Below are 57,671 nucleotides of genomic sequence, written 5' to 3' on the forward strand. Positions count from 1 at the left end.
AAAAAAAAAAAAAAAACACACGCAAAGTAACAGAGCGTGTGCCTTTTGCTGGGTGTCTACTGCTATCAAGTCATCGTGTTCTCAATGAGAGGACCAAGTTTTTTTATTTTCGCAATTCCTCGTCAATCTTACGCTCAATCTCTTCATCAGATAGATCAAATTGTGCTGAAAATTCACGTGCACGTCTGCGCTGTTCAAGATAATAATTAAGAAGTTCTTGACGTGAAAAGTCTTTTGTATTTGAATGGCGAAGCGCCCGAAAAACAAAATAGCTGATCCCACTTGTAAGTAAAAGCATGAGGATACTTACAAGTGGGCTGCCAAAGCCAAAACCGATCACCATTTCTTTCACCCTCAGTACGCGTTAAAAACTTTCCTGATGGATATCATACCGAGGAAGCAGACAAAAAGAAAGGCATCACCTTAAGAAGTCGGCAATTCTACATACAACACACGATCCATTCCTATCGTATCGCGTATTTTCTTTAAATGAGCTTCATCAACTTCTCGATCGACTCCAAGCATCATAATGGCTTGACCTCCAGCTTCTTGTCTGCCTACTTGCATCGAAGCAATATTTACACCCGCTTCTCCAAGAATGCCTCCGACATGACCAATCACTCCCGGCTGATCGCGGTGCCATGTGAGTACCATCGCTTCACTAGGCGCAATATCTACTGAATATTGATCAATTTGGACGATACGCATGCCATGTCCTGGGACAACAGTACCTGCAACTGCTACTGTACCTTGATCTCCACTCAAACGGACTTCAATGAGATTGGCATAAGTTCCATGGCGGGGCTGTTTTGTCTCAATCACTTCTACTCCCATTTCTTCTGCAATCAGCGTTGCACTAATGAGATGAACTTCCTCACGATAAAAATGAGACAAAACTCCCTTTAAGATCGATCTCGTCATTGCATCCGCAGGCTGTTGTGCTGGTTCACCTTCATATCGTATCTGTACTTGCTGTACGCCTCCGCGAATCGTTTGCGCAGCCATGCTTCCAAGAATTTCACCGAGTTGCACAAATGGCTCTACTTTCTTTCTTGTTTCCGGTGTTAACGCAGGCAAATTTACAGTATGAGGATAACTTTCACCTCGTAAGATTTTTACAAGACCTCCAGCAACATCTACGGCTACATTCACCTGGGCTTCCACGGTTGAAGCCCCAAGATGTGGCGTTGCAATGACTTGAGCGTAAGATAGCAACGGATTGGCAATCGCAGGTTCTTCCTCATACACATCGAGTGCTGCTCCTGCCACTATCCCTTCTTCCAATGCACGTAATAATGCAGCTTCATCTATAATGCCGCCTCTTGCACAGTTCAAAATTTTTACCCCGCGCTTCATTACAGAAAATTCTCGATCACTAATTAAATGACGCGTTTCTTTTGTAAGTGGGGTATGGACTGTGATAAAATCAGCAACCTGAATCGTCTCTTCTAGCGTTGCCACTTGCACACCCATTTTCTCAGCACGCGCTGATGTTAGAAATGGGTCATAGGCAATCACCTGCATCCCAAAAGCCTGTGCGCGTTTTGCAACTTCTGTACCAATACGCCCAAACCCGACAATTCCAAGTGTTTTGCCTCGCAACTCAACACCGGTAAAACGCGTCCGCTCCCATTTTCCTTCATGCAAGCTAGCATGAGCCTGAGGAATATGGCGAGCTAATGCCAGCATCATAGAAAATGTGAATTCCGCTGTTGTGATCGTATTCCCGTCTGGCGCATTAATTACAAGAATCCCTGCTTTTGTCGCGGCACGAACATCAATATTATCCACACCGACTCCGGCGCGACCTATGACACGCAATCTTTTTCCTGCGTCGATGACCTCTTTTGTCACTTTGGTCTGACTGCGTACGAGAAGTGCATCAAAATCACCAATCGTTTGAAGTAAATCAGCTGGAGAAATACCAATCTTTTCAATGATTTCAAATTCCCCTGAGGAATATAATTCCTGCAAACCTTGTTCAGAGATTGGATCAGTAACGAGGATTTTCAGCATGTAGATACACCTCCGCAGCTGCGCTGACACCAGCGCCAAGCTTTATCTCATGTCCTGTTTGCACTAACGCTATTTCAAGTGCTGCTAAACACTGAAGTATATCGCTCGCATCAACATAGCCCATATGACCGATTCGGATGATTTTACCGGATAATTGCTTTTGTCCACCAGCCACAGCAATATGAAGATCGTTCTTCATCACTTTGCGTACGGCATCCGCATCTGATACAAGAACAGTTGTTACCGTATGGCTGGCGTATTTCTCATCTTCCACCATCAGTTTTAGCCCTAATGCACGAACACCAGCTCTTGTCATATCACGCAGCAAGCGATGTCGGGCTTGAGCTTGCTCCAAACCTTCCTGCTTAATCATCGCGAGTGACGCGCGAAGGCCATAAATAAGGCTAACAGGTGGTGTCCAAGGGGTCGTATCAGCTCCCAGATCCTTGTGATAACGAGCTAAATCGAAATAAAAGGAGCGTGCTGGCGGACCATTTTTCACGCGTTCTAACGCACGCTTAGATAATGCAACAAGAGCTAATCCAGGAGGCAAAGCAAGTGCTTTTTGCGACCCTGTAACCACGACATCCACAAGCCATTCATCCATCAATAGGGGAGAACCAATAAAAGAACTGACTGCATCGACAATCAAATAAGCTCCGTGTGCACGAGTGATCTTCGCAATGGCTTGAACGTCATTGAGTACGCCAGTAGAAGTTTCACAGTGGCTCATTAAAACCACTTCGATCTCTGGATGTTCCTTAAGCATCTGAACAACGTCTTGTTCTTTGGCTGGTTGACCCCATTCGTAATTTAAGGTGTAGAGAGTAGCGTTTGTCCGTCGTGCAATCTCAGTAAAGCGATCTCCAAAATTTCCTGTAGAAATGGCAAGAACAGCATCCCCTTGCCGAACCATGCTAAAAACAGAAGCTTCTAATCCTGCCGTTCCTGTCCCTGCAATGACAGCGATATCCCCTGAAGTGTGAAATACTTCGCGCAGGTTCGCTTCAACTTCTGCTAAAAGTGCTGAAAAATCACCGCTGCGATGTCCGATCATCGGATGTGTCATCGCTCTTGTCACTTCTGGTGGAACCGGGGTAGGACCGGGAATCCGCAAAATTGTCTTCTCTGAAAACATACTCTCCACTCCCATTTTTTATAATATAATACAAAACCGCTTGCCCCCTCTGTGTAAAGGGGCAAGCGGTCAAAACACTTGCGGTACCACCCTAAATTCTGATCACCTCACGGTTGATCAGCTCAGTCGGTCCTCTTTCGAGAAACCGCAACCGATAACGAGGTCACCGTAAAAAGCTACTCATGTGATCTAAGGAAGAACACACCTTCACCTTTCACTCCGGAATGCTATGGTCATACGTTCCGTCCCTGACTCGCACCAACCGTCAGTTCTCTTTGCACTTCCCGCAGACTCGTTTCCATCACTGCTTTAGTGATATGGAATTTTTCAGAGAATACTACATGAAGGGTCAATCCGTCAAGAGGGAGTGTAAAAAATGTATCACCAGAACAATTTTGAACACAACACAAAGGGAGTATCAAAAGCAATTTTACACGCACATAGACTGCTTGCCATTACAGGTGCAGGCATCAGTGCACCAAGCGGTTTGCCAACGATTGAAGCCACTTGGCACGGACGTACGCTGACTGAACTTTTTCAACTTCAACAAGCTCATCACCACATTCAAGAGTATCAAAATGCTTACCGAGATTTGATCGCAACTTGGTTACGCGCTCAACCAAACGCTGCACACTACTTATTAGCTGAACATGGGGTGCGAATTATCACACAAAACGTGGATGGACTTCACCAGCGTGCAGGATCTTCGGAAGTGATTGAATTACATGGTTCGCTGACGCGATTGCGTTGTCATGGGTGCCGTTCCCTCTTATCCGTTGACACTCATACCCTTTCTCATACAGAGTGTCCTGCATGTGGTGAACTTCTGTGGCCTGATATCGTGTTTGAAGGGGAGTATGTGAAACAACTAGCCAAAGCAATTCAATGGGTGAGTACCTGCGATGCTCTTTTAATCATCGGGACGAGCTTGCACATGCATCCTGTCTCGCAATTGCCTCGTATCGCCATACAAAATGGAGTCCCTCTTGTTCGCATTCGTCACAATGCGGATCAAGTCCTTGCACAGTATTTTACAGCGCATGGAAGTTAGCTTGCTTTAGTTGACAACTTACGGTAGATCCTTTGTGCAAAATCATACACGGATTCAGTTGGCAAAACGGGCTCATGAACAATGAGATCCATATATTGAGCAAACATTCTCTTTGCATCTTCGAAAGTTTCACAATATAGAGGGGGCGCTTCAAAATCTTCTTCTGCATCAAAAACGTAAATTTCATACCCCTGGTCACTTTGATGCATATCAAGATCAAGAGTTCGCAACTCACCTTCTACGACTTTTGACAATACGATCCGCTCAATGAGTGTACGCGCATTACGCACAGGAGGCACCTTCCATTCAATTCCTTTTGAGAAGTACAGTATAGCATGAATTCTCATCTTCGCGAAGTGTTTCAAACAGCAAACACAGGAAATCTGGGGACAAAAAGGAGTATAATAAAATCACAATGATCGTAAGGAGTGATTCAATGAAGATCTTTACACGCACTGCACAAAGTTCAGCAGTCTCTGGACAAATTGGCTTTCTCACAACGGATACAAATGAATTGGCTGGACAGTCTTTCACAGATCGACACCAGAGTCTTGGTACCGTGACGACACGCGATAACCTTATTCTAGTTGGTATAGGGAAAAAAGAAAAAGTCACACTTGAAACTTTGCGAAATGCAGCTGGACAAGCAGCACGTGAGGCAAATAAAGAGCAGTGGACGCAGGCTGAGATTTTTCTCCCCAATCTTTTTTCCCCACAAGAAGAGGCAAATGCAATTACAGAGGGAGCACTTCTTGGTACATATGAATTTGATCGTTATAAGGCGAAGAAAAAAACACAAACGCTGCAAGAACTCATTCTTCTCACATCGGAAAATGTTACGCAAAGCATTAAAAAGGGAGAAGTTTATGCGAATGCGACAATACTTGCCCGCGATCTAGCTAATGAACCACCAAATCTATTACGGCCAAGCACGCTGGCAGAATTTGTTGTCTCTCATTTTGAACATACTGACGCAGAGGTAAAGGTTTACGCGGGGGATCAACTCATTGAAGAACAAATGGTCGGTGTATTGACAGTAGGCAAAGGGAGTGTCAACAAACCGCGTTTTCTAGAAATTCACTATGTGAGTGACCCTACGAAACCCCTTATTGCACTTGTGGGAAAAGGTATCACATTTGACACTGGCGGTATCAGTTTAAAAAGCGGTCGCGATATTAGCGATATGCGTTTAGATATGGCGGGTGCTGCAGCGGTCATTGGCGCAATCGATGCACTTGTCGCCGCGAAAGTCGATTGCAACGTGATCGGTTTCATTGCAGCAGCTGAAAATATTCCCGATGCGGGCTCCATGTTACCTGGAGAATTGATCCAATATCCAAATGGTGTTTCTGTTCAAGTTGCCAATACCGATGCAGAAGGGCGACTCGTATTAGCGGATGCACTCATTCGAGCGATGAATCGGAACGCAGTGTTTACCGTGGATATCGCAACGCTAACAGGTGCAGCAGCAGCAGCACTAGGGACAAAATATGCTGCCGTATTTGGAACTGATCCACTCGTGGCAACACTCCAAGAAGCAGGGGCAAACACAGGCGACGAACTGTGGCGCATGCCATTGGTTGAAGAGTATAACGAGCAATTGAGAAGTAACTATGCTGACCTTTCAAACATTGGAAAGGGAAAAGGAGGGGCAATTACAGCCGCGTTATTCCTCCAACACTTTGTAAAACCAGAAGCGAAATGGGCGCATATTGATATGGCAGGGCCTATGGAAGCCGAATCCACATCAGGGTATCGACCCGCAGGGGCAACAGGTTTTGGCGTTCGCGTGCTTGCTGAAGCTGTTCAGCAACTAACAAACATGTAGGCACAGGATTCAAATTTTAAACAAGTGGCATAACTTGTTTCTGTACTCACAAATTTCAACTCCCACACTACGCAATTTTACGTTATACTAGAGTTAAGCTTACTTATGTTTCAAAGCAAGTGAATGCCCCCTAATCCGGTTGGTTTACCACAGGGGGCATTCCTTGTTGTCCAGAGGAGGCGCGTTATGCATTACGCTTTAGTGACCGACCACAGCCGCAAGGCGCGAGCAGCGAGAGCCGTCTATGAATTTATGCGCACAAAAGGGGAGGCGCAGCCAACAATCTCAGATATGTTACTTGAGGGGCCAAGTTTGCCAGGTTATCGCGTACCTACAAAAGAACGTTTCCGTGTCCTTAGTCTACGATTTCACGATGAACACCTTAGCCCTTATTTCAAGACAGATATGAATTTGTTTCATTTGCTCATGATGAACGAAGAAGCTGATATTTCTATTTTTAAAACGTCAGATGGAATTTTGTTCACATTTGACAATATTCCGGATAACCCCTTTCATTTTGGACAAAGTGGTCACGATATGCGATAGTTTAATTTCGTGTGAAGTAGCGGATAAGCGCGTGTGTAGGCAAAGCGAACAAGCCACATCAAGTACACAACGAGCAAGAGATTGGCAAAGTAACTTTGCGCTAAGGCAAAACTGTCGTAGATCCCATGTAGCAAGGCGGGTACCACGAATGCAGGCCACATAGGACTCCCCTGAAATTTACTGCGACTAAAGTATGCGCCCATGACAACGCCAAATAAAGCGTGCGCAGGGACAGCAGTAAACGCCCTTACAAATGCAGTTGATAAACCTGAGCTCAACACGTAGAGAACATTTTCGACAGTTGCAAACCCTAGGCCAATCGCTACTGCATAGACGACCCCATCATAAGGCTCATCAAAAAAGGGACGAGGATATACCAATTGCTTAAATGCAATTGCTTTTAATGATTCCTCAACAGCTCCCGCGATAAAGAATGCGGTGACAAGTGTTGCTAAAAAACCTGTTTGCGGCTCAGACGTTTGACTATAAAGATCGAGTAGATACTTTTCTGCAAGCGCCGCCGGAAGTACGATCAACATGCCAATGAAGTACAATAAAAAAACGAATTGCGGTTTTTCGCGTTTGCGATCTACCGCATAGATTATGGCAAGAAAAAGCCATGCAGGTACAATCGCAGCAAGTAGTAACATATAGACGAAGCCTCCTTCATCGACATAACTGTAGGATGACCGGAAAGAGGCCCATTCTTGCATCGAATACATAGTACAAGGTCAATGGTTATGAGGGGTTGAGAAATGTGAGAGGATTTACTAATGGGCTAACCCATCTTGTCGATCGTCCGATTCAGTATCAATGGAATTTAGGCGATGAAGAGGTTGCATTAAACCAATGGATTGGCAAGGAAATGCACATTGAGTTTCTTGGCGAAAAGAGATGTATTGCCTGTGGGCGTAAAGTAAATAAATTATACCAAAACGGATATTGTTATCCATGTGTGACTACACTTGCTGAGACGGACTTATGTATCGTTAAGCCCCATGAATGCCATTTTGCAAATGGCACATGTCGAGATGAGGAATTTGCTACTACCCATTGCATGATTCCACACTACGTATATCTCGCTGTGAGCAGTCAAGTAAAAGTCGGCTTAACACGCAAGCATCGACAATGGACTCGTTGGATTGATCAAGGAGCTGTTCGCGCGATGCTTTTAGCGGAGCTTCCTACCCGAAAAGCAGCGGGTGAATTTGAGATGGAAGTCGCAAAAGAACTTCCCGACAAAACAGATTGGCGCAAAATGGTACAAGGCATCACTTCAGATATCGATCTGAAAGAAGTTGCTGCACAAGTAAAAGAACGTCTTCCAGCCCTGTGGTCAGAATATTTATTGGCAGACACGCCCATTTATGATTTTCTTTATCCTGTTATACCTGAAACGATGCCTAAGGCGCGTTCGATTTCCCTTGAAAAACAATCTGTTGAAGGCAAACTCCTCGGGATACGGGGTCAATACTTATTGTTTGAGCAAGGATGTGTCAATATCAAAAAGCATGCGGGGATGTTCCTTGAAGTCACTGCTAGATAAGTTTCAGTCGGTGAAAATCGCAATGTTTACATGTCTTGACGACGATTCGGGTACACTTTGCATTACCGGACAACCATGAAAATGGAGGTGGGTATGCATGACCTGGATTTATGAAGCGCGGTTGTACGATTCGCGCTCTGTTGCCAATTATGTTGCGATGTGCGTGCGCGATGACCAAATTTTGCGAGGGCAACAGCAGCCGCTGGTACAGATTTATCGAACTCGTAAAGGGAACTATGGCGTGCGTTATCAACCGCCCCTTTCACTTTAAAGACGAGCTATAGCAAAGCCGAAAGCACCTGTGCTACAATGAGCGATGAAGCAGATAAGGGAGATGTTCCGCATGCCTTCATCCATCAGTTTAACCTTTTGCAAAAAAAATCTAGAATTATACTCGCAGTCTGTTTATGACGCATTGCGAGCAAATTACCCAGATCTCGAAATAGAAGTGAAAGATTGTCTTGATATGTGCGCAATGTGCACAGACGTTCCATTTGCACTACGAAACGGCGCGTTGATTGGTGGACGTGATCCGATGGGATTATATCGCAAACTAGAACGTGGAATGCAATTTCTTTCGGCGCCGCCATTGCCTGGTACATCCGGATATCGCGAACAAATAGAAGAACACTCGCCTGTTGTGTCGACCGGCAAAGAGTCTTCTAAATAATCACGAACAGCTCGTCTCGTTTGAGACGGCTTCTTTTTTGCCCATTGATCCAAACAAAGTGGGTCATTTGCCTCTAACCTGCGGCTGGCATCACGAATATGGTGTCATATGCCGTATAGAGCGAGGTGGGCCGACTTGCAGAAAAAGCCAAGTGTAAGAAAACCAACTGCAAAGCGGAAGCAAAGCGCGATCAAGCCCAGTCGTCGCGGGAGAATTCTCGATTTTGTCACGATTGTAGAGCGCTATAAAAGTGCAATTGTCGGAATTGAAGTTACGCAAGAATCTCCGCGAACAAAATCCACTTTATTGCCCTATGGATTTCCCTGGGATACACTTCCAAGTCAAGAACCTCAAGCGTTAAACATTGGGACAGGGTTTGTATTTGACCCGCGAGGGTATATTTTAACGAATGAGCACGTCATCCATGGAGCGACAAAAGTGATGGTTCAGATGCTAGGGAAACAAAAACCGATCGCAGCACGCGTTGTCGGGACGAATTACGAACATGATCTCGCTGTATTAAAAGTCACATTACCCAAAAATATTTCTGTGCTCCGACTAGGCCACTCAAAGGACGTAAAAGTAGGAGAGTGGGTACTCGCTGTCGGCAATCCACTTGGCCTAGACCACTCTGTGACTGTGGGGATTGTGAGTGCCAAAGAACGCCCCATGCAAATCGGTGATCGCTCCTATCCACATCTTTTGCAAACAGACGCCGCGATCAATCGTGGGAATTCAGGGGGACCACTCATTAATATGCGTGGTGAAGTCATTGGAATCAATACTGCGGTGAGTCAAAGTTCACAAGGTATTGGCTTTGCAATAGCGATTGACGTAGTACGTGACGCGTTAAAAGCTATGATGGGAAATGCGTATCATGAAGGAGGTCTATAAAAATCCCTCACATGCGGTCTTGCTCTCTCTACAACTTCTTTGTGTTACGACGAATATGAACACAAAATCATTGCATTATTATGCATTCGCAGGTATACTCTGAACTACAGAGGAAGTGCACCTAGGGATCCGGCTTGCCTTTTTATCAGGTGAAGACAGGACCAAGCGGTGCAGGCCATGCGCGAACGCGGCACACCGTGAGGATAAAAGACTCGGCGGAGAGGTTCCCTGCTTTATTGGGCCTCTCCGTCTTTATTTCAATTGAGAGAGCGGCTTGTGAGAGAGGAGTGGAGTCGATGGCATTTTTAGAGAGAGAAGAACACGACGCGTGTGGAATTGTTGCATGGGTAGAAAAAGCGCCATACGCCTCTAGAGAGAATGTAAATCTCGTATTAAATGCGCTTCATCAAATGCGACACCGTGCAGGATTTGTTGAAAATGAAGGCGATGGATGCGGAATTTTGATTGATCTGCCGAGAGCCATATGGGCTGACCATTTGAGTAGCAGGAATTTAGATCCAGAATTCGCTTATGATCCTCGGTTTGTTGTAGGACATTTTATTTTGTCACGACAGATCGGAGAAGCGCCTACACAATTTGAGAATTCTTTGCGTTCACTCGCAAGTGCTGCTGGATTTTCAGTACTTGCCGTCATTGTAGATGCTGTAAATCCACATGTACTCGGACCTGCAGGCGCAGCCGAAGGGATCCATTTTATTCAGGTTGCGCTGTGGTCAGAAACAGTATCTACGTTACGAGAGGTGGCACATGCCTGTTTTGAATTAGAACTGTCAATTGAAGCGAAGGGCATCGCCCACGTCGCTTCGCTTTCGAATTCGTCCGTGGTGTACAAAGTGCGCGGGGATAGTATGACATTACAAAAATATTTTGCAGACTTTGCTCACACTGGACTAAAAAGTCGCATAACCCTTGGTCACAATCGCTATTCGACGAATACGACGACGTCTTCTGAACGCGTACAACCGTTTTCATTGCTTGGCCATAATGGCGAGTTAAATACCATTTACCGTTTGCGCGAAGAATCGCGTATGTTGAATATTCCTACAACCCCTGGAGGATCCGATTCCCAGGATTTAAACCGAGTGATTGAAGGATTACAGCATCGTTATGGGTTTACACTGCTTGAGGCACTAGAACTTGTATTTCCGCCGATTATTCATGAGATTAAACATATGCCACCGCACTTACAGGATCTCTATATGTTTATGCGCTCTATTTTTGGGCCATTTGCCCAGGGGCCAGCGGCGATTATTGCTCGAGCTGCTGGAGAAGCTGTGTTTTCTGTCGATGCACTTGGCTTGCGCCCACTTTGGATGGTCGAAACGAAGACGAGCATTATCTTTAGTTCGGAACAAGGTGTCGTGCCATTCATTGAGATGATTCACGATCCCAAACCACTGAGCCCTGGTGAAAAAGTCTATGTAGAGTTGCCTGATGCAGCGCCGACTGTAGCATATTCCTATCATGAAGCTCAACAAGCCACATATGAGAGAATGAGCGAGCGCTTTCATTTCGATGGTTATCGTCATGGCATTGCCTTTGGCGGTCCACCCATCTTTGGTGAAGTCCATCTCACGCCCCATCGGATCGAAGAGAAGAGCCGCGAAGCACTCATGGGAGCTTTCGGCTGGGATGTCGATGATGTTCGCATCTTAGAACACCACGCGACAACTGGGCAGGAGCCTATCCGCTCACTAGGGTTTGATGGTCCACTCGCTATCCTCTCAGATCGCCCGCAAAATATTGCGGACTATCTAAAAGAGATGGTGGCTGTTGTAACAAATCCAGCGATTGACCGCGAACGAGAAATCGAGCATTTTTCTACCCGGGTCGTATTAGGAAAGCGTCCCAACGTCACACAGCAACAGACAAAAACTTTGCGGATGGAGCTACAAAGTCCAATCTTGCTTGGTGGACATCAATTAGAAGAAGCCGATCTGTATCGGTCATTAGCACATAAATTAGGCACGCAACTTTATGAAGATGTCCTGCGTTATTTTTCTGTCAAATACGAGGATGTTGTAGAAATTTATCCACGTGTCGAAGCAGATGAGACGCTTGAAACTGCACTGCAACGATTGCGCGCAGAAGTCATTGCTGCTGCCGATGGACAAGCGAATTTAATCATCCTAGACGATCGTTTGTCTTTTACAGATGACAATACTTGGATTGATCCTGCACTGGCAATTAGTGTGGCACATACCACATTGCGCGATTATCAGTCTCAACAAGGAGAAAACGCTCGGCGTCGCAGCAGCTTGATCTTGCGGTCGGGTGCCGTACGCAATCTTCATGATCTCGTCGTAATGATCGGACTAGGTGCAGATGCTGTTTGCCCGTACCTCTATTTCGCAAGCGCATATGATATCGATGCGTGGAAAGGGATCGAGAACGCGTACCAGGCCCTCACAAAAGGCTTGGAAAAAGTTTTATCTACTCTTGGCATTCATGAAGTGCGTGGATATGATCGTTTATTCAGTGCCATTGGGTTATCTGCAGAAGTGGCAAATATTCTAGAGATCAAGTCATTTTTTGATGAAAACGCTCATTATAGTGACTTTGACTCTCTTCTTGCCAATGCGCGTGAACGTGCAGTTGCTTTACATGCTGGAAAAAGCGCAATTGCTCGCCCGTACCAACTATGGCCTCGAATTTGGAAATCAGCTGGTGATGCGGCAGCAGGGAACATCCCATATGAAGAATACAGCAACAAACTTCAAGAATTAGAGAAGAAGCAACCTATTTCGCTACGTCATCTGTTAGATATAAAAAAACATCCCCATGCAATCACCCCAGAACAAGTCAGCTTAGCAATTGGTGAACATGCGCTTCCGTTTGTGATCAGTTCTATGTCTTTTGGCTCACAAAGCGAGGTTGCATTTCGTGCATATGCCATTGCCGCCACACAATTGGACATGATTTCAATGAATGGCGAAGGCGGAGAAATCAAAGACATGCTGGGGAAATATGCGAAAAATCGGGGACATCAAATTGCTTCTGGCCGCTTTGGGGTCAATGCGGAACTCTGCAACTCTGCTGATCTATTAGAGATTAAGATTGGACAGGGTGCAAAACCGGGAGAGGGAGGACACTTGCCGGGGTCAAAAGTTTCGCAAAAAGTCGCTAATGCCCGGAATGCACGACAAGGTACAGATCTCATTTCACCGTCTAATAATCATGATATTTATTCGATTGAAGACCTTGCACAGATGATTGACGAACTTAAAGTCGTTAATCCACGAGCTAAAATTTCTGTTAAAGTACCAGTTGTTGCGGGGATTGGAACGATTGCTGTCGGCATCGCAAAAGCTGGAGCAGATATCATTACGCTGAGCGGATTTGATGGAGGTACAGGTGCTGCAAGAGCTCATGCATTAAAACATGTTGGCTTACCGATTGAAATTGGTGTCAAATTAGCTCATGAAGCACTTCTTGAAGCTGGTTTACGGGATATGGTGGAACTATGGTGCGACGGCGGCATGAAAAATGGCGTTGACGTCGTAAAAATGGTTCTCCTAGGTGCAAACCGCGTTGGATTCGGAACGATGGCTATGATTGCAATCGGGTGTACAAGTTGCCGGGCCTGCCACAAAGATACTTGCCATGTGGGGATTGCTACACAAATTGAAACGGTTGAACAGGCGACAGAACATGGGCTTAAGGCGTTTGTGCCACGTGACATTGATACAGCCGTTGCTCAACTGACTCACTTCTTTGCACAAATCGGAAAAGAAACACAAGCTCTCGTTGCACAATTAGGCGCAACTTCATTGCAAGATCTTGTCGGTCGTTCAGAGTTATTGGAACAAACCCGCGAATTGGAACGTGTTCGTTTGGATGATCTCATCGTATCTCATCAATCGATCCAATATTCGTTTGCTTGGAAGAGTCCACGTGCAAGTACAGTTGGCGTTCATTCGTTAACTGCACAACTTGGCAAAGAAGCGGTTTCTGCAATGGCGGTTGGCAATGAAGCTCTGCAATTTGGCGCAACTCATGTACAGTCTCCTGAGCGCGTGATTGGTGGCATGTTGTCAGGTTCAGTCGTTCGCAGAGAAATTCGCGATCGTAAAAAAGGACTAGAAAGAGCATCTGTGAAACTTTTGAGCGGTTCCATAGCTGGCAATGGATTTGGCGCTTACAATGCACGAGGTGTCCATCTGCGAGTAGAAGGCGGCGCTCAAGATGGTGTTGGAAAAGGAGCAATGGGTGGAAAAATCGTAATTTTAAAAGGGGTCAACCGCAACGGTCAACGACTTGACGGATCTGTTGGAAAAGGACTCGCTTATGGTGCTCAACACGGTTTGTTCATCGTACAAGGAGATGCTGATTCGCGTGCTGGAATTCGCTTATCAGGTGCCGATCTGATTATCGGAGGAGAAGTCACTTCGCCTCTTGATGATTCCCGTGGCGGATTGGCATTACGTGCAAACATTAAAGGATTTGCCTTTGAATACATGACTGGAGGACGCGCCTTGGTCCTCGGAGATCCAGGCCCGTGGATTTGTTCTGGCATGACAGGGGGTGTCGTGTACCTGCGCGTTGATCCAGCGATGGGTCTGACTATCGAGGCCTTAAAACGACGTCTCGCAAAGGGGGCAAAAGTCACTTTAAGCCCGCTGAATAACACGGGTGTGCAAGACGTCCAAGAACTGATTAGCATTTATCAAAAAGAACTTGTTCGATCAGGACAACAGCGTGAAGCTGAACGATTACATTCTTTACTTAGTAATCCACGAGAACATTTTGTGATGGTACAGCCGGGACTTGAACAGACAGAACAAGATATTGCGACAGAATAAGTAAGAACGTCCCAAATCAATCAGCAAGCGATGATGTTCTACAAGATGCAAAGGAACACATCGCTTGCTGACTTTTTATTTTGTATGGGAAAATGTTTAGTTGAACAGAAACCTCTCTAAAAAATAATGTCGTTGAGGCTCTGATTGGTATAAAACGGTTAGCAATTCCCGCAATGAGCATTCCTCTAAGTGATGAAACCTGCGAAATAGCGACAGGTCTTCCAATTTTATTTGCGCCCCGCGAAATGTCACACCCTCACCAAGTAATTCGGATAAAGGATATTTTAAAACTGCTGCTCGCAAAAAATTATGCATTGAATCTAACGAATAAACTGTATAGTGATGATCTTCACTAATTACGCAAACACCTTCTACAATAAAATAAAAGTCCTGCTCGTGCTCCACATGGATTAAATAGGCATCATACTGGCGATCACGCGGCAGCCCTTTTTGTCTCTTTTGCATCCTCCGTCCTCCTTGTTTCACTATACCTCGCAACAAAATGTTGTACAACTGCGAGAACGCCATGAACACGAAAGTCCTTTCGCGCGTAAAATAGCGTTGACAGATGCGGAGGGAAAGCTTATGGACTATCACGACGCACTCGCAGTACTCGGCGCTTCAAGCGCTCATCCAGGTGGCTTTTCGATTACGAAAGAATGGATGGATCAAATTCAGATTGCTAAAGAGCACACGGTGCTTGAAGTCGGTTGTGGCACAGGAAGGACCGCCTGTGCTCTGAAAGAGCGGTTTGATTGCACTGTCATCGGCGTTGACCGCAATGCAAAAATGATACAAAAAGCGCGGCGACGTGCGGCCACACAACAACTGACCCTCGAATTTCTTCAGTTATCTGGCGAATCCATGCCTTTTTCCGATGCTAGCTTTCACTGGATCGTTGCAGAATCTGTAACGGTATTCAATGAGTTGCGCCCGCTCTTAACAGATTACTACCGCTTACTAAAAACAGATGGCATAGTCATTGATGTAGAGATGTGCGCAAGTTCACCCTTACCGAAAGAAGTTTTTAAGATTTTTGAAGAAACATACGGAGCGCGAATTGTACCCACCATGACACAATGGAAGCAACATTATCGCGATGCAGGATTTCGCTCTGTGCGCATCTTACGCTCTGGTCCCGTGCCAAATACCCCAATATTTGATGAGGATCTGGATCCTATTTCGAATGTTCTTTTAGATGTTGAAGAAGCTTATTCGGAAGAAGTGAATCAAATGATGCTCAAAAATCAGACCGTGATGCAATCTTATGCGAAATGGTTGAATTTCGCTGTGATCCAAGCGATCAAATAAGATATTCATGTGAACACACGTGTCGCGAACTTCCCTTTCCCTTGGCAATAATGGTATATTGGCCACTATGGAGAGTGATAACATGAGTGGCTTTGATCAACAAAAAATTGAGACAGCAGTAAAAATGATTCTTGAGGCAATCGGAGAAGATCCAAATCGTGAAGGATTACTTGAGACACCTGCACGAGTTGCCCGCATGTATAGTGAAGTATTTTCAGGATTACATCAAGATCCACGAGAGCAACTCATGACGATTTTTAACGAGGATCACAATGAAGTGGTTCTCGTTAAAGATATTACCTTTTATAGCATGTGTGAACATCATCTTGTTCCATTTTTTGGACATGCACACGTCGCGTATATCCCTCAGGGGGCTCGCATCACTGGATTGTCAAAATTGGCACGCCTTGTAGAAACAGCCGCGCGCAGGCCTCAATTACAGGAACGCCTTACAGCTACCATCGCAGATGCGCTCGTCGATCGCTTAGATCCAGCTGGTGTCGCTGTCATGGTGGAAGCTGAGCACCTGTGCATGGCAATGCGCGGAGTGAATAAACCGGGGACCAAAACGTTAACGACAGCCGTTCGAGGGATTTTGTTCACTGATCCACTAAAACGCAAAGAAGTGTTTGATTTCATGCAACAACGTTGAATCACAGAGATTAAAAAAGCAGTTCAAGCGGGCGAAAAGCGAGAAAATCTGCTGCAACAAGATGATATTGGACCCCTCGCACAGCGCCTTCTATGCGCAATCGATGCGCATGTCCGTGTAAATGTCCATAGACACAATGAGTGACTTGATAGTGTTCAAAGAGTGTAGTAAATGGCGTCACTTCATGATCGGCGTTCAAAGGTGGATAATGCATCATCGCAATCAGTGGCTTTTTGCTTTTCGCCCCCGCTTCAAGGGATAACCGCAAACGTTCGACTTCGCGATGAAAGATTTTCTCGTCTTCTCCTGTATAATTTACTGAATTCGGAAGATCCCACCCTCTTGTACCTACTACCGTAAAGGAGGGGAATTCAACGGCGTTCGCTTGCAGAACATAGACGTCTGGTCCTGCTAATTCCTGAACCTTCTTTTTTGTGCTCCACCAGTAATCGTGATTCCCTTTTAAGAGCACCTTTTTTCCTGGAAGCGTAGCTAAATAAGCCATGTCAGGGATTACCTCTGATTCACGCATAGCCCAAGAAATATCCCCAGCAATTAATACGACATCCTCAGGTAGGATGTGAGCTTGCCAAATCTCCGCCATCTTTCGTTCATAATCTTCCCATAATCCTCCGAAGACGGACATTGGCTTATGAACGCCAAAAGCTAAATGCAAATCTGCAATCGCAAAAATCCGAATAGGACTTGCCCCCTTTTGCAATCGATTGTACCATGAAAGGGAACCTTTTTCGCAAGGAGCCTAACATGCGATCAATCGAAATCAGCTCAGCTTATAAACTCCCAACCAATGAGGCAGAGCTACATGAGCTCGTCGCAACAGTGTCACAAACAGAATTTGGTCTCCCCTTTTTACATCAGTGCCGTTTTAATGCGCGATTGCGTACTTCAGGTGGACGCTATCTGCTAAGTACTCATGATTTGGAGTTTAATCCGCGCTATATGAACATGGTCGGGTACGAAGGTTTGCTTGGGACCATTCGCCACGAACTCTGCCACTACCATCTACATCTGGCTGGAAAAGGTTATCGCCATAGGGATGCCGACTTTAAGCGCTTATTGGCAAAGGTCGGTGGAGCTCGCTATGCAGAACCTTCCTCATTAAAGAGGAATTTACCGATTCGTTACGAATATGTCTGTACGCAGTGTCAAACGCATTATACAAGGCGGCGTAAGTTAGATCTACGACGTTATGTTTGCGGAATTTGTAGGAGTAAATTAAAGCTCGTCCGCGATCGTTTGGCACCCGAGGTTTAAGGAGGAGAATTTTTTGCTTAAGATTACTTTTTCACATGGAATTCAGTCCACGATGGAACTACTCCAAGAATGCGCAAAAGAAGTGGCAGCCACACGACCTGATGAGGATCAGTTAGCGGAACAAGTGATGCGACTATTTCGCTCAGAAGACATTGAAGGGATTGCTCAATTAATTCAACAACAAAAAATCGAGCGTGAATTTGCTTCTGAACTCGCACATTTTGTGAAGCATTGGCAAGATCGACTTGCTCAGTTTGAACAAGCAGTGATCGAGTAAGCGGGAAATATGCGGGCTTTTGTCAAACCTACTTGAGACGTTCCACCCATATTCATACAACTTCTGTAAAGGAGTAATGCGTGATGGCAGTGCGCGAACACGAAGGAGACGAAAATATCCGCGCGAAACCGACACGAGAAACAAAGTGGGGAACAGATCATTCACTGCGCGACCCATTTGCTGTCATGCGTAAAGAGCGTCGACAACGCATCCAAATGTTGCTGAGTCTATGGGAGGCGCAGATGGTTCGTCTAGAACAGCGTGCGGTAACTTATTTTTTTGAAGCGAATGCTGCACAAATCGCCGACTTGTTTCCCGCAAAACGCAAAGCAGAACAGCGCATTCAAGCATTATCCTTATTCTTGCAAACTCTGGACAACATGCGATGACAGAAAGCGAATTTAAGGCATTGCTCGACTCCCGCTCTCTACATTTAACAAATGAACAATGGGAAGCCATCCGTGAACCTGGACCTGCACTTACCATTTATGCAGGCCCAGGTAGTGGTAAAACAACCGTGTTAACCCTGCGAGCAGCCTATCTGCATTTAGTGAGAAAGATTCGTCCTGAGCAGATTGTCATTTTTACTTTTACGCGTAAAAGTGCAAAAGAACTTCAAGCACGACTTGGCAGTTTTTTACCACCACTAAAAAATGTGATTGCAGGAACGTTTCATTCGCTTTTTTTGCACTGGTTAATGCGCGAAAAACACATCAATCCAAAATTGTGGTCGGCACAGGAGCAAAGAGCGGCCATTGTCACGGTATTAACCGAATTGCGTCTGCCAACTCATCAGGAGGCAAGAGATCAATATGTGCAAAGTGTTTCAAAACTAAAAAACTTGATGCAAGAGTTTAACCGAGACAATCTTATTGATACGCATACACGACAGACACTTAAAGTGTGGGAACGGTACGAGCAGCTCAAGAGAGATCACGGACGTTTTGATTTTGATGACATTTTAAGCGAATTTTATCAAACCATAGAGCATGATCTGGATTTTCGTAAAAGACTTCAAGATATGATATCAGTCGTCATGGTTGATGAATTTCAAGACACTAGTCAAATTCAATGGTTGTCAATAATATTATTATGTAAACAAAAAATTCCCCTTACTGTGGTTGGGGATGATGATCAATCGATTTACCGTTTTCGCGGCGCAAAACCAGATATATTGGCTGCGTTTGAGCATTCTTTTCCTACTACTAAGACGATTGTATTAAAACACAATTTCCGTTCAACAGATCCGATCATTCAACTAGCGACTGAGGTGATCGAACAGGCAGCTACACGGAAACAAAAGCCTTTTACTGGGGTGGTTGGTTCTGGTATACAGCCTTCGCTATCTTGCCATCAGACAGAATGGGCAGAAGCCCTTCAGGTCACACACGAAATCGCGCACCTAGTGCGCATAAATACACACAGTATTGCTGTACTTGCACGAACGCATCGCCAATTGATCTGTGTTGTTGACGCATTGCGCAAGAATCGCATTGCCATACAACCGCTTGACCCACAATTGGATCTTTATAGAGATTATCACGTACAACGATTGTTGTGCGTACTCCGAGCGACGCAATGCACAAGTGATGCTACTGAACAAGACCACATGGAAGCACGTCTAGAATATGGGAAATGGCGGCAAGACTCACTTAAGCAACCGAAACTTGCTACATCGATTGATTTTGACCGTTTTTTGCAAAAAATGAGACATTCAACTGCAAAAACAGCTATAGATGTGGCTCGTGCTGTCTACGATCCTTATTTGTGGCGCGCGCGAAAGAATCGTGGAAACGATGGTACACTTGAACGACTGTACTTACTGTATGAACAAGCTTCAGATGATCAGTCGCTCTCGCAGTGGTTGACAGATATTGATACAGTAATTGCTCAATCACAACAGCGCCAAGTGCACAGCACACAGATCCAGCTATTGACGTTCCACGCGGCGAAGGGTCTAGAATTTGACCATGTGTTTATCATTGGATTACACGCTCACGCAATTCCGCATCAAAGAGCAATGGTAGAAGCGCACAATGAATATGATCGACAGCAGATCTTAGATGAGGAACGCAGATTACTTTATGTGGCTCTAACGCGCTCGCGTTTTCGACTCTCGCTCCATTATGCACAAACGGTTTTGCAGCAACGTACAGAAGTTACGCCCTATTTAAAACCCTTACTTCAAAAGGTTTCTTTTACTTCATCAGCATCTGACGAAACGGATCTTTGGAATCACCAATCAAAGTTTGCGATCCCCACACCGGGGACTGTATTATTTCACAAAATATTCGGTCGCGGCAAGGTCATCTCTGTTGATTCTATGCAAAATGCGGGGCACAAAGTCTGTATAATATTTAATGGACGCGATCGTAAATGTTTTTATTGGGAAATCCTTCAGCAACTTGGCCATCTCTCAGTGAGCACAGATCGCGGAAAGGGGATAAGACAATGAGCGCGACAATTTATGATGTCGCTAGAGAAGCTGGTGTCTCCATGGCAACCGTTTCGCGGGTCATGAATGATACGGCTGTCGTCAAAGAAGAAACGAAAAAACGGGTGCTCGATGCCATTGCTAAACTTTCCTACAGGCCAAATGCGGTTGCGCGTGGACTCGCTAGCAAACGCACAAAAACGATTGGCGTGATTGTCCCAGATGTCTCGGCCGCCTTTATGGCAGAATTAGTTCGTGGCATTGAAGACATCGCCAATATGTATCACTATCACATCATCTTATGCAATTCCGATGGACAATTGGACCGTGAAAGAGATTTGGTCGGAACGATGTGGGAAAAACAAGTAGACGGATTGCTTTTTATGTCTCCCAAATTGCGACAAGAACACATTGATACTTTTGAAGAAGCGCAATTGCCTATTGTCTTATGCCGTACAGATGACCCTGAGAAGCGGATTCCCTCGGTCAATATCAATAATAAACAAGCTGCTATTGATGTGGTAGATTATTTAGCCGCCAAAGGGTGTAAATCAATTGCCTTTGTCGGTGCAAAAGCGGGACTGAAATCACTCACTGATGAGCGGCGTGCCGGATTTCTACAAGCAACTGAACGTAACGCCATCACTTCACAACTCATTGATGTACCCAGTGAAACGTATTCTGGAGCATTAAAATTCCTTAAAGACGCATTACAGACTTCTCCTGTGCGAGCAATCGTCGCAGCAAATGACGAACTCGCTATCGCAGCGGAACATGTTGCTCAAGACCTAAAGTTACGAATTCCCGAGGATGTCATGATTGTTGGCTTTGATAACACGAAGTTGACAGAGATGAGCCGCCCACCACTTACGACGGTTGCTCAGTCTATGTATGACTACGGGGCCGTTGCCATGCGATTTTTAACAAAACTTTTGAGTGATGAACCCATAAGCACATATACGGTAGTTTTGCCGCATCAAATTTTAGAAAGAGAATCTACAGCGCCTAAATTTGTAAAGTGAAGAGAAATGGACAAACGCCCAATTTAGGTGAGATCATGCCAGAATCCGTGTAATTTCCACTAGCATCTTGGTGCGAATGTGAGTATGATTACAGAAAAGATTGAAGTACGCTGCATCAGCTATCGCTGGTTCTATTGTCAGACGGATGCATGTGCTCGCTTCGAAGGGATGGGATGTGCGTGCGAGTAGAAAAGATAGCAAGGAATAAGTTGCGTATCTTTATCAGTTACGACGACCTTGAGGCGCGGGGCATCGACCGTGATGAAATGTGGCAAAACGGTAAGAAAGTTCAAGAATTATTCTGGGATATGCTCGAAGTGGCTTATGCAGAAGTCGGATTTGAAATTGCTGGACCGATTGCAGTAGAAGCTTTCACAATGCCGACAGAAGGCGTGGTGCTGATCGTGACGCAAGTGCCTAGCCTCCCCCCTGCATCAGGTGAACAAGACGAAGAAACATTAAAACGCGATCCATTTGGGTCATTCGTCTTTGCTTTTCAGGATTTTGAAGACGTCGTACAAGTTGTCCGTCCACTTAGTTATCTATTCCCCGTGGACTGTTCGCTGTTCTATTACAAAGATAAATATCATTTGTCATTTGACGACGAGACAATTCCTGAAAGCCACTACGATTTAGTTTGGGCGATCTTACAAGAACATGGTGAATTAGCCCCTGTGACTTCTGCAGTGCTTGAGGAGTATGGGAAGTGTATCGCCGATGGAAACGCGCTTGAAGTAATTCGTCGTCACTTTGCCTAAGAAAGATCCAGGGAGAGGGAGCGTTGCTCTCGCTAACTGGATCTTCGTTACTTTATCTGACACATCAAGGCATAGAAGCATTCATGGCCTAGAAGGGATTGCAATGGAGTGGCATCACCTTACAATCTCATTGACGAGAAACTACAGACAGAGCTTCTCGACTTAGCTCTCACTCTACAACAAACTCCTGAACTTGCTTACGAAGAATGGAAAACCGTAGAGATTTGGAGTGAATTTGCAAAACGTCATGATTTGCCTTTAAGTTTCGGATTAGAGGGACTAGCGCCGATTATTTCCTTAGGCGATGTAAAGCAGGCAAAGATACGGATTGTAATCACCGCTGATCTCGACGCGATTCAACTAGGTGAAAACGGACCGATTGGCCATTTTTGCGGTCATCATGCCCAATCTGTTCATGCGTTAGGACTCGCTATAACCATTAAAAACAAATGGTATTTCGAACGTGATTTGGCATTGCAAATTGTCGGTTGTCCTGCAGAAGAGGCGCGACCAGCTTATGATCCACACTTTCCTTTACCATTTCAACCTGGGAAATCAAAATTGCTGCAAGAGGGTATTTTTGATGGGGCAACCATGGTGCTTAGTACACATTTAGATGAAAATTGCCCCAATCCTGAAATTCGCCTCATTGACGGTGTAAACGGTGGAGTTTGGATCCGGGCGCACGTTAGTGATGCGAATTTTCGCCTGCAGTCAGTGAAAGCAACAGATCGTGTCGCAGAAGCTATCCGCGATTGTTACATCAAGCGCTTTGGTGAGTTGATTTCCACTGTGTCTACTCGTCGTTTTGCAAGGTACATAGATATTTGGATTGAAATAGATCCTCATAAGCCAAATCCTGAGCATGCAATGATTCAAGATCTTGTGCACGTTACATCAATCTGCTTAGCGGCACGTGCTGAACTCATTGTTTTTTACCCTCCGCTGCGCCATAGTAAAAAATTGCAGCGTTACGCACAAAGTGTATTACGGACATGGGATTCTGGCGTAAGAGTGAGAGAGACGGCTTTTCAAAAAGGAGCAACAGATTTAGGAGAAATCAGCTCGCGCGTCCCTACTTTGCAAGTTCTGATCGGGGGTACAACGGGAAATACTCATGAAACCTCTTTTGCTGTAGGGAATCCTTTATTTTCCTATCTTTGGCCGATTGTATTCCTCCAAAAAATGATTGAACGCATCTTACATGAGCAAAACGAAAGTGAAGGGGGCATATTCCTGTGAAAATAGCCGTGTTGTACGGTGGAAAATCTGCAGAGCGAGAAGTTTCGTTAGCGACAGGTCGAGAAATGATTCAAGCACTACAAGGACTTAATCATGAAGTATTGGGCATTGATCTTACTGAGCAGTTTTTCGAAACGCTGCAATCTTTCCAGCCTGACGTTGTTGTGATCGGACTGCATGGCCGTTTTGGAGAAGATGGAACTGTACAAGGCGCGCTAGAATTGCTTGGCTATCCTTATGTAGGGTCAGGCGTACTTGCAAGTGCGCTAGCCATGGATAAATTTATGACGAAAAATATTCTGGCACAGGCAGGTATTCCAGTAGCAAAACACGTAGTAGTAAAACAAGCGGACAGCCAAGCTCTTCCTTCGGCATTTTTTGAAGAGATTGGAACGAAGTTGGGGTGGCCGCTTATCATTAAACCCAATCGCGAGGGATCTACGATTGGGTTAACTTTAGCACATGACATTTCTGAAGCCGAGCACGGTTTGCGTTTAGCCCTGCGCTATGATGCACAAGTTTTAATTGAACAGTATATCAAAGGCACAGAAGTGACGGTTGCATTAACTGGCGACACAAACTCACCAGAAGTTCTTGGCATCATTGAAATCATCCCTACAGCTGAACTATATGACTATCATTCCAAATATCAGACAGGAGGCAGTCAACACATTATTCCGGCGAGATTGCCCAAAGAGCAAATGGAACTTATTGAGCTACTGGCTAAAAAAGCATATACCGCGATTCAGTGCATGGATTATGCACGCATTGACTTTATTGTCGGCGCGCAAGGTCCTATTGCCCTTGAGGTCAACACGTTGCCAGGAATGACTGCCACAAGTCTGGTCCCAGACGCTGCAAAAGCAAAGGGGATCGAATTTCCTGAGTTTCTTTTTGGACTTGTGCAGCGGGCATATCAGCGTTCGTTACATGCACAGTAAATGAGAAGGGTGTAGATTTGACCATTTTTCCATCCTGCTGTTATACTGTCCATGGAAAAAAGAACTCGTTTATCGTATTTCTAAAAGGTGGCGAAAGCATGTCGCAAAACGACTCGGCAGCTGAGAATCTAAACGTATTAACGAGCACGCAAGCTGTCATCAAAGAAGCTCTTACAAAACTTGGTTACGGACCCGAGATGTATGAACTGCTAAAGGAGCCCTTGCGAACACTTACTGTTCGGATCCCTGTGCGTATGGACGATGGTACGACAAAAGTTTTTACAGGGTATCGAGCACAACACAGTGATGCGATTGGCCCAGCAAAAGGTGGAATCCGTTTTCATCCTGATGTCACGGAAGATGAAGTAAAAGCTTTATCCATTTGGATGAGTGTCAAGTGCGGCATTGCCAATTTGCCCTATGGCGGAGGAAAAGGCGGGGTCATTTGTGATCCGCGTGAAATGTCGTTCCGTGAACAAGAGCGGCTTGCACGCGCCTATGTTCGTGCGATCAGCCAGATTGTCGGTCCTACAAAAGACATCCCTGCACCTGATGTGATGACCAATTCACAAGTTATGGCTTGGATGATGGACGAGTATAGTCGCATCAAAGAATTTGATTCGCCAAATTTTATTACGGGAAAACCTGTTGCACTTGGGGGATCGCTTGGACGCGACACGTCGACAGCACGCGGCGTAGCGATCTGCATTCGCGAAGCAGCACGCGTGAAAGGAATAACATTAAAAGGAAGTCGAGTGGTTGTTCAAGGATTCGGAAATGCAGGAAGCTATTTGGCTAAATTCATGCACGATGCTGGGGCTAAAGTGATTGCAATCTCTGATGCTTACGGTGCGCTGTACGATGAGAATGGCTTGGACATTGATTCACTGCTCGAGCGTCGCGATTCGTTTGGAACTGTAACAAAATTATTTAAAAATACGATTTCCAACAAAGAACTTTTAGAACTAGATTGTGATATTCTCGTTCCCGCAGCAATTGAAAATCAAATCACATTGGCAAATGCAAACCATATTAAAGCAAAAATCATCGTAGAAGCTGCGAATGGACCAACAACGATGGAAGCCACCCGCATTCTAACGGAACGAGATATCTTACTTGTTCCTGATGTGCTGGGTAATTCTGGCGGTGTGATTGTATCCTATTTTGAATGGGTACAAAATAATCAAGGATATTATTGGACGGAAGAAGAAGTCATGACTCGACTTGAAGAATTGATGGTGCGATCATTTGAAACTGTGTATAATACAGCCCAGGCACGCAAAATCGACATGCGACTCGCTGCTTATATGGTGGGGGTTCGCCGTTTGGCAGAGGCTGTAGAATTGCGCGGATGGGTATGATGACTTCACATACGAGATCATACTGGAAACGTTGGTGGTGTTCTTAGGAGGTTATCGACATGCGTTCGGAGTCTACGACGCTCCAAGAGATAGGCAGTGAACTGGATGTTCCCAGCGGCAGAGTTAAAATCCATATTCGTTGTCGCAAATGCGGTGAAGTGTTTATCCTACGAGGCGTCCGCGATGTCCGCGGGCATGTAGAAACAGGGTTTCGCCGTTGTCTGTGCGATAACGACAAGGACTTTGATATTGAAACACTGGCGTGATAAAGTTTCTCACGCATCAGGAACAGAAAAAAGGCAACAGCCATCTGGCTGTTGCCTTTTTTCTGTTCTCTTACATAGTCGGGTACGCATTGTACAACACTACAAGAGGGCACAGGCGATGACGTGAATTTTAGGGGGATGTAGGTTATGAGTTGGATAAAACGTATCGCAAGAATAACCGCTATGCTCGGTATTGTTCTGTCACTTTGGGGATTACCACAGGGTGCAGTCATGGCAGACACATTAACGATTGGCAGTCAAGGTCAAGATGTTATCGATTTACAAAGCCGTCTTGGCTATCTCGGGTATTATCATGGCACTTTAACCGGAACCTACACAGATCTTACAGCAGCGGCAGTTCGTAATTTTCAATCCGCTTTTGGCATGCCGGTGACAGGACAGTACGACGCGCAAACAGCACAACGATTGCATCTAGCAACTGCGGGGTGGCCTGGTGTCGGGCGTCGCGGACCACAAATCAGTGAGTTGCAAAGTCGTTTGAAATTTCTTGGATACTATACAGGACCAATCAATGGCATTTATGATTGGCGCACTTATTGGGCTGTTCGCGATTTTCAATATGCCTTTGGCATGCCTGTCAACGGTTCTCTCACCGCGCAAACATGGGACAAACTTGACAAAGCAACCGTCAATTGGCCGGGAAATCAACAAACGCAAGCAGCTTCATCAAATACTGCGACACCCCCCGCTTCTTCGCAAACGACAAATACCGCACAAAATAATCAAACTGCCACATCTGTAGTGAATGTAGCAAATTCAGGTGGGACTGACGGCTTTTCGCAAAACGATATCAACCTCATGGCTCATGTAGTATATGGCGAAGCGCGCAATCAGCCTTTTGTCGGTCAAGTCGCTGTAGCCGCTGTTATCTTAAATCGTTATCACAGCAATTTATTCCCACACTCCATTCCAGCTATTATCTATCAGCCGGGTGCATTTACGTCAATTTCTAATGGCCAAGCTTGGCTTGGATTGCATCAAGAAAACGTCCGCGCGGTCATGGACGCGATTCATGGGTGGGATCCTACAAATGGTGCATTGTATTACTGGAATCCCGCAACTTCGACGTCACAATGGATTTGGTCGCAACCGATTATGCTCCGAATCGGCAACCACGTGTTTGCGAAATAGGAGGGAGAAGAAACATGAAGAAGAAACGCGTTAAACGGACGTCAGCAGGATGGGTCATCCCCGCTTTAGCATTAGGTTTCATTGGTATGTCGTTGTATGGTTATCAAGAACATCGCTTGCAAGCTGCTTCTCTTGCTGAGTTAGAATCTGGGTATCAATCGGCTTTTCACAGTATGATCTATAATCTAGATGAATTACAAGATGCACTCGCAAATGCGTTAGTCCCAAAATCAGGGGGAGAAATCGTTCGGCAACTGCATCTTGCTGCAAGTGAAGCTGCGAGAGCTGAGTCGTATGCCAGTCATCTTCCTGAAACTCTTACCCAGCAGAGTGGGTTACAGCGTTTTTTAGGTACAATGATTCAAAAAACAGAAGCCCTTTCTGATCAGCATGCAAATGGAACTCCATTTAGCACAAATGAGCGCAAACAAATTCAATTTCTCTATCGCGAAGCAACAGATGTCGAACGAGCTGCAAGAAGTGTACAGACGCAAATGATGCAGCACAAAAACACGATCATTCACATGACAAGTACTTTTGCGGCTCCAACTTTTACGGTTACCCAACAAGCGAAACAGTATTTTTCAGAAATCGGCAAGCACGTTCCTAAGCTGAACATTCAAGATGCGATGACAAAGCCGCACGAGGAATCCAATTCCCATTTTCACAGCGTTCAAACGAATACATCCACAGGGCCTTGGATTGATTCAGCAACTGCCATCGCACGTGCGCGCAGCGTGCTAGGTGTAAGTTCACGGGCGCACGCTACTGCTGAATCACTTGGCTTAGGGTACGGAGTTCCTGGATATCTCATCACCGTATCTCCGACGCCAAAAGCGGCGCCAAGTTATGTCGCTATCACCAAGCACGGAGGAGCCATTCTCTGGATGGCACGTGATGGTTTAGTGGTGGCCGGACGCCCACGCCTTTCAGTAGAACAAGGCGCACGCGATGCCGAACGCTTCCTCCAACAACAAAGATTAACTGGGTTCATTGAAGAAAAGGCTGTTGCATATGACGGAATGGCGAATTATACTTTTGTCCCTTTACATTCCGGCGTTCGCCTCTTAACTGAACCGGTGCTCATGAAGATAGACTTAACTACGGGTGACGTTACACACTACGATGCCACTAAATTCCTTACGGCACAACCAGTCAACATCTCGCTACAACATCGACTAACACCAGAGCAGGCAAAAGAAGCGTTACATCCCGATTTTCACATTACCAGCATCCATTTAGCTCTCATTGAAAACAGTTCACATCAACCAGTCCTTGCGTATGATATTGCGGGGCAAAGCGTTTACAATGTCTTTCATGTGGATGTGGATGCAAATACAGGACAAGTTCTCAAGATTGACAAATTGACAAAGGCAGAGACACGAAACATATAGTGATCAAATGATGCGAAGTGATCCATTCACTTAGTAGAGAGGTGATGCCACCTCTCTTTTATGTTTTTCTAAACCACGTTATAATCAAGAGACGAGCGGGGTGAAACGATGGCATTACCTAAATTAGGACAAAAGATATCAATTGTGCGTTTGCACGATAATGTCCGCGCTGATGCACGAGTCATTGATCTGACGAAAACTGCTGTGTTTTTTGATATTCCTATGATTACAAATCGCCGCGAAGAATTGTCCTTCATGATAAATGATCTCGTACTCATTACGTATTCCGCAATGGATGGCTCGCTTCATCAGTTTGAAACATCCATTGTGCGTCAAGTGACTGTAGGAGCGCTACGCGGATATGAAATTCCGCGCCCGGCTACAGAGAGCATCAAGCGCATTCAGCGACGTGCGTTTGTGCGTGTCCCGGCGACGTTTCCAGTTGCCTTCCTTGTCACCAAAAAAGAAGGCGAACAAACACTTTTGCGTGGCAAGGGGATGACGCATGATATTAGTGCTGGGGGTATGCGATTTCACCCAGACGCAGCAGTTGCAATTGAACCTGGAGATGCGATCACGGTTCAGTTTTCACTGCCAAACGATGCACCATCACTTTCACCGATTAGTGCGAAAGGACTTGTTTTACGCGCACATCCACACGAAGTGCTGCCTTCTCCTGTCTTTTCCATTCGTTTTACTGACATCTCAAGCTCCGCCCAGCAGCGCATTATCCAGTATGCGTTTAAACGCCAACTCGAGTTGCGCGCCAAAGGGCTTGGTTAAAAGGAGTAAACTTTTTTGCAATGCTCCACTTGATTCTTTACTAGAGAGGACGATACTTTTCACGTGACCATGTATATCGCTATTGACGGTCCGGCAGGAGCAGGGAAAAGCACAGTTGCACAACGTGTCGCGAATCGGCTCTCTATTCCTTATATTGACACAGGCGCTATGTATCGTAGTGTAACTTGGAATGCACTACGCATGGGGATTTCCATTCATGATGAAATACATCTCGCGCAGCTTGCGGAATCACTTGACATTCACTTCATTCCAGGAGCACAAGGTCAAACGGTCTACCTTGGAGGAGAAGATGTGACACAAGCGATCCGCAGTTCTGAAGTTGGGGCGCTTGTCTCTACAGTTGCAATGCATCGCTTGGTGCGCGAGAAACTCGTAGAACGACAAAGAAAAATGGCGAGCGAAGCAACTGGTGTTGTCATGGATGGACGTGATATTGGAACGCACGTACTGAAAGATGCTGACGTCAAGATCTACTTGACTGCCTCTCTTGAAACGCGTGCCAAACGACGCTATGACGAATTAGTGCGCGAAGGGTATAAAGGAACCTATGCAGATGTACTTGAGACGGTTGCAAAACGTGATGAAAATGACGAACAGCGAACAGCTTCACCTTTACGGAAAGCACAAGATGCTGTCTTACTTGACACGACGACACTTTCAGTTGATGAGGTCGTAGAAATGATCGTCGCACTTTGTGAATATCGCCAATTAAGGAAAAGGAGTTAGCCCTAAAACTTATGTATTATATCGGTCGCTTTGCGGTCAAACTGTTGATGAGCCTGATTTTCCGAATATCTGTTCAAGGTGCAAATCATATACCCGAACAAGGAGCATTACTTATTTGTTCGCGCCACATCTCTAATTGGGATCCGCTACTTATCGGTATCTCTATGAAACGTCCAGTTTCCTTCATGGCTAAAGAGGAATTATTTCGCTTTAAGCCACTTGGTATGCTGATAAAATCTGTCCACGGTTTTCCCATTCATCGGGGTGGTAATGATCGCGCAGCCATTAAAACTGCACTTCACATTCTCAGTTTAGGCGGTGCACTTGTGCTTTTTCCAGAAGGTACAAGAAATCGCACGGGGAAAGGACTTAACCCATTACAACGAGGAGCTGCTTTGCTAGCAAGTCGCTCACAAGCAGCGATTTTGCCGGTTGCCATTATAGGTCCTTATCGCTTATTTGGCAAAGTGCGCATCGTTTTTGGTGAACCTTTTGTCGTGATGCCAGAAGCAGCAAAAGCTGCTGAGCTCTCAATCGCTGAATTTGCCGAAGCTAGGATTGCGTCCGCTATGTATGATGTATTGGAGGAAGCCACTCGTGATTCAGCGCATTCTTGAAATTTTCGCAGTGGGACTTTTTGCGTTTTTTGCGTTATGGCTGTACAGTGGAGTATTGGGAGCAGTACCAAACGAAGATGCCAAAAAGCGTAGAAGAGTCGTCCGGAACATGCGCAAAGTCGGCGCTGTTTTTATTGCGTACGCACTGGCAATTGGTTCTTTCTATCGCTTTCATGTACTATCACTTACATGGGCGGTCATTCTGTACATTCCGGTCATCCTTGGTTTTTTTGCGGGACTGCGCAAACTACAGCCATATCTGCGGCCGGATAAGGAGGAAATACAATGACAGAACAGACTTCAAATCAGGAAACCACGCAGCAAAGCAATGAGAGTACAGACCAACTACATGTTGGAGCAATTGTAGAAGCGACCGTAACCGCAGTAGCAGCAAATGTAGTTCACGCAGAGTTCGGCTCTCAAAAAATTGGACAAATCACGCGCAAAGAATGGTCAGATGTTCGCCTCTCGACCCTTGAAGGGGTAGTTGCGGTAGGTGAACGCATTCTCGCAAAAATCATCGATCTTGGCGATGCAGCGCATCCTTTGCAACTCTCGCGCAAAGACGCTGTCAATGCAGAAACTTGGGCCGTTTTACGCGAGCGCTTCGAGCATCAAGTAACTTTTCCAGTAAAGATCTTGTCTGCAGTAAAAGGTGGACTTGTGGCTGACGTAGAAGGGTTACGCGCGTTTCTTCCCGCTTCATTAATCGATTTTCACTTTCAAAGCGATTTAAGCATTTACGAAGGAAAAACCATTGCTGTCATCCTAACGGAATTGGATGAACAACAACGGCGCTTAATTATTTCTCGAAAACATGCAATAGAAAAGGAACAGCAATCACTTCGCACACAAAAGTTGCGAGAATTTGAAGTTGGACAAATTGTGACAGGTACGGTTGCTCGCTTAACACCTTTTGGCGCTTTTATCGATTTGGGCGGAGTCGATGGACTCTTGCACGTTTCCGAAATGTCATTTGCGCGCGTAAAGAGTCCTGAAGATGTGGTTCACCCCGGAGATCAAGTACGCGTGAAAGTGTTGCGCATTGATCCTGACCAAGGGAAAATTTCTTTAAGTATGAAACTTGAAGACACCAATCCTTGGCGCAGCGTTTCAGAACAGTTTCATGTCGGACAGATTGTCTCGGGAACAGTAAAAAGACTCGCATCATTTGGAGCTTTTGTTGAAGTTGCCCCGGGAATTGAAGGACTTGTCCATATTTCTCAGTTGTCCAGCGGCCGAGTCGAATCGCCTGCTGCTGTTGTGACACCCGGTGATCAGGTGCGCGTAAAAATCCTCGAATTGAAACCCGAAGAAGAGCGAATGTCACTATCCATTCGAGAAGCTGTGAAAGAGCAACAAAAGCCTGCTGTCACGCGACAACCAACACAGACGCAGACAAAGGCAGAACCGACGAGCGCGACATTAGGGGAATTATTTGGTGATGTCCTTAGAGAAAAATTTAAATTGTAATTGACGTTATCCGCTATTTTTTGCGATAATGTCGCAATGGTTAGGGGGGCAAGCGTGATGCCAAAAGTGCTAACTGTAGCTCCTGGTTCACTAGCTGAAGAACTGCAAATTGAACCAGGAGATGACATTGTCGCAATTAATGGACAGCCCATTCGCGATGTCATTGATCTGCAATTCGCTTTAGCTGGAGAAGAGATTTCCCTCGATGTTCGCAAGAGCAATGGGGAAGAATGGATCATTGAAGTAGAAAAAGAGTACGACGAAACACTAGGCGTTGAGTGGGAACACGCTACAGTTGACAAAGTTCGGTTATGTCACAACAAGTGCGTATTTTGCTTTGTCGATCAAGTGCCTAAAAACATGCGCAAAACATTAAATATGCGCGATGACGATTATCGACTATCCTTTTTGCACGGAAACTTTGTGACCTTAACGAATTTGCGTGAAGGCGAATTAGAACGCATTGCGGCGTTACGTATGTCGCCACTCAATATCAGCGTTCACACAACAAATCCAGAACTGCGTGAACGAATGCTTGGAAATAAAAAATCTGGAGAGATTCTTGCCCAGATTGCGTATCTCGCACAACACGAAATTGAAATGAATACACAAATTGTGTTGTGCCCTGGATGGAATGATGGAACGGAACTCGATCGCACGATTGAAGACTTAGCACAATTTTACCCTGCAGTGCGAACTCTGTCAGTTGTCCCAGTCGGATTGACGAAACATCGCCGTGGATTGGCTGATTTGCGAAACTGTACAGCTGCTGAAGCGCGTCATGTGACTGCTCAAATTGCAAACTGGCAAGAGCGCTTACGCCCTCGTTTGGGCGTGAATTTTGTTCATGCTGCAGATGAATTTTATTGTATTGGAGACAGTGAAATCCCGTCTGCGCTATATTATGATGAATTTGCTCAGATCGAAAATGGCGTCGGTTTATTGCGAACACTACTTGATGAGTTTGCCGTGCTTGAAAAAAAATTGCCGCAAAAACTTTCTCGCAAACGTCATGTCGCTGTGGTCACAGGCGTTTCAGCACAAAAAATCATCCGGCAAGTCGCAGAACGATTAAATGCCATTCGTGGATTGACCGTAGATGTTCATATTGTTTCCAATGATTTCTATGGCGATCAAGTAACCGTAACAGGTTTAATTACAGGACAAGACATCGTCAAACAGTTAAAAAATCAAATTGCAGCAGACACGGTTCTTCTTCCAGATGTCATGTTAAAAGACGATGCGGATATTTTCCTTGACGATTATGAAGTTGAACAAGTCCGAGATCAATTGCAAAAGGAGATTCTTGTCGTACCGCCAAATGCGAGTGGACTGGTTTATGGCGCACTTGGAAAAACCCATGCATTACCTGCGCGGCGGCGCTATGAAGCAACTTTTGCTCGTGTCCAAAATGCCGTCAGTGGCAGTTAACTTGTTTTGAAAGGAGGGAATAGATATGGCAGCACCCGTTATGGCAATTGTAGGAACGCCAAATGTAGGAAAGTCAACGTTATTCAACCGGATTGTTGGACAACGTCTTGCCATTGTTGAGGATCGACCTGGTATTACCCGAGATCGCATCTATGCTTCTACCGAGTGGCGCTCACGGTCCTTTCGCGTTATTGATACAGGGGGATTAGAACTTGGACAAGTAGATGCGATCGCTACACGCATTCGGGCACAAGTCGAACTCGCGATTGATGAAGCAGAGGTCATCGTGTTTGTCGTAGATGGAGTAGTTGGTCTGACGTCAGCTGACGAAGAAATTGCAAACCTCTTGCGCAGATCAGGAAAACCAGTTATTGTTGCGGTAAATAAGTTGGATCGCGCGGAGCGAAACGCTCTGGCGTATGATTTCTATGGACTTGGTTTTGATAAGACGATAGGAATCTCTGCTGAACACGCTTTAGGGATTGGTGATTTATTAGACGCTGTCTTTGACTATTTCCCGCCTGCGAGCACTGACCTAGATCAGATTGATGAAGACGCAATTAAAGTTGCAGTAATTGGTCGACCCAATGTGGGTAAATCATCCTTGATCAATGCGATTCTTGGGGAAGATCGCGTTCTAGTCAGTGAAGTTGCAGGAACGACGCGCGATGCGATCGATACAGCATTTACGATGGATGAGACGCGGTTTGTTTTGATCGATACAGCTGGTATGCGCAAAAGAGGGAAAGTGTACGAAGCAACAGAAAAATACAGCGTCTTACGTGCCCTGCGTGCGATTGAACGCTGTGATGTTGCGGTTCTAGTCATTGATGCAGACTCAGGAATCATCGAACAAGACAAGCGTGTTGTTGGATATGCGCTGGATGCAGGCAAAGCAATTGTCGTGGCTGTAAACAAGTGGGATGCAATTGAGAAAAACGGGAAAACTGCACAGGAATTTGAAAAGATGATCCGCTCTCATTTTCCTTTTCTTTCTTGGGCACCTATTGTTTTTGTCTCGGCAAAGACGCGTCAACGTGTTCGGCGTGTTCTTGAGATTGCTGCGGAGGCGGCAGAAAATCACGCACAACGCATTGCTACCTCGACTGTAAACACCATTGTTCAAGAAGCTGTCGCTATGGTGCCACCGCCGACGGATAAAGGAAAGCGTTTAAAAATTCTGTACGCGACACAAGTAGCTGTTAAGCCTCCGACGTTTGCTATATTTGTAAATCGTGCAGAAATGATGCATTTTTCTTATGAGCGGTATTTAGAAAATAAATTGCGAGAATCATTTGGATTCCTTGGGACTCCGATGCGTATTCTCATTCGCGAGCGCAACTCGCATGAGCGAAACTAGCTTTACTCCGTTAAGGGGGATCGTGATGCTCTTTCTAAGTATTATATTTGCTTATTTGCTTGGAGCGATCAGCAGTAGTTACATTGCTGGGAAAGTGGCGTCTGGTGTCGATATTCGCGATCATGGAAGCGGCAATGCAGGAGCAACCAACACGCTACGCGTGCTCGGTCCAAAACTTGCACTGCTGGTACTTGTCGCTGACATCGTTAAGGGAATTCTTGCCATCGCGTTTGCCCATCTCGCGACAAACGGCTCGCAGTGGGCGATGGCGCTTTCTGGGTTAGCGGCAATTATTGGTCATAATTGGCCGATCTATTTTAACTTTCGCGGCGGCAAAGGAGTTGCCACTACCATTGGTGTTTTAGCTACACTTAGTTTTCCACCAGCTCTATACGCGGGTTTAGTGGCGATTGCACTCTTGTTACTCACACGCTATGTCTCATTAGCTGCGCTCACTTTTGTTACACTTACTCCTATTTTTCAAATCGCGATGCATACACCCGCTCCTTATATCTGGGTTAGTGTCATCATTTTACTTATGACATTTTGGCGTCATCGAACAAATATTACGCGCCTGCGCAAGGGCGTAGAACATCGCATTTTTTCCCGCTAACACGATCACGGTAGAGAAACGGAGTATAACGGCCGATGAATGCCGAAACAAGTTTGATCCAGCGTATCGCGGTGGTAGGCGCAGGGAGTTTTGGATCTGCACTCGCGTCCGTATTTGCGACAAACGGTCATGAGGTGACACTGCTTGCTCGCCGCGACTCGCTCATACAAGAAATTAACCAACATCATACAAATAAGCAGTATCTACCAGGCGTCTCGCTCCATCCAGCAATATTTGCAACATCGGACGAAAAGCACATTGCGAATGCCGATCTGATCGTGCTTGTTGTCCCTTCTCACGCAATGCGCGAAACCTGTGAACGCATTGCACCACTGCTGCAGTCAAAGAGTAAAGTGAAAGTTGCTCATGCGACTAAAGGGCTTGAAGTCGGAACGATGGCACGTATGTCAACGGTCATTTTAGATTCTTGCCCATTCTTGCAAGAACAAAATCTTGCTGTTCTAAGTGGACCCAGTCATGCTGAAGAGGTATCGCGCGAACTGCCCACAACACTTGTCGTCGCTAGTGCGTCTAAAAGTACTGCGGAATACATCCAAGATATGCTGATGAATCGAGTGCTTCGCGTATATACCAATCCAGACGTGGTGGGCGCTGAACTTGGGGGCGCATTAAAAAACATCATCGCTTTAGGGTGCGGCATTTCAGATGGGCTTGGTTATGGGGACAACGCGCGGGCTGCGATCATGACACGTGGATTAGTTGAAATTTCACGACTTGGGATTCGTCTAGGAGCTGCTTTTAATACTTTTTCTGGCTTGACGGGTGTAGGGGATCTCATTGTAACCTGTACAAGTCGTCACAGCAGAAATTGGAACGCTGGCTACTTGCTAGGGCAGGGGTTTTCATTGGACGATGCCCTTCAAAAAGTCGGAATGGTCGTAGAGGGCGTTCGAACTACGAAAGTTGCACTTGCTGTAGCAAATGAAGTCGCAGTACCCATGCCTATTGCCTCTGCAATTGGAGATATTCTTTTTAACCAAAAAAGTCCGCGCCTTGCAGTGGATGAATTGATGTCGCGAACCAGAACACATGAAATGGAGCCGTTCATTCAAGACGCGACAACTGGCTGGATGTTTCCTTAAGTGATACAATGACAAACATACATATTGCGAGGAGGTCAAACAAATGAGTCAAGCACCAGAGAATTTGTTGTATACGAAAGAGCATGAGTGGGTTCGCATGGAAGGTACCACTGCTTATATTGGGATTACTGATTTTGCTCAAAGTGAACTCGGCGACATTGTGTTTGTTGAATTGCCAGATGTAGGATCAAGTGTCCAAGCGGGTGAAACATTTGGAACTGTTGAATCTGTAAAGACTGTTTCAGATCTTTATGCACCTGTGAGTGGAAAGGTCGTCAAGATAAATTCAGAACTCGCGGATACGCCAGAAAAGGTGAATGAACAACCATATGAAGGTGGTTGGATGATCGCTGTGGAAATTGAGTCAGATCATCCTGAAGGTCTGCTTTCTGCAAAAGAATATCAATCACTCATTGCGGAGTAAGTCATGTGGCAGCCAAATCAATTTCGCCTATTGGATACGGGTGTGCACAGTGCCGCGTATAACATGGCGTTAGACGAAGCGATTCTCATGCGTGTTGGAGCAGGAGAAGCGCCTCCAACATTGCGATTTTATGCTTGGGATCGACCTACCATTTCGATCGGTTACTTTCAGCGTGTCGACCGTGATGTGGATCGCAGTCGTGTAAATGCGCGCGGGTTCTCCTTAGTTCGTAGAATGACGGGTGGACGAGCCGTTTTGCACGATAAAGAATTAACGTATAGCGTCATTGTGCCTGGTGATCATCCGCTCGCAAAAGCGTCAGTCGTGGAATCCTATCGCCAGCTATCTCAGGGTCTTTGCGAAGGATTCATTGAACTTGGCGTTCATGCAGAAGTTGTATCCCTTGCACAAGAGTCTGAGCGAGCCAAATATGCGACACTAGGATCGGCAGCTTGCTTTGATTCACCCTCTTGGTATGAGCTTGTTGTCGAAGGCAAGAAAATCGCTGGAAGTGCTCAAGTGCGCGCCCATAATGGACTGCTTCAACACGGTGCTTTGCTCCTTGACCTTGAACCAGACGACTTGTTTGACGTTTTGACTTTTCGCTCAGAAGCAGAGCGCAGTCGCACACGCAAGGAATTTGATGAGCGTGCGATTAGTGTACGACAACTTACCTCGCGCGAAATCACGTATGAACAAGCAGCTGCTGCATTTGCGAAAGGATTCGCGAAGGGGTTGGACTTGGAACTTATTCCGCATGCTATCAGTGCACAAGAACATCAGGATGCACTGCACCTAATGGAAGAAAAATACACAAACGACAGTTGGACTTTACGGCGCTAATTGTCTTTTATGCTCCGCAATGTTTGCAAGCAGATAGTCGTGCAAGAAGCACGCATTATCTGCTTGTTTTGCTTTGTACAAAAGATTCCCCCGCGCGTTCTACCTCTCTCTCCAGTGGCATATAAATCAAACAAATAGGACTCGCTGTGGCCAATAAGACAATGCGGGCATATTGAGCCGTAAAGCTCATATATATGTAACGTCCAAACAGGGCTTTGCGCAGATGAGGCCGTCAGGCGCCCGCAGCCAACAGAACATGATTGGTCATCTACGCTGGCTTTTGAAGTTAGGGAGGGAATAGCGTGGACAGATTTGATATATTCAAGGATATTGCGGAGCGAACTGGCGGCGATATCTATCTGGGTGTCGTTGGCCCAGTACGGACTGGAAAATCCACATTCATTAAGAAATTTATGGAGCTTATCGTTCTGCCGAGTATGCAAGATGAGGCAGAACGCGCTCGTGCCATTGATGAACTGCCACAAAGCGCAGCTGGCCGAACGATTATGACGACGGAACCTAAGTTTGTTCCTAATCAAGCAGCGCATATCACTGTCGCTGAGGGACTTACAATTGATTGCCGGCTCGTAGATTGCGTCGGGTATACAGTGGCTGGAGCGCGCGGGTATGAGGATGAAAATGGGCCGCGGATGGTAAGTACTCCATGGTATGACGATCCAATTCCCTTTCAAGATGCGGCCGAGATCGGGACGCGTAAAGTCATAGCAGACCATTCTACAATTGGTTTAGTTGTGACGACGGATGGCTCCATTTCTGAGATTCCACGAGAAAATTATATTGATGCAGAAGAACGCGTCATTGCTGAATTAAAGGAGCTTGGCAAACCATTTGTGATGGTTGTTAACTCTGTACATCCTTATAGCCCTGAAACACAATCATTACGTGCTGCTTTAATCGAAAAATATGATGTTCCCGTCGTAGCTATTTCATGCGCGACCATGGGAAGCGAAGATGTACTGTTGATCCTAAAGGAAGCACTGTTTGAATTTCCCGTTCATGAAGTCAATGTCAATCTGCCAAGTTGGGTGATGGTTCTTGACCCCGAACATTGGTTGCGCAAAAACTATGAAACGTCCGTGCGCGAAACGATTCGCGACATTAAACGTCTGCGCGATGTCGATCGAGTGGTGGGGAATTTTGCGCAGTATGAATTTATCGCAAATGCGGCGCTCTCGAGTGTAGATATGGGCAGGGGAGTGGCTGACATCGAATTGTCAGCTCCTGATGCATTGTATGATCAAGTTCTCACAGAAGTCGTCGGTGTGGAGATTCGTGGAAAAGACCAATTATTAAAGTTAATGAAGGACTTTACGTATGCGAAAAAAGAATACGACAAAGTAGCTGATGCGTTACGCATGGTAAAACTCACTGGATATGGAATTGCCCCTCCTGTGCTCGAAGAGATGACGTTAGACGAACCAGAATTGATTCGCCAGGGTTCGCGTTTTGGTGTACGACTAAAAGCAACCGCCCCATCGATTCACATGATTCGTGTCGATGTTGAATCAGAGTTTGCACCTATTGTAGGCACGGAGCGGCAAAGTGAGGAGCTCGTGAAATACCTGATGCAAGATTTCGAAGAAAACCCGCTTAAAATTTGGGATTCCGATATTTTCGGAAAATCGCTTGCAGCCATTGTGCGTGAAGGAATTTCAGGAAAACTGTCCATGATGCCAGAAAATGCTCAATATAAATTAAAAGAAACGCTTCAACGCATTATTAACGAAGGAAGTGGTGGGTTAATCGCTATTATTCTCTAACTGACCCCTAACGGCGCGCGCGGATGATCCGCGCGTTGTCTATTTTCTTAAACAAGCAGGAAAGTTTCAAATCTAAAGCGAATATAGTTCAACAAATCTTCAAATTACAATTGTATTTATGCTTTGATCTGAGGAGGAATAGGAATTGAACGAACATTATAATTTCGCCGCATCCATTTCAAATTATGCGCGCACTCACCGCGACAATCTTGCATTGTTTGTTCATACAGATACTGGTCAAACTGCGCAACGAACCTACGGAGAATTAAGTGACGAAGCAGCCATCTTACACCAAACATTTAAAAATGTGGGGATCCAAGTAGGAGATCGAGTACTCGTGCTTGTCAATCGCGGGATAGATGCATACCAGATTTACCTTGGTCTCAATCATTTAGGAGCAGTCATTTTACCAGGCTCAGAAATGCTAAGGAAAGGAGATATTCTTTATCGTGTGCGCCATGCGCAAGTGAAAGCGGTTATTGTCGCTCCGCAGATCGCAGATGAGGTTGATCAAGCGCTTGCTGAAGATGACTCCGTTATCCGCATTCTGACGTCAGGAAGGAGAAAGGGGTTTCATGATCTTCAAGATCTCCGCGCTCTTGCTGCTGCACAACCTCTCTTAGAGCCTGCAGATACCCGCGCCGACGAAATGGCTTTTCTATCTTATACTTCTGGGACGACAGGAGGACCCAAAGGGGTCGTTCACGTGCATGGTTGGCCGCGTGCACATATTGCGAATGCGGCAACGTACTGGTTTGACGTGCAAGAAGGAGAATGGGCGTGGGCAACAGCAAGTCCAGGGTGGGCAAAATGGATATGGAGTCCGTTTGTTTCTATTCTCGGAAAAGGTGGCACTGCATTTGTTTACACCGGTCGATTTGATCCAGAACGTTATCTTGAATTGCTAGAACAATATCCGATTTCGGTTTTATGTACGACGCCTACTGAATATCGTCTCATGGCGAAATCTAAAAAAATGCAAACATGGCACCCTAAAGCTCTGCGCAGCGCGGTAAGTGCCGGAGAAGCACTAAATAGTGAAGTGATTGATGCCTTTGTACGCCAATGCAATGTTTATGTCCGGGATGGATATGGGCAAACGGAAAACTCATTGCTCGTGTCAACACAAGTAGGGATGCAAGTAAAACCCGGTTCAATGGGAAAGCCCTCTCCGTTACATGAAGTCGCTGTCATTGATGAAGATGGACAGCCCTTACCGGTTGGACAAGTTGGTGACATTGCTGTAAAGCGTACGGCCCCCACTTTGTTCAAAGAATATTTGTATGATCCAGAACGCACGAAACGCGCCTTTCGTAAAGACTACTACGTGACAGGAGATCTCGGCCGCTTTGATGAAGATGGTTACCTATGGTTTGAAGGACGTGCAGATGACATGATTATTAGTTCAGGATATACGATCGGACCGTTTGAAGTTGAAGATGCGCTCGTTCGCCATCCTGCGGTTGCTGAATGCGCTGCCGTAGCTAGTCCAGATGAAGAGCGGGGTCACATTGTAAAAGCTTTTGTTATTCTTAAAGAAGGTGTGAGTCCAAGTGAAGAATTAATCAAAGAATTGCAAGAACATACAAAGGCGATTACTGCTCCATATAAATATCCCCGTGAGATCGAATTCGTCGAAACTTTGCCGAAAACCACGAGCGGCAAAATCCGGCGCATTGAACTGCGGACACTTGAAAAGCAGCGTAAAGGATTGCCGAGGAAATGAGAAAATAACCATAGATTCGGGCTTTTTCGACGCTTTTCTCACACTTGCGAAATGGTCGTTTGACTGATATAATTCATACCATTCGCAGGTGACGGGATGTAGCGCAGCCTGGTAGCGCGCTACCTTGGGGAGGTAGAGGTCCCGGGTTCGAATCCCGGCATTCCGACCACAAAAATCAGCCCGCACGATGTGGGCTGATTTTTTTTCGATGAAATTTACCTCAAATCCCAGGGGGAGGATTCTTCATGACAGAAGAAGACTATGTGGTCATTAAAGCAAAAGTCAGCGGTGTTCAAGTGATTGGTTTGACGAGAGGACAAGAAACAAAATTTAACCACTTGGAAAAACTAGATCGAGGCGAAGTCATGCTGGCTCAATTCACAGAATATACTTCGGCCATCAAAGTTCGAGGCCCAGCGATGATTTATACTAAACATGGCGTAATTGACACAGAAGAGTAAGTGACAAAAGCTCATAAACCATGCTTGCATGAACCTGAATGTGATATAATGAACGCGCTTCATGCGGTGATGGCAAATGTGGATGGCGGGAGATGGACAGGGTGGGTGTAGATCTCGACAACCTAAGCCTATACGAAGGTCTTCAAATGAATGAAGTACAGACCTTCGCAGAGCACATGATTGCGCATCAGGTGCTAAAGGATGAATCAGTACTTCCCGCCTTGTCGCAATTACAACTATTCTTAGGCGCGGCGGTATTAACAAAATCTAGTCTCGGAGCTACCGTGCGAAAGCGGTTGTTAGCGGCGATGGTCATGATGTACCATGGTCTCTGTATGCATGATTTTATTACAGAGGGCAAGACGAGCCATGAAAAACGTAGGCAACTGACCATTTTAGGCGGGGATTTCCTCAGTAGTTTATTTTATAGATTATTAGTCGAAGCGGGCCTTCTTGATATGGTGAAATCCTTTTCGAAAGCGATCGTGAATATTAACGAAGCGAAGATGTCTGTACATGAAGTACAATTAAATGGCACTTATAATGAAGGAGATTATCTTAAGGATTTATCCACGATCCACGGCGCTCTTTTACGTGCTTTATGTGATGCATATGCACCATTTGAACGGATTCGAACTTTTATCGATTTGGCAATCTCAGCAAATATTTATGATCGCGAGTTAGAGCGTTCAAATCATGCGGGCGAAAAAACATTGGCGAACGTCCTGTTAAGTCAATTGGCAACTGAAGATGAACTCACCTTCTTAGTTATGCAACCGCGAAGCGAAGTAGGCGATAAACGCTTATCTTCGCTTCACTCTAAATACGGGACGATGAAACGTGTCTTATTTGGCTTTCGTGAAGTGATGAGTCAGCTGGAAAATGTTGCGATTGACTTGATTGGCAGAGATGGATGGGCAATTTTAGAACGCTTCTTCCAACATGCAAATACAGGGACAGAACATGCCCCATCCATGGAAGGTGGGTGATCCATATGGCTGAAAACAACTCTCATGTACGCTCTGAATTCGTGCATGATGTGTTTTCACATATTGCAGGACGCTATGACGTCATGAATTCCGTACTGAGTTTCAACCAGCATAAACTTTGGCGTAAATTCACAATGCGCAAGATGGCGGTAAAAAAAGGAGCACATTGCCTAGATCTTGCGACAGGAACTGCAGATTGGGCAATCGCATTAGCCGAGCAAATAGGAAGAGAAGGCAGAGTCATCGGACTTGATTTCTGTCAAGAAATGCTTGACGTTGGAGAGAAAAAAGTGCAACAGCGTCATTTAGGAGATCGAATTGAACTCGTACGAGGAAATGCGATGGATATCCCGTATCCAGATAATACATTTGATTATGTGACGATTGGTTTTGGGTTGCGAAACGTACCTGATATTTCTCGTGTTATTCGTGAAATGAAGCGAGTCGTAAAGCCTGGTGGACTCGTTGTTTCGCTAGAGTTATCTAAACCAACATGGCCGCCGTTTCGCGCACTCTATTATTTTTATTTTTACCGTATCTTGCCTTTTGTTGGACGACTAGCTGTAGGAAAGGCAGAGCCCTATAAATGGCTCCCAGAGTCTTTAATCGAGTTCCCTGATCGCTTTGCTTTGGCCAAGCTTTTCGCTGAAGCTGGATTAGAACATATTGAGCATTATGCTCTGACGGGAGGAATTTGCGCTTTACACATGGGACGCAAACCTCAACCCGCACTTACGTCATCGTGACGATGTAGAAGGTGAATGGCACCGTGGTCGTTGCAGATTTATATGCTGATTTAGAACTGGATCTCGCCTATGTAGAGGAGCGATTGCGCGATCAACTGCGTTCTTCACAGCCTGCGCTTGAACATGCAGCGATTCATTTACTGCAAGCAGGTGGGAAGCGATTGCGCCCTGTTTTTGTCTTATTAGCGGGAAAATTTGGGGATTATGACATTCATCGTCTAGAAAAAGTGGCGGTCGGTTTAGAATTGATTCATATGGCGACACTTGTTCATGACGACGTCATCGACAATGCAGAGACAAGGCGAGGGAATCCAACTGTAAAGGCTCACTTTGGAAATCGAGTTGCCATGTATACAGGGGATTTTATTTTTGCTCAGGCTCTCTCTGTGCTATCCGGTATTTCTCAGCCTCGCGCACATCACATCCTGTCAATTGCGATCGAACGGATGTGTGTTGGTGAAATTGAACAAATTCGCGACCTCTATTCGTTACAGCAAAGCTTTCGTAATTATTTAAAGCGCATTCGACGAAAGACCGCACTACTGATTGAAATGTCATGTGCACTGGGCGCAATTGTCTCTGATTCGGATTCGAACGTGGTTTCTACCCTGCGTCGATTTGGTTACTATGCAGGGATGGCGTTTCAAATTACAGATGACATCCTTGATTTTACTGCTTCTGCTGAGCGATTAGGCAAGCCGATTGGTGGAGATTTGCGACAAGGCAATATCACGATTCCTGTACTTTTTGCATTACAAGATGCGAAGAGAAACGCAGAGTTGAATCAGTTGATCTCGCCTACGCAAACTCCAGATCAGGTGTCGCGCGCAATTGCTATTGTAAAAGAAAGCGGAGGAATCACGAGTGCGCAAGACCTTGCTGATCGCTATCTACAAAAAGCTGAATGCGCACTCGCTTCACTTCCATCATCTCCTGCGCGAGATTCACTCATGGAACTCGCGAAATTCGTTGGCAAACGCGACCACTAAACAAAAATAAGTTCTTATGGTCATTTTTAAACCGACTGATTGGAATTGCGTTTTATGTCCTAAGCCTGCTAAAATATGATGGTCATCAATCACATGAGTCTCTAGAGAAATGAGGTTTTTTATGGAACGCACGTTCATTATGATTAAACCCGACGGTGTACAGCGCGGGTTAATCGGTGACATCGTCTCTCGATTTGAACATCGAGGGTTAAAATTAGTCGGCGCAAAGCTTTTGCAAGTCGACAAGGAATTAGCGGAAAAACATTATGCAGAACATCGTGAGCGTCCTTTTTTTGGAGAACTGGTTTCATTTATTACCTCTTCTCCTGTTTTCGCTATGGTATGGGAGGGTGCGAATGCGGTCTCGATCGCACGTTCTATGATGGGGAAGACCAACCCCGTAGACTCACTGCCGGGTACGATTCGCGGCGACTATGGCATCAGTGTAGGTATGAATCTCATTCATGGCAGTGATTCCACAGAAAGTGCAGCGCGTGAGATTGCTCTGTGGTTTAATAGTAGTGAACTGACATCCTATGAGCACACCATCGCAAAGTGGATTTAATGTTTGCTGGGAATATGAGAGAGTGAGGAGTCGAGGATCGGGAAACATGACATAGACCGATCCTCGATTGCACATAAACAATCTCACCACGAGAGTTCGTATATGAGTTATCATGATTTCAAGGAATAGGAAGGCAAGATCATGAGTGAGTGGACGCCAAATCCTAAAAGTGGCTATGATTGGTTTGTCGAGCAATTTAAAGTGGCGACAGGGATTGATTTGGCCTATTACAAGCGCCCACAAATGGAACGAAGATTGCTCGCGCTGTGTAATAAGCGTGGGTTTTCATCTTTTGAAGAGTATTTTCCCGCAGTATGCCAAGATGATCTGCTGATGAATGAATTATTAGATCGGATGACCATCAATGTTTCCGAATTCTTCCGGAATCCTAATCGCTGGCAAACATTAAAAAACGATATTCTTCCATCATTACTTACAGGGAAAACATTTCACGCATGGAGTGCGGCATGCAGTACGGGTCAAGAGCCGTTTACTTTGTTAATGATTTTAGCTGAACTTTTACCGATTGAACAAATTTCGATTTTGGCAACTGATATCGATTTACATGCTTTAGAATTTGCACAAAATGCAACCTATACGGAAACTGATGTTGCTTCAATAGAAAAAAACTTGCGAAACAAATATTTTATACCGAGTGACAACGGAAAAGTGATGATACATCCGTTCTATAGAAAACACGTTTTCTTTGAACAACACAATTTATTATCTGATCCTTATCCCAAACAACTCGACTTAATTATTTGCAGGAATGTACTTATCTACTTTACAGATGATGCAAAGAATCTCTTGATTGAAAAATTTTCACGCGCGTTGCGCCCGGGCGGAATCTTGTTTGTAGGGGGAACCGAACAAATCTTCCATCCAGAGTCATTTCGATTGAAACAAATTTCTCCTTTTTTTTATCAACGAATATAAACATATGTAAGCAATCTTCATCACGTAGTATTGCTTCTTGGATTTTAACCGCCTTGTCTCCGTAGTACAGGAGAAATACATAAAAAACATCAAATGACTTGAATTTACGTGCGAAAGTATGTATACTATATGTGTTGCCTTAAGAACTGGTATGCAAATGTATGCGGATGTAGTTCAATTGGTAGAGCGTCAGCTTCCCAAGCTGAATGTTGCGGGTTCGAGCCCCGTCATCCGCTCCAAATCTTATTTTGTTATGGTGCAGAGACTTCCCAGTTTGTTGACAGAACAAATAGGCTACAAAGAATCGGGAGAACAGCCCTAAAAGAAATTCGCGCAATTGCGTCGAGCCTTTTAGGGGCTGTTTTTTTATCAGTTCGTGGATAAAAACGCTGAGGGATGTAAGCTATGACTGCTTATTTGCGACCTCCAGTCATCGTGTCTGGTGCGAGGACAGCAACGACTTCACCGCGAGCACATAGGACTCCTTCGACAAATACTTCACTTTGTACGACTACTTTTTTTCTTCCAACTTCGATGATTTTACCTCTTGTAGTAATCGGTTGTCCGAGAGGAGTTGGCTTCACAAAGTCAACTTTCAGTGAAGCGGTGACACAACGTGGTACAGGATCAGGATCACCCAGTTCATGTCCATCTCGTCGATATAATGCCAGTGATGCCGAACCCGTGCTGTGACAATCGACAAGAGAGGCGATTAATCCACCATACACAAACCCTGGAATCGCAGTATGCTCAGGACGAGGAACATACACGGAGACTGTCTCATCGCCATTCCAGTATGTTTTCAGTTGAAGTCCATGTTCATTTAATCGCCCACAACCATAACACCATGAAAAATCATCAGGATAGAAATCTTGTACAAATAATACGTGATCTGCACTTATTTCATGTTGCATTCCTTCTATTCCTCCTTAAATAAAAAGTTGTTGCTAATGGTAGGATACTGCTATTTTTTATTCGATGTAAATAGGAAAGCGCTTCATATAACTTCTCTACGGATAATCTTCTTAATTTTGTTGAAAATAATGAGCAGAAATTGCACTCATCCGACATGGACGTACAATTCAAATCATTTCTATATCTAAATCGAGAAAGAGATATTGATGCTGATTTAGTGGACATGAATAGGTGCGAATTCTCCGATTACTATGGAGATCTCCGTACTCCGCAGAAAGAATGCCGATTTGATATTTTTTCATCGTGACAATATTGGAGATAAAATGAGAGCGCCACATCCAGTTTTGACCGACATGGTCGAATTCCAATAACCAAGTATGGTCTATTTGGCGAGTACAATTGGCGGAAACCTGATCACCATTTTCTTTGCAAACATACATGCGGAAACAGATTGGATGAATTTGCGATGACAAATACAGTAAGAATCGATTCACTTCTTCCCAAGATCCCTGCCAATCGCGCAGAGATGTGTTTACACATGCAGCTAATTCAGACTCAATTCGATATAAGTCATGTCGTGCGATATAACTTTGTTCAAAGTATCGCTTTGTCAAAGTAGCCAACTGCATCGTAAAGGCCGACTCAGCAAGAAAGTCGGGAATTGCTTGTGAAAAATAAAACCCTTGTAGATAGCGCGCTCCAGCTTGTAATGCTAGATAAATATCCTGTTCTGACTCAATTCCTTCTAACAGTAAGGAAGCTCCAATATGTTCAGCGACAGAAGAGAATGACTTTAAAAGTTGACTATGTCTTTTGGACACTTGACTTTTGCGGATTATATTTAAATCTACTTTGAGAATATCTGGTTCAATTTGTGCAATGCGCTCGAAATTACTAAATCCACTCCCAAGATCGTCAATTGCAATCATACAGCCTAGTGAGCGATATACATGCATGATCTCGCGAAGTATGGCGAGATCTCCTGTAAATTGTTCTTCTGTGATTTCAATGACGACAAGGTGAGGGTCAATTCCAGAGTCGTTCAGTAGTTTGAGAGTTGGCAGTTCAGAAAGTTTAGAATGATATCGATAAATCCAAGAAGGTTTTAAATTAATAAACAACTTTTCGGATCCACCACTTTGTGCGCGATGTTGTAAGGCGAGAGTGCGCAATTGGCGATCGAGTTCTAATTTTTCTTGTTCTTTGACGATCGTAGAATGAAAGAGCGGACCCAGACTTTCAATCCCATTTGCAGTGATTCTTCTTCCGAGTGATTCATACCCATAAATGAGACGCGTTTGCAGTGACACAATTGGCTGATAAAAGGGGAGTATCACTTCTTGAGTTGTGCTCCTTTTACATTCGCTCATTCTAATCCCCCACAATGCTGTAAAACAGTGTTGTATACACAATAACCTAAACTTTCTTCATCGTCGTCGAGGGACCTGGCGAATTGAATCAAAATGCGCTCGTTGCAGCCAATCGTTCGCACTTGTTAATTTACATAACATAGTAGAATAAATATAAGGAATTTTATGTTTTACCTCTATTTTTGTCAATAAAGATAACACATCATGCGTGCCTGTAGCAACTCGCTTCTCTCGTAACCACGAAACATAAAATTCGTTTCCCTGATTGATTGACAGGATGCGGATCAGACAACTATAATCCTGTTACACCAGCATTCGTTTATATGCTAACTTCACATCATGCAACAACTAGGTGCCCATTTTAGGGATAACAGGGAATCGGGTGAAAATCCCGAACGGTCCCGCCACTGTAACTGAGGAGTATCCTTTCACGATGTCACTCGAATTTTCGGGGAAGACGAAAGGATGCGATGACGCAGAAGTCAGGAGACCTACCTAGATTGTTTCACCTATACCTTCGAGGAAAGGGGCGGTGTACAGATCAATTCAGCGATTGAGAAGACTTACGCTGTCTATAATCTCGTACCCAAGTTCCGATGGATCTCGTCGGAACTTTTTGATTTTCAGCTAAATATCTCAGACGATCTTTGACTGTATCTTTACCCATACTGCCATGTAAGGAGAGCAAAAAAAATGAGGAATCGGGGAATTTTTAAATATGGGACAGGAGTCTTTGCATTACACGTTTTGGGGATTATTTTATTGGGTATCTCTGTATCACATCATCCTGCTTTATTAGGGATGGCGCTTTTGGCTTACACCTTTGGTCTTCGTCATGCGTTTGACGTAGATCATATTGCGTTTATTGATAATACCGTACGAAAATTTCTTGAACAGAAAAAAAACCCATCGGGAATCGGATTTTATTTCTCTTTAGGACACTCTACCGTTGTTGTGATCATGTCCATCTTGACTGCAATAGCCGTTCACTGGATGCAGCAAAAGTTACCTCAATTACAGAATATCGGAGGTATTTTGGGGACGCTCATTTCAGGTGTGTTTTTACTGTTACTAGGTTTTGTGAATTTATTTATCTGGCTAAAATTGTACACCTTATTTTTACAAATGAAACATAGGCAACATCAAGAACAAGAGTTGGATGAATTGCTAAACTCTCGGGGTCTCATCGCCAAATTCGTTAGACCTCTCATGCGCTTCATCACGAAAGACTGGCACGCGTATCCAATTGGATTTTTATTTGGACTTGGATTTGACACAGCAAGTGAAGTAGCTTTACTTGCCATCTCAGCGACTGCAGCGAGAAGTGCATTGCCTTTGACTGGGGTTTTAGCTTTACCGATCTTCTTTGCATCTGGAATGAGTTTAATGGACACAGCAGACGGCATGTTTATGACAACAGCTTATGGATGGGCTTTTTCAACTCCACTTCGTAAAATTTATTACAATCTCTCCGTCACAGGTCTCGGTGTTCTCGCAGCTTCTCTGATTGGAGTTATCGAGTTAGCACAAGTTCTCAGTAGTGAATTTAATTTTCATAATCGATTTTGGATATGGCTGCAGCAGTTAGATTTTGGAACATTAGGTTATCTCTTAGTCGCTCTATTTCTACTTGTTTGGAGCATCTCTTTTGGATCATGGAAACTTCTTGAAATTGAGGAACGGTGGAATCCACAGAGCTATTCTGAATAACCTTGACGAGCGTGCTTGCAAATGAGAAATTATAAATAGCTCCAGTTATTTAAAATCTTGAAAGGAGCGATTCTTCATGAGTTTGAGTATGTTTCCCTCGTTTGCCCCACGATTGGTACATAGAAATATTGAACAGTGGGTTGCACAACTTAATCAACAAGCAGAAGTTCGCCTGCAACAAAAAATGCAACAAGAAGCACAAGCCATGCAACAGCTGATCAAGTCTTTTCAACCTTCGGACAGCTGGATGAAAGGATAAAACTAAGGGGCCAACTCGACAAAGAGCCGTTGGCCCCCCTTTCTTGTAAACGTGTTTAGAACCAGTTTATTTAAATACGCGTATACGATGTTCTAATGATGTAAATTCTTTTTCTGCAGGCGATGCTACAGGTGTACCAAAGGGCATCTGAGCCACAAGTTGCCAACTTTCAGAAAGATTCCACGTGTCCTTTACTTTTTTATCAATTAAAGGATTGTAATGTTGTAAGCTGGCACCCAACCCTTCACTCTCTAGGGCTGTCCAAATGACAAATTGATGCATCGCACTGGTATGTTGTGACCATACAGGAAAGCGATCTTGATACAATGCAAAATTCCTTTGCAACTCCTCAATCACAGATTGATCTTCAAAGAAAAGCACAGTGCCATATGCATTTTTGAATCCATCCATCCGCTGTTGTGTTTGTTCAAATTGATCAGATGGTACGATCGTTTTTAAAATGTCTGTGGTAAGCTCCCAAAGCCGCTCATGTTGTTCTAAAAGAAGCACAACTATGCGAGTGCTTTGTGAATTAAAGGCAGATGGCGTATATTTAACCGCATCAGTGACAAGCTGTAAAATTCGCTCATCTGAAATGGGAGATGCTTTACTTAATGCATACATGGATCTTCTTTCACGTACTGCTGTTAAAAAATCTTTTCCCAAATGTAACTCCCCCATATAACTAAACTTGTTTCTTTTGCATATTTTAAATCACTCGCTTTAAAAAAACAAGTTGTTTATATTTTATTCTTCCGACCTGCAGCTTTATAGAGTGCGTCGATAATTTCTAAGTTTTGAATGGAGTCATGGAGCGTAATGCGTGGAGTTTGTTTGAGCCACACACATTCCGCAAAATGCTCGACTTGACGTGTGTACATATTTACTTCAGAAGAAAGCGTCTCACGAGTTTCTCCGCTCTCATCGCGAATGAGTAATGTCGGTGTCCCTTTATCTGGACGAAAGGGGAAAAGGACTTGCACAGAACCTTTGGATCCTACAATTTCAACAAACTGTCGTTCTACTGCTGCAAATGAGCAATCAAAATGAGCGAGCATGCCATTTGCAAATCGCAAATTCCCAACAAGCGATTCATCGACCATTCCATCTGCTCTGAATTGGGCTGCAGCTTGCACTTGTGTAACTGGCTCACCTTTTGCTACATTGCGGGCGACATGAACACAGTAACACCCAACATCATAAAGAGCACCACCACCCATCAGCGGATCCCAACGTATATCGGCTGTATTTTTTAGTGTAAATGAGAAACTCGCGTTTACTATTTTCAAATCCCCAATTCTATTTTCAGCGAGCAATTGTTCGATTCGATCCCATTGGGGATGAAATGGATACATGAATGCCTCCATAAAAACAACCCCATTTTCTTGACAGACTGTGGCCATTTCGCGCATTTCTGCCGCATTTAAGGCAGCTGGTTTTTCACATAACACATGTTTACCAGCACGTGCAGCCTGTAATGTCCAGTAAGCGTGCATTCCATTTGGCAAAGGAATGTACACAGCGTCGATATCAGGATCGGCCAATAGTTGTTCATAGCTGTCATAACTGTGTAAAATTCTATTTCGTTTTGCATACTCTTGAGCCTTGTCACGATTTCGACTAGCTACTCCTACCACTCGTGCGTTACTCGCTGCATGCAAAGCTGGAATTAACTGCGTTTCAGCAATGTGCGCAGTACCTAAAATACCCCAATTCAACATATCCAACTTACTTCACCCCTTATTTTACTGAAAGAGCGCAAACATCTAGAATTACTTACTTAAAGTATAACACACCCCGTATACCAATTTATAACAAACAAGGAGGTTGGTTTTCTGATCGGTCCGTTACATTGACTTTAGAATCGTTGATAAGACATACTGAATTCATTCGAGAACGTTGAGGTGACAAGATTGGATCGGCTCTTTTCAAACATTCGCAGTGAACGCCTCTATGAAAAAATTGTCACACAAATTCGCGCATTAATTGAAGAAGGCAAGTTAAAACCTGGAGATAAGTTACCAGGAGAACGAGAATTGTCTACTACCCTTGGCTGTAGTCGTACTTCTCTACGCGAAGCATTTCGCGTTCTTGAAGCAGAAGGATTGATCATCTCAAAATCGGGTGGTGGGCGTTTTGTTCAACAAATTGAACAAAGTATCAAATATGAATATCACAAGCCAACAGTTGATTTATTAGAAAAATCTGCAATCCTGTATTTTTTAGAAGCGCGGGAAATATTAGAACCACGCATCGCTGAACTCGCCGTGCATCGTGCAACTGCAGCAGATCTTGAAAAAATCGAAAAAGCGCTCGGTGAAGTAGAAAAGTCATTTGTGTATTCCGATCAGAAAATATCCTCTGACATGAACTTTCATGTAGCGGTTGCCGAGGCGACTCATAACTTTGTGTTTGTTTCGATCATCGAAAGTAATTTGCATATGATTCGGCAAATTCGTAAGCAGACACTCACAGATCTCGAACGCTATCAACAATCATTAGAAGAACACAAGCAGATTTTGCTTGCAATCCAAAATCGAGATGTGCAGCTAGCGATGACAGCGACAACAATGCACTTACAAAATCTTAGGAAAAATATAGAAAAAAGTTTGCGTGACAACAAATAGCGATTCTAAGAAGTTATGTATATAGAGTTTTTCCCCAATGACTCACTCAAATCAAACATCTTCGGGATGGGGAAGTAACCATCCCGTTTCCGCGTGCGTAGTATCCACTGCGTGTCATCCAATTCCTAGAAAAATGATCTCTTTGGACTTGTTGATCATAGTCCGTTTATACAATAAAACGCCTATGGAAAATAGTTGCTTTTGCTCAAGTCACTCATACTAATCAAGATTATAATTTAGCTATAAGAAATTGATTGATTCATGTAAGGATGTTTCTGTTTACTAATTACCGCACAATAAGGAGGTAATTTACAAATGAAAATACATATGGGTAGAAACGTTCTTATGGGGTGGCCCAGTAAGAAAAAAGGGGGGGACGTTCATCAGATTGCTCGGGAAGAAGGTCAAGCCCTTGTAGAGTATGCACTTATTTTAGCGTTAGTCGCTGTAGTAGCCATAGTGGTTTTGACAACATTAGGTGGCGATATCAAGACGGAATTTACCAATATAGCTAACCAGCTCTAAGAAATAGTATCTCGAGAAATTTTGCAATCTAGGAGGTTGATTGAGGATTTGGGTAAAGAAGGTCGCGTGATGACATTTCTTCGAGTAAATCGTTGGCTGATAATAGGTGTATTCTTGATCACAATTGCGGCTTTTCTTTCGGTACAGTATATCCACAGTACGGTAAATCAAGCAATAGATAAAAGACATCAGTCAACTTTACAGATCTTCGTTGCGAATCACGCCATTGCGGCGTATAGCCCTGTGACCGCCGCAATGGTAACGGCAATACGGCTCCCTCCCTCAGCGGTACCGCCTGGTGCCTATACGTCTGTGACAAACTTAGCGGGAGCCTGGACAACAGAACCCATTGCGGCGGGGATTCCCATAGTATCCAGTGAAGTGTTTTTTCCAAGTACAGCAAATGTACTGGCGGCTCGCATTAACGCTCATGACATGGCTGTTGACGTTCCACTTACTGCCGACGCAGCAGTGGACGGTCTCATCATGCCTGGAGATCAGATTGCATTATTTTTGAATATCACACAAGGCAATCATCGAGTTCTTGAGGACTTTATGAATCACGTGACGGTATTAGCCGTCAATGGGTCGATGGTTCCTGCGAGCAGTTCGACGGTAGGGAAAAATCTTTCCTTGATTCTTGCACTGTCTCCAACCGAAACGGAAAAACTGCTGTTGGCTACAGAAAGTGGCGGACTTGTCGCAGCTCTTGAATCGCCAAATACAGTTGCAAAACAGCCATCTCCTTATACAAGTTCAGAGATGGACACTCCGATTCCATAAAATTTTTAAATGTAAGACAGGTGGTTTTAAAGTGACGAATGTGTGGATCGTTGCAACGAGTCCACTTCGGGAAACTCTGACACAATTGATCGAAAAAATTCCAGGTGTTGTTTTGATGAGTGCAGTTGAGAATATTCGTGAAGTGTTAGGGATTTGTACAGGTGATCATGCGGATGGCATCCTTGTACTTGAAGACCGGCTTTTAAATGAAAATTCCGGGTTACTGGATCGCACAGCGAAAACAAACTGCTCTATCTTTCTCTATGTTAGAGAAGCCAGTATTGAAGCGACACGACGTGCACTCTCAATTCATGCTGTAGATCTCGTTACATTAGAAACAATATCAAAAAAGTTATTCGCTCTCATGCAGGGACAAGGCGTCGTCGTGGACAAGGAAACGACGAATGCAGTCATCTCAGTATATTCCCCTAAGGGTGGGGTTGGGAAAAGTACATTGGCTGTAAATCTAGCGTGGTCATTGGCACAACAGTCTCAAAAGCAAAGTGTTCTCATCGATCTTGATTTACAATTTGGTGATATAGGCCCCATGATCGCTTCGCGACCAGATCTGACGATCCAAGAATTAGTTGAGTGGAATTCACACACAGAGATTCAGGAAGAGCAGCTGTTACGCACTTTAACACCTGTTACGGAGGTTCCTCTGGATCTATTACTGGCACCTTTGCAACCACAGTATGCATCCATGATAAAACCTCATCATATTCGTGAAATTCTCGATTTGCTACGAAAGTCACATAAGTATACGATTTGTGATTTATCCTCCGGATTAACGGATCAGAACTTAACTGCAATGGAAGTCTCTGATGTCCTTTTACTTGTTGTATCACCAGAAATAATTACATTAAGAACAGTGAAACGTTCCTTAAAAATCTTACAAACCCTTTATCCAGTTTCACCAGAAATTCGCATTGTGCTCAATCGGGCTGGCAGCGGAATGAACCAAATGCAAATTGAAGATTTTTTGCATCTACCTATCACCTACTTTGTCCCAAGCGGTGGAGCTACGATTGCACGACTTGCAAATATAGGGAAACCACTGATGGTTGAACAACCACGTCACCCTGTGGCTAAAGCTCTTTCAGAAATCGCAAGTGACTTGAGTAAGAAATTTGAGGGAACGCATCTACGAGTTCCAAAATCGTAGATTCATTCACATTGGATCTATACGGAAAGGCAGAATGACGATGTCATTGCGAACACGGATTCATGAGATGGGAACTGGCGCTTCACAGGCATTTAACTCAATTAGTCCCGCACATATAAATAAAGTTCAAAGGTTCGACTATCTGAGTTCAGAGTTTTTACGATTGAAGACGCGTGTACAGGAAGTATTGCTGACGGAAATTTCTGATCCTGAAAAGTTAACGCATCACGAATTGCGAGAACGTATCGGAGAGATTGTTGAAAGAGAAAGCGAGAGAGTTCTATTTGAAAAAAACCAAGTCGTAAACATCCTTGTTGATGAAATTCTGGGATTTGGTCCGATTCAAGCGTTGCTCGATGATGCTGAAATATCGGAAATTATGATCAATGGCCCAGGTGCGATTTACGTGGAACGACTCGGGACTTTGGAAAAAACAAATCTCACATTTCGAGATGAGCTTCATCTTCGCAATACGCTTGAAAAAATGTTGTCTTTTTCTGGTAGACGAGTTGACGAGTCAAGTCCCATGGTAGATGCACGTCTATCAGACGGTTCGCGTCTCAATGCAATTTTACGTCCATTAGCGATCGAAGGTGACGCGATTACAATCCGAAAATTTTCACGTGATCCCTTGACGATCTCACAGATGATCCAATTCAATACCTTATCAGCAGACATGGCGACATTTTTAGAAGCCGCAGTAAAAGCAAAACTGAACATTGTCGTTTCCGGAGGAACTGGATCTGGTAAAACAACCACGCTCAATGCTTTAGCATCCTTTATTCCGCCTAGTGAGCGCATGATCACAATTGAAGATGCAGCAGAACTGCAGTTACAACATGAGCACAAGGTGAGCATGGAAGCACGTCCAATGAATGTGGAGGGACGTGGCGCGATTACAATAAGAGATCTCGTTCGCAACGCATTGCGTATGAGACCAGATCGAATCATTGTAGGTGAGGTACGCGGCGGTGAAGCTTTAGATATGTTACAGGCAATGAATACTGGTCACGAGGGTAGTTTGACTACTGTGCACGCGAACAGTCCTCGGGATGCACTTGCACGTATTGAAACAATGGTACTTATGGCTGGTGTAGAACTGCCCATGTTAGCTGTTCGATCACAAGTGGCTTCTGCGATTGACTTGATTGTTCAGCAAACACGATTGCTAGATGGATCGCGATGCATCGTGAAAATATCGGAGGTTGTGGGGCTTGAAAGTGGAATCATTTCTTTACAAGATCTTTTTGAATTTCAGCAAATGGGGATGGACGAGAAGAAAAAGATTACAGGTACTTTCCGGGCCACTGGAATTCGCTCACAGCACCTCGAACGCATGCGCGCTCATGGGGTAGAATTATCCCTTGCAGTATTTGGTGTGGGAAGATGACAACAGACAATCTATTGAACTTTTTTATCGCGGGATTATGGAGCTTAGCCACTCTTTTTATCGGGCTAGGAATTCGCGTTCTCCATATGCATCGCTTAACGAAGAAAAACCTTACAGCGATCATCCCCCCATTTTCTGATAGAGAGACTTCTAAGTTTAACTCTAGGCCTCTTAGTATATGGAAAATACAGAAAGCCCAGCAGGCGTGGGAACAAGGTCAGAATGCCGCCATACTAAAATTGCGCTTCACTGAATATCTCCTTATTATCTGGGCTGGCACCCTCGTTCCTGGCATTTTAGGTTATGATCTGCGCGGATTATTGGGAAGTCTGATCTTGGCGCCATTTGGAGCATTTGCTGTATGGAGCTACTTTCGTTGGAAGAAAGAGCGGATCTTGCAAATGATCGAGCGAAATCTACCTGATTTTTTACGTTCGTGGGCTACTGCACTTCGCGCCGGTCATCCAATCCTTCAAGCAATGGCTCTCGCGGCAGCAAAAATACCTGATCCATTAGGATTTGAAATTCGACGTGTATTACATAAACATGCGATTGGATACAGTCTAGAGGAGAGTCTTCAAGAGTTAACGACTCGCATTCCTTCGAGTGATTTACATTTGGCTGTTATGGTCATTAATATTCAGCGCGAGACAGGGGGATCGATGGCAGAAATTCTTGATGATATTGTGGCTACCATTGCGGCCCGCCAACGGTTAGCACAAGAAGTTCGTGCTCTTACGGCG

At 44.7% G+C, this 57,671-nt stretch carries 60 protein-coding genes, 2 tRNA genes and 1 riboswitch (1 of these 63 running past the window's edge); of the genes, 51 read left to right on the forward strand and 11 right to left on the reverse strand.

The window, feature by feature from the left end; translation table 11 throughout:
* Positions 1 to 103 precede the first annotated feature (103 nt).
* The 3 genes from BM613_RS00005 to BM613_RS00015 all read right to left on the reverse strand — a co-directional run bounded on the left by BM613_RS00005 (position 104) and on the right by BM613_RS00015 (position 3,154).
* Positions 104 to 352: a hypothetical protein gene (locus BM613_RS00005; protein ID WP_109429116.1), complete on the reverse strand. Its 249-nt coding sequence runs from the start codon at positions 350 to 352 to the stop codon at positions 104 to 106.
* Positions 353 to 423: 71 nt separating this feature from the next.
* Positions 424 to 2,016: a phosphoglycerate dehydrogenase gene (gene serA / locus BM613_RS00010; protein WP_109429117.1), complete on the reverse strand. Its 1,593-nt coding sequence runs from the start codon at positions 2,014 to 2,016 to the stop codon at positions 424 to 426.
* Complete coding sequence (locus BM613_RS00015; RefSeq protein ID WP_109429172.1) at positions 1,994 to 3,154, reverse strand: pyridoxal-phosphate-dependent aminotransferase family protein; 1,161 nt, start codon at positions 3,152 to 3,154, stop codon at positions 1,994 to 1,996. The genes serA and BM613_RS00015 overlap by 23 nt, the downstream gene beginning before the upstream one ends.
* A gap of 376 nt (positions 3,155 to 3,530) precedes the next feature.
* Between BM613_RS00015 and BM613_RS00020 the strand changes: the two genes are divergently transcribed.
* A complete protein-coding gene (locus BM613_RS00020; RefSeq protein ID WP_109429118.1) occupies positions 3,531 to 4,205 on the forward strand; it encodes an SIR2 family NAD-dependent protein deacylase in 675 nt (224 codons plus the stop codon).
* Here the strand turns inward: BM613_RS00020 and BM613_RS00025 are convergent.
* Positions 4,202 to 4,552 (reverse strand): hypothetical protein, encoded by a 351-nt coding sequence (locus BM613_RS00025; RefSeq protein WP_181362783.1) that lies wholly within the window; start codon positions 4,550 to 4,552, stop codon positions 4,202 to 4,204. The genes BM613_RS00020 and BM613_RS00025 overlap by 4 nt on opposite strands.
* A gap of 89 nt (positions 4,553 to 4,641) precedes the next feature.
* Between BM613_RS00025 and BM613_RS00030 the strand changes: the two genes are divergently transcribed.
* Positions 4,642 to 6,033, forward strand: coding sequence for a leucyl aminopeptidase family protein (locus BM613_RS00030; RefSeq protein WP_181362784.1), 1,392 nt, complete (start codon positions 4,642 to 4,644; stop codon positions 6,031 to 6,033).
* 186 nt (positions 6,034 to 6,219) lie between these two features.
* On the forward strand, positions 6,220 to 6,579 hold the full coding sequence (locus BM613_RS00035; RefSeq protein WP_109429121.1) for a hypothetical protein: 360 nt from the start codon (positions 6,220 to 6,222) through the stop codon (positions 6,577 to 6,579).
* Here the strand turns inward: BM613_RS00035 and BM613_RS00040 are convergent.
* Positions 6,564 to 7,229 carry a PrsW family glutamic-type intramembrane protease gene (locus BM613_RS00040; protein ID WP_181362785.1) on the reverse strand — a complete coding sequence of 222 codons (666 nt, stop codon included), beginning with the start codon at positions 7,227 to 7,229 and terminating at the stop codon, positions 6,564 to 6,566. The two genes, BM613_RS00035 and BM613_RS00040, sit on opposite strands and share 16 nt — an antisense overlap.
* A gap of 107 nt (positions 7,230 to 7,336) precedes the next feature.
* Between BM613_RS00040 and BM613_RS00045 the strand changes: the two genes are divergently transcribed.
* The 5 genes from BM613_RS00045 (at position 7,337) to BM613_RS00060 (ending at position 14,512) form a co-directional block, all read left to right on the forward strand.
* Entirely contained in the window at positions 7,337 to 8,125 is a 789-nt protein-coding gene (locus BM613_RS00045; protein WP_245926174.1) for a DUF2797 domain-containing protein, read from the forward strand.
* A 97-nt stretch (positions 8,126 to 8,222) separates the two neighbouring features.
* On the forward strand, positions 8,223 to 8,396 hold the full coding sequence (locus BM613_RS14935; protein ID WP_181362786.1) for a hypothetical protein: 174 nt from the start codon (positions 8,223 to 8,225) through the stop codon (positions 8,394 to 8,396).
* A 72-nt stretch (positions 8,397 to 8,468) separates the two neighbouring features.
* Complete coding sequence (locus tag BM613_RS00050) at positions 8,469 to 8,795, forward strand: YuzB family protein (protein ID WP_109429123.1); 327 nt, start codon at positions 8,469 to 8,471, stop codon at positions 8,793 to 8,795.
* Positions 8,796 to 8,930: 135 nt separating this feature from the next.
* Complete coding sequence (locus BM613_RS00055) at positions 8,931 to 9,689, forward strand: S1C family serine protease (protein WP_245926175.1); 759 nt, start codon at positions 8,931 to 8,933, stop codon at positions 9,687 to 9,689.
* A 296-nt stretch (positions 9,690 to 9,985) separates the two neighbouring features.
* Positions 9,986 to 14,512: a glutamate synthase-related protein gene (locus BM613_RS00060; RefSeq protein ID WP_109429125.1), complete on the forward strand. Its 4,527-nt coding sequence runs from the start codon at positions 9,986 to 9,988 to the stop codon at positions 14,510 to 14,512.
* 96 nt (positions 14,513 to 14,608) lie between these two features.
* Here BM613_RS00060 and BM613_RS00065 read toward each other — a convergent pair whose 3' ends face one another.
* Positions 14,609 to 14,977 carry a hypothetical protein gene (locus BM613_RS00065; protein ID WP_109429126.1) on the reverse strand — a complete coding sequence of 123 codons (369 nt, stop codon included), beginning with the start codon at positions 14,975 to 14,977 and terminating at the stop codon, positions 14,609 to 14,611.
* Between the two features lie 120 nt (positions 14,978 to 15,097).
* On the opposite strand from BM613_RS00065, the gene BM613_RS00070 reads away from it, so the two are divergent.
* Both BM613_RS00070 and folE read left to right on the forward strand, forming a co-directional pair.
* Positions 15,098 to 15,823, forward strand: a complete 726-nt coding sequence (locus BM613_RS00070; RefSeq protein WP_146192734.1) for a class I SAM-dependent methyltransferase — start codon at positions 15,098 to 15,100, stop codon at positions 15,821 to 15,823.
* 82 nt (positions 15,824 to 15,905) lie between these two features.
* Positions 15,906 to 16,475: a GTP cyclohydrolase I FolE gene (gene folE / locus BM613_RS00075; protein WP_109429128.1), complete on the forward strand. Its 570-nt coding sequence runs from the start codon at positions 15,906 to 15,908 to the stop codon at positions 16,473 to 16,475.
* A 10-nt stretch (positions 16,476 to 16,485) separates the two neighbouring features.
* On the opposite strand, the gene BM613_RS00080 is transcribed toward folE, so the two are convergent.
* Positions 16,486 to 17,196, reverse strand: coding sequence for a metallophosphoesterase (locus BM613_RS00080; RefSeq protein WP_109429129.1), 711 nt, complete (start codon positions 17,194 to 17,196; stop codon positions 16,486 to 16,488).
* 44 nt (positions 17,197 to 17,240) lie between these two features.
* Here BM613_RS00080 and BM613_RS00085 point away from each other — a divergent pair, with 44 nt between their 5' ends.
* From BM613_RS00085 to BM613_RS00245, 33 genes are all read left to right on the forward strand, one after another.
* The gene (locus BM613_RS00085; RefSeq protein ID WP_109429130.1) at positions 17,241 to 17,750 is read left to right on the forward strand and encodes a SprT family protein; all 510 of its coding nucleotides are present in this window, start codon (positions 17,241 to 17,243) and stop codon (positions 17,748 to 17,750) included.
* Between the two features lie 13 nt (positions 17,751 to 17,763).
* Positions 17,764 to 18,027, forward strand: coding sequence for a hypothetical protein (locus BM613_RS00090; protein WP_109429131.1), 264 nt, complete (start codon positions 17,764 to 17,766; stop codon positions 18,025 to 18,027).
* Positions 18,028 to 18,110: 83 nt separating this feature from the next.
* Positions 18,111 to 18,416 carry a hypothetical protein gene (locus tag BM613_RS00095; protein WP_109429132.1) on the forward strand — a complete coding sequence of 102 codons (306 nt, stop codon included), beginning with the start codon at positions 18,111 to 18,113 and terminating at the stop codon, positions 18,414 to 18,416.
* Positions 18,413 to 20,482: an ATP-dependent helicase gene (locus tag BM613_RS00100; protein WP_109429133.1), complete on the forward strand. Its 2,070-nt coding sequence runs from the start codon at positions 18,413 to 18,415 to the stop codon at positions 20,480 to 20,482. The genes BM613_RS00095 and BM613_RS00100 overlap by 4 nt, the downstream gene beginning before the upstream one ends.
* Entirely contained in the window at positions 20,479 to 21,483 is a 1,005-nt protein-coding gene (locus BM613_RS00105) for a substrate-binding domain-containing protein (RefSeq protein WP_109429134.1), read from the forward strand. The genes BM613_RS00100 and BM613_RS00105 overlap by 4 nt, the downstream gene beginning before the upstream one ends.
* Before the next feature lie 179 nt (positions 21,484 to 21,662).
* The gene (locus BM613_RS00110) at positions 21,663 to 22,241 is read left to right on the forward strand and encodes an adaptor protein MecA (protein ID WP_109429135.1); all 579 of its coding nucleotides are present in this window, start codon (positions 21,663 to 21,665) and stop codon (positions 22,239 to 22,241) included.
* 108 nt (positions 22,242 to 22,349) lie between these two features.
* Complete coding sequence (locus BM613_RS00115; RefSeq protein ID WP_109429136.1) at positions 22,350 to 23,483, forward strand: zinc-binding metallopeptidase family protein; 1,134 nt, start codon at positions 22,350 to 22,352, stop codon at positions 23,481 to 23,483.
* The gene (locus BM613_RS00120; RefSeq protein WP_109429137.1) at positions 23,480 to 24,424 is read left to right on the forward strand and encodes a D-alanine--D-alanine ligase family protein; all 945 of its coding nucleotides are present in this window, start codon (positions 23,480 to 23,482) and stop codon (positions 24,422 to 24,424) included. The genes BM613_RS00115 and BM613_RS00120 overlap by 4 nt, the downstream gene beginning before the upstream one ends.
* A gap of 98 nt (positions 24,425 to 24,522) precedes the next feature.
* The gene (locus BM613_RS00125) at positions 24,523 to 25,785 is read left to right on the forward strand and encodes a Glu/Leu/Phe/Val family dehydrogenase (RefSeq protein WP_109429138.1); all 1,263 of its coding nucleotides are present in this window, start codon (positions 24,523 to 24,525) and stop codon (positions 25,783 to 25,785) included.
* Positions 25,786 to 25,844: 59 nt separating this feature from the next.
* Positions 25,845 to 26,051, forward strand: coding sequence for a hypothetical protein (locus tag BM613_RS00130; RefSeq protein ID WP_109429139.1), 207 nt, complete (start codon positions 25,845 to 25,847; stop codon positions 26,049 to 26,051).
* Between the two features lie 147 nt (positions 26,052 to 26,198).
* The gene (gene sleB / locus BM613_RS00135; RefSeq protein WP_109429140.1) at positions 26,199 to 27,203 is read left to right on the forward strand and encodes a spore cortex-lytic enzyme; all 1,005 of its coding nucleotides are present in this window, start codon (positions 26,199 to 26,201) and stop codon (positions 27,201 to 27,203) included.
* Between the two features lie 14 nt (positions 27,204 to 27,217).
* The gene (locus BM613_RS00140) at positions 27,218 to 28,597 is read left to right on the forward strand and encodes a PepSY1/2 domain-containing protein (protein WP_181362787.1); all 1,380 of its coding nucleotides are present in this window, start codon (positions 27,218 to 27,220) and stop codon (positions 28,595 to 28,597) included.
* 108 nt (positions 28,598 to 28,705) lie between these two features.
* On the forward strand, positions 28,706 to 29,380 hold the full coding sequence (locus BM613_RS00145) for a flagellar brake protein (protein WP_109429142.1): 675 nt from the start codon (positions 28,706 to 28,708) through the stop codon (positions 29,378 to 29,380).
* Positions 29,381 to 29,449: 69 nt separating this feature from the next.
* Positions 29,450 to 30,127, forward strand: a complete 678-nt coding sequence (gene cmk / locus BM613_RS00150; RefSeq protein ID WP_109429143.1) for a (d)CMP kinase — start codon at positions 29,450 to 29,452, stop codon at positions 30,125 to 30,127.
* A 47-nt stretch (positions 30,128 to 30,174) separates the two neighbouring features.
* Positions 30,175 to 30,744: a lysophospholipid acyltransferase family protein gene (locus BM613_RS00155; RefSeq protein WP_245926177.1), complete on the forward strand. Its 570-nt coding sequence runs from the start codon at positions 30,175 to 30,177 to the stop codon at positions 30,742 to 30,744.
* Entirely contained in the window at positions 30,725 to 31,033 is a 309-nt protein-coding gene (locus BM613_RS00160; RefSeq protein WP_109429145.1) for a hypothetical protein, read from the forward strand. The genes BM613_RS00155 and BM613_RS00160 overlap by 20 nt, the downstream gene beginning before the upstream one ends.
* Positions 31,030 to 32,217, forward strand: a complete 1,188-nt coding sequence (gene rpsA, locus BM613_RS00165) for a 30S ribosomal protein S1 (RefSeq protein ID WP_109429146.1) — start codon at positions 31,030 to 31,032, stop codon at positions 32,215 to 32,217. Before BM613_RS00160 ends, rpsA begins: the two co-directional genes overlap by 4 nt.
* Before the next feature lie 57 nt (positions 32,218 to 32,274).
* Positions 32,275 to 33,648: a DUF512 domain-containing protein gene (locus BM613_RS00170; protein WP_109429147.1), complete on the forward strand. Its 1,374-nt coding sequence runs from the start codon at positions 32,275 to 32,277 to the stop codon at positions 33,646 to 33,648.
* A gap of 25 nt (positions 33,649 to 33,673) precedes the next feature.
* Positions 33,674 to 35,008 carry a ribosome biogenesis GTPase Der gene (gene der, locus BM613_RS00175; protein WP_109429148.1) on the forward strand — a complete coding sequence of 445 codons (1,335 nt, stop codon included), beginning with the start codon at positions 33,674 to 33,676 and terminating at the stop codon, positions 35,006 to 35,008.
* Between the two features lie 19 nt (positions 35,009 to 35,027).
* Positions 35,028 to 35,621, forward strand: coding sequence for a glycerol-3-phosphate 1-O-acyltransferase PlsY (gene plsY, locus BM613_RS00180; protein WP_109429174.1), 594 nt, complete (start codon positions 35,028 to 35,030; stop codon positions 35,619 to 35,621).
* 35 nt (positions 35,622 to 35,656) lie between these two features.
* Entirely contained in the window at positions 35,657 to 36,724 is a 1,068-nt protein-coding gene (locus tag BM613_RS00185; protein WP_146192735.1) for an NAD(P)H-dependent glycerol-3-phosphate dehydrogenase, read from the forward strand.
* Between the two features lie 43 nt (positions 36,725 to 36,767).
* Positions 36,768 to 37,148, forward strand: coding sequence for a glycine cleavage system protein GcvH (gcvH, locus tag BM613_RS00190; RefSeq protein ID WP_109429149.1), 381 nt, complete (start codon positions 36,768 to 36,770; stop codon positions 37,146 to 37,148).
* A gap of 3 nt (positions 37,149 to 37,151) precedes the next feature.
* The gene (locus tag BM613_RS00195; RefSeq protein ID WP_109429150.1) at positions 37,152 to 37,991 is read left to right on the forward strand and encodes a lipoate--protein ligase family protein; all 840 of its coding nucleotides are present in this window, start codon (positions 37,152 to 37,154) and stop codon (positions 37,989 to 37,991) included.
* A gap of 302 nt (positions 37,992 to 38,293) precedes the next feature.
* Positions 38,294 to 39,772 carry a stage IV sporulation protein A gene (gene spoIVA, locus BM613_RS00200; protein ID WP_109429151.1) on the forward strand — a complete coding sequence of 493 codons (1,479 nt, stop codon included), beginning with the start codon at positions 38,294 to 38,296 and terminating at the stop codon, positions 39,770 to 39,772.
* 145 nt (positions 39,773 to 39,917) lie between these two features.
* Positions 39,918 to 41,498, forward strand: coding sequence for an acetate--CoA ligase (locus BM613_RS00205; protein WP_109429152.1), 1,581 nt, complete (start codon positions 39,918 to 39,920; stop codon positions 41,496 to 41,498).
* 92 nt (positions 41,499 to 41,590) lie between these two features.
* A tRNA-Pro gene (locus BM613_RS00210) sits at positions 41,591 to 41,667 on the forward strand.
* Between the two features lie 76 nt (positions 41,668 to 41,743).
* Positions 41,744 to 41,959 (forward strand): trp RNA-binding attenuation protein MtrB, encoded by a 216-nt coding sequence (gene mtrB / locus BM613_RS00215; protein ID WP_109429153.1) that lies wholly within the window; start codon positions 41,744 to 41,746, stop codon positions 41,957 to 41,959.
* Positions 41,960 to 42,060: 101 nt separating this feature from the next.
* Positions 42,061 to 42,948, forward strand: coding sequence for a heptaprenyl diphosphate synthase component 1 (locus BM613_RS00220; RefSeq protein ID WP_181362788.1), 888 nt, complete (start codon positions 42,061 to 42,063; stop codon positions 42,946 to 42,948).
* 5 nt (positions 42,949 to 42,953) lie between these two features.
* Positions 42,954 to 43,694: a demethylmenaquinone methyltransferase gene (locus BM613_RS00225; protein WP_109429155.1), complete on the forward strand. Its 741-nt coding sequence runs from the start codon at positions 42,954 to 42,956 to the stop codon at positions 43,692 to 43,694.
* 23 nt (positions 43,695 to 43,717) lie between these two features.
* Positions 43,718 to 44,683, forward strand: coding sequence for a polyprenyl synthetase family protein (locus BM613_RS00230; RefSeq protein WP_109429156.1), 966 nt, complete (start codon positions 43,718 to 43,720; stop codon positions 44,681 to 44,683).
* Between the two features lie 121 nt (positions 44,684 to 44,804).
* Positions 44,805 to 45,248, forward strand: a complete 444-nt coding sequence (gene ndk, locus BM613_RS00235; RefSeq protein ID WP_109429157.1) for a nucleoside-diphosphate kinase — start codon at positions 44,805 to 44,807, stop codon at positions 45,246 to 45,248.
* Between the two features lie 141 nt (positions 45,249 to 45,389).
* Positions 45,390 to 46,184: a CheR family methyltransferase gene (locus BM613_RS00240; protein ID WP_109429158.1), complete on the forward strand. Its 795-nt coding sequence runs from the start codon at positions 45,390 to 45,392 to the stop codon at positions 46,182 to 46,184.
* A gap of 163 nt (positions 46,185 to 46,347) precedes the next feature.
* A tRNA-Gly gene (locus tag BM613_RS00245) sits at positions 46,348 to 46,423 on the forward strand.
* Positions 46,424 to 46,597: 174 nt separating this feature from the next.
* Here BM613_RS00245 and BM613_RS00250 read toward each other — a convergent pair.
* A complete protein-coding gene (locus BM613_RS00250; RefSeq protein WP_109429159.1) occupies positions 46,598 to 47,098 on the reverse strand; it encodes a PaaI family thioesterase in 501 nt (166 codons plus the stop codon).
* A gap of 168 nt (positions 47,099 to 47,266) precedes the next feature.
* Positions 47,267 to 48,469 carry an EAL domain-containing protein gene (locus tag BM613_RS00255; RefSeq protein ID WP_109429160.1) on the reverse strand — a complete coding sequence of 401 codons (1,203 nt, stop codon included), beginning with the start codon at positions 48,467 to 48,469 and terminating at the stop codon, positions 47,267 to 47,269.
* A gap of 333 nt (positions 48,470 to 48,802) precedes the next feature.
* Positions 48,803 to 48,982, forward strand: a riboswitch (cobalamin riboswitch).
* A 180-nt stretch (positions 48,983 to 49,162) separates the two neighbouring features.
* Between BM613_RS00255 and BM613_RS00260 the strand changes: the two genes are divergently transcribed.
* Positions 49,163 to 50,179, forward strand: a complete 1,017-nt coding sequence (locus tag BM613_RS00260; protein ID WP_109429161.1) for a HoxN/HupN/NixA family nickel/cobalt transporter — start codon at positions 49,163 to 49,165, stop codon at positions 50,177 to 50,179.
* Between the two features lie 76 nt (positions 50,180 to 50,255).
* Positions 50,256 to 50,438, forward strand: a complete 183-nt coding sequence (locus BM613_RS00265) for a hypothetical protein (protein WP_109429162.1) — start codon at positions 50,256 to 50,258, stop codon at positions 50,436 to 50,438.
* Between the two features lie 66 nt (positions 50,439 to 50,504).
* On the opposite strand, the gene BM613_RS00270 is transcribed toward BM613_RS00265, so the two are convergent.
* Together BM613_RS00270 and BM613_RS00275 are read right to left on the reverse strand one after the other, a co-directional pair.
* Positions 50,505 to 51,104 (reverse strand): nitroreductase family protein, encoded by a 600-nt coding sequence (locus tag BM613_RS00270; protein ID WP_181362789.1) that lies wholly within the window; start codon positions 51,102 to 51,104, stop codon positions 50,505 to 50,507.
* Positions 51,105 to 51,178: 74 nt separating this feature from the next.
* On the reverse strand, positions 51,179 to 52,159 hold the full coding sequence (locus tag BM613_RS00275) for a Gfo/Idh/MocA family protein (protein ID WP_245926178.1): 981 nt from the start codon (positions 52,157 to 52,159) through the stop codon (positions 51,179 to 51,181).
* A gap of 183 nt (positions 52,160 to 52,342) precedes the next feature.
* Between BM613_RS00275 and BM613_RS00280 the strand changes: the two genes are divergently transcribed.
* The 6 genes from BM613_RS00280 to BM613_RS00305 all read left to right on the forward strand — a co-directional run.
* The gene (locus BM613_RS00280; protein ID WP_109429165.1) at positions 52,343 to 53,065 is read left to right on the forward strand and encodes a FadR/GntR family transcriptional regulator; all 723 of its coding nucleotides are present in this window, start codon (positions 52,343 to 52,345) and stop codon (positions 53,063 to 53,065) included.
* A gap of 345 nt (positions 53,066 to 53,410) precedes the next feature.
* Complete coding sequence (locus tag BM613_RS00285) at positions 53,411 to 53,590, forward strand: Flp family type IVb pilin (protein ID WP_109429176.1); 180 nt, start codon at positions 53,411 to 53,413, stop codon at positions 53,588 to 53,590.
* Positions 53,591 to 53,626: 36 nt separating this feature from the next.
* Positions 53,627 to 54,373 (forward strand): Flp pilus assembly protein CpaB, encoded by a 747-nt coding sequence (gene cpaB / locus BM613_RS00290; RefSeq protein WP_219930602.1) that lies wholly within the window; start codon positions 53,627 to 53,629, stop codon positions 54,371 to 54,373.
* Between the two features lie 31 nt (positions 54,374 to 54,404).
* Positions 54,405 to 55,538 (forward strand): CpaE/TadZ family protein, encoded by a 1,134-nt coding sequence (locus BM613_RS00295; RefSeq protein WP_109429166.1) that lies wholly within the window; start codon positions 54,405 to 54,407, stop codon positions 55,536 to 55,538.
* A 34-nt stretch (positions 55,539 to 55,572) separates the two neighbouring features.
* Positions 55,573 to 56,928: a TadA family conjugal transfer-associated ATPase gene (locus tag BM613_RS00300; protein WP_245926176.1), complete on the forward strand. Its 1,356-nt coding sequence runs from the start codon at positions 55,573 to 55,575 to the stop codon at positions 56,926 to 56,928.
* A protein-coding gene (locus BM613_RS00305) for a type II secretion system F family protein (RefSeq protein WP_109429167.1) crosses the window boundary here: on the forward strand, positions 56,925 to 57,671 show its 5' portion. 195 nt of this gene lie beyond the right edge of the window; 747 of the gene's 942 nt are visible here — the first part of the coding sequence; the start codon lies at positions 56,925 to 56,927; its stop codon lies beyond the right edge, outside the window. Before BM613_RS00300 ends, BM613_RS00305 begins: the two co-directional genes overlap by 4 nt.

Origin of the sequence: Sulfoacidibacillus thermotolerans (assembly GCF_003144315.1) — a bacterium.
In the GTDB taxonomy this organism is placed as follows: Bacteria; Bacillota; Bacilli; order Alicyclobacillales; family SLC66; genus Sulfoacidibacillus; species Sulfoacidibacillus thermotolerans.

Excerpts from the sequence above, each read along its gene's own strand:
- BM613_RS00140 (WP_181362787.1), top strand. The coding sequence starts at position 27,218 with ATGAAGAAGAAACGCGTTAAACGGACGTCAGCAGGATGGGTCATCCCC.
- BM613_RS00050 (WP_109429123.1), top strand. The coding sequence starts at position 8,469 with ATGCCTTCATCCATCAGTTTAACCTTTTGCAAAAAAAATCTAGAATTA.
- serA (WP_109429117.1), bottom strand. The coding sequence starts at position 2,016 with ATGCTGAAAATCCTCGTTACTGATCCAATCTCTGAACAAGGTTTGCAG.
- BM613_RS00105 (WP_109429134.1), top strand. The coding sequence starts at position 20,479 with ATGAGCGCGACAATTTATGATGTCGCTAGAGAAGCTGGTGTCTCCATG.
- BM613_RS00225 (WP_109429155.1), top strand. The coding sequence starts at position 42,954 with ATGGCTGAAAACAACTCTCATGTACGCTCTGAATTCGTGCATGATGTG.
- BM613_RS00060 (WP_109429125.1), top strand. The coding sequence starts at position 9,986 with ATGGCATTTTTAGAGAGAGAAGAACACGACGCGTGTGGAATTGTTGCA.
- der (WP_109429148.1), top strand. The coding sequence starts at position 33,674 with ATGGCAGCACCCGTTATGGCAATTGTAGGAACGCCAAATGTAGGAAAG.
- BM613_RS00265 (WP_109429162.1), top strand. The coding sequence starts at position 50,256 with ATGAGTTTGAGTATGTTTCCCTCGTTTGCCCCACGATTGGTACATAGA.
- BM613_RS00275 (WP_245926178.1), bottom strand. The coding sequence starts at position 52,159 with ATGTTGAATTGGGGTATTTTAGGTACTGCGCACATTGCTGAAACGCAG.
- BM613_RS00255 (WP_109429160.1), bottom strand. The coding sequence starts at position 48,469 with ATGAGCGAATGTAAAAGGAGCACAACTCAAGAAGTGATACTCCCCTTT.
- BM613_RS00195 (WP_109429150.1), top strand. The coding sequence starts at position 37,152 with ATGTGGCAGCCAAATCAATTTCGCCTATTGGATACGGGTGTGCACAGT.
- ndk (WP_109429157.1), top strand. The coding sequence starts at position 44,805 with ATGGAACGCACGTTCATTATGATTAAACCCGACGGTGTACAGCGCGGG.
- BM613_RS00025 (WP_181362783.1), bottom strand. The coding sequence starts at position 4,552 with ATGAGAATTCATGCTATACTGTACTTCTCAAAAGGAATTGAATGGAAG.
- cmk (WP_109429143.1), top strand. The coding sequence starts at position 29,450 with ATGTATATCGCTATTGACGGTCCGGCAGGAGCAGGGAAAAGCACAGTT.
- BM613_RS00020 (WP_109429118.1), top strand. The coding sequence starts at position 3,531 with ATGTATCACCAGAACAATTTTGAACACAACACAAAGGGAGTATCAAAA.
- sleB (WP_109429140.1), top strand. The coding sequence starts at position 26,199 with ATGAGTTGGATAAAACGTATCGCAAGAATAACCGCTATGCTCGGTATT.
- BM613_RS00155 (WP_245926177.1), top strand. The coding sequence starts at position 30,175 with ATGAGCCTGATTTTCCGAATATCTGTTCAAGGTGCAAATCATATACCC.
- BM613_RS00130 (WP_109429139.1), top strand. The coding sequence starts at position 25,845 with ATGCGTTCGGAGTCTACGACGCTCCAAGAGATAGGCAGTGAACTGGAT.
- folE (WP_109429128.1), top strand. The coding sequence starts at position 15,906 with ATGAGTGGCTTTGATCAACAAAAAATTGAGACAGCAGTAAAAATGATT.
- BM613_RS00300 (WP_245926176.1), top strand. The coding sequence starts at position 55,573 with ATGACGATGTCATTGCGAACACGGATTCATGAGATGGGAACTGGCGCT.
- gcvH (WP_109429149.1), top strand. The coding sequence starts at position 36,768 with ATGAGTCAAGCACCAGAGAATTTGTTGTATACGAAAGAGCATGAGTGG.
- BM613_RS00030 (WP_181362784.1), top strand. The coding sequence starts at position 4,642 with ATGAAGATCTTTACACGCACTGCACAAAGTTCAGCAGTCTCTGGACAA.
- BM613_RS00035 (WP_109429121.1), top strand. The coding sequence starts at position 6,220 with ATGCATTACGCTTTAGTGACCGACCACAGCCGCAAGGCGCGAGCAGCG.
- BM613_RS00170 (WP_109429147.1), top strand. The coding sequence starts at position 32,275 with ATGCCAAAAGTGCTAACTGTAGCTCCTGGTTCACTAGCTGAAGAACTG.
- BM613_RS00285 (WP_109429176.1), top strand. The coding sequence starts at position 53,411 with ATGGGGTGGCCCAGTAAGAAAAAAGGGGGGGACGTTCATCAGATTGCT.
- mtrB (WP_109429153.1), top strand. The coding sequence starts at position 41,744 with ATGACAGAAGAAGACTATGTGGTCATTAAAGCAAAAGTCAGCGGTGTT.
- BM613_RS00070 (WP_146192734.1), top strand. The coding sequence starts at position 15,098 with ATGGACTATCACGACGCACTCGCAGTACTCGGCGCTTCAAGCGCTCAT.
- BM613_RS00125 (WP_109429138.1), top strand. The coding sequence starts at position 24,523 with ATGTCGCAAAACGACTCGGCAGCTGAGAATCTAAACGTATTAACGAGC.
- rpsA (WP_109429146.1), top strand. The coding sequence starts at position 31,030 with ATGACAGAACAGACTTCAAATCAGGAAACCACGCAGCAAAGCAATGAG.
- BM613_RS00260 (WP_109429161.1), top strand. The coding sequence starts at position 49,163 with ATGAGGAATCGGGGAATTTTTAAATATGGGACAGGAGTCTTTGCATTA.
- BM613_RS00145 (WP_109429142.1), top strand. The coding sequence starts at position 28,706 with ATGGCATTACCTAAATTAGGACAAAAGATATCAATTGTGCGTTTGCAC.
- BM613_RS00185 (WP_146192735.1), top strand. The coding sequence starts at position 35,657 with ATGAATGCCGAAACAAGTTTGATCCAGCGTATCGCGGTGGTAGGCGCA.
- BM613_RS00095 (WP_109429132.1), top strand. The coding sequence starts at position 18,111 with ATGGCAGTGCGCGAACACGAAGGAGACGAAAATATCCGCGCGAAACCG.
- BM613_RS00040 (WP_181362785.1), bottom strand. The coding sequence starts at position 7,229 with ATGTTACTACTTGCTGCGATTGTACCTGCATGGCTTTTTCTTGCCATA.
- BM613_RS14935 (WP_181362786.1), top strand. The coding sequence starts at position 8,223 with ATGACCTGGATTTATGAAGCGCGGTTGTACGATTCGCGCTCTGTTGCC.
- BM613_RS00065 (WP_109429126.1), bottom strand. The coding sequence starts at position 14,977 with ATGCAAAAGAGACAAAAAGGGCTGCCGCGTGATCGCCAGTATGATGCC.
- BM613_RS00100 (WP_109429133.1), top strand. The coding sequence starts at position 18,413 with ATGACAGAAAGCGAATTTAAGGCATTGCTCGACTCCCGCTCTCTACAT.
- BM613_RS00250 (WP_109429159.1), bottom strand. The coding sequence starts at position 47,098 with ATGCAACATGAAATAAGTGCAGATCACGTATTATTTGTACAAGATTTC.
- BM613_RS00085 (WP_109429130.1), top strand. The coding sequence starts at position 17,241 with ATGCGATCAATCGAAATCAGCTCAGCTTATAAACTCCCAACCAATGAG.
- BM613_RS00015 (WP_109429172.1), bottom strand. The coding sequence starts at position 3,154 with ATGTTTTCAGAGAAGACAATTTTGCGGATTCCCGGTCCTACCCCGGTT.
- BM613_RS00240 (WP_109429158.1), top strand. The coding sequence starts at position 45,390 with ATGAGTGAGTGGACGCCAAATCCTAAAAGTGGCTATGATTGGTTTGTC.